57 protein-coding genes (2 of these 57 running past the window's edge) are annotated in these 56,823 nt (G+C 73.0%); 46 read left to right on the top strand and 11 right to left on the bottom strand.

Going from position 1 to position 56,823, the window contains the following annotated elements; genetic code table 11:
- The 8 genes from FHS29_RS28230 to FHS29_RS28195 all read left to right on the top strand — a co-directional run.
- Window positions 1-191 carry the 3' end of a PTS sugar transporter subunit IIA gene (locus FHS29_RS28230; RefSeq protein ID WP_184695720.1) on the top strand. 265 nt of this gene lie to the left of the window's left edge, so the window shows 191 of its 456 coding nt (coding positions 266-456); its start codon lies off the left edge, out of view; it ends in the stop codon at window positions 189-191.
- A gap of 91 nt (window positions 192-282) precedes the next feature.
- Complete coding sequence (locus tag FHS29_RS28225) at window positions 283-849, top strand: prepilin peptidase (protein ID WP_184695718.1); 567 nt, start codon at window positions 283-285, stop codon at window positions 847-849.
- Between the two features lie 21 nt (window positions 850-870).
- Window positions 871-2,070 carry a chorismate synthase gene (gene aroC / locus FHS29_RS28220; protein WP_184695717.1) on the top strand — a complete coding sequence of 400 codons (1,200 nt, stop codon included), beginning with the start codon at window positions 871-873 and terminating at the stop codon, window positions 2,068-2,070.
- On the top strand, window positions 2,067-2,582 hold the full coding sequence (locus FHS29_RS28215; RefSeq protein WP_184695715.1) for a shikimate kinase: 516 nt from the start codon (window positions 2,067-2,069) through the stop codon (window positions 2,580-2,582). Before aroC ends, FHS29_RS28215 begins: the two co-directional genes overlap by 4 nt.
- Before the next feature lie 4 nt (window positions 2,583-2,586).
- Entirely contained in the window at window positions 2,587-3,855 is a 1,269-nt protein-coding gene (locus FHS29_RS28210; RefSeq protein WP_184695713.1) for a DNA glycosylase AlkZ-like family protein, read from the top strand.
- A gap of 19 nt (window positions 3,856-3,874) precedes the next feature.
- Entirely contained in the window at window positions 3,875-4,981 is a 1,107-nt protein-coding gene (gene aroB, locus FHS29_RS28205; RefSeq protein WP_184695711.1) for a 3-dehydroquinate synthase, read from the top strand.
- A complete protein-coding gene (gene aroQ, locus FHS29_RS28200) occupies window positions 4,978-5,406 on the top strand; it encodes a type II 3-dehydroquinate dehydratase (protein ID WP_184695709.1) in 429 nt (142 codons plus the stop codon). The genes aroB and aroQ overlap by 4 nt, the downstream gene beginning before the upstream one ends.
- 147 nt (window positions 5,407-5,553) lie before the next feature.
- On the top strand, window positions 5,554-7,044 hold the full coding sequence (locus FHS29_RS28195; protein ID WP_184696150.1) for a glycoside hydrolase family protein: 1,491 nt from the start codon (window positions 5,554-5,556) through the stop codon (window positions 7,042-7,044).
- Window positions 7,045-7,071: 27 nt separating this feature from the next.
- On the opposite strand, the gene FHS29_RS28190 is transcribed toward FHS29_RS28195, so the two are convergent.
- Window positions 7,072-7,485 carry a B-4DMT family transporter gene (locus FHS29_RS28190; RefSeq protein WP_184695707.1) on the bottom strand — a complete coding sequence of 138 codons (414 nt, stop codon included), beginning with the start codon at window positions 7,483-7,485 and terminating at the stop codon, window positions 7,072-7,074.
- Between the two features lie 160 nt (window positions 7,486-7,645).
- Between FHS29_RS28190 and FHS29_RS28185 the strand changes: the two genes are divergently transcribed.
- Genes FHS29_RS28185 through nusB form a run of 3 tightly spaced genes read left to right on the top strand, consistent with a single transcriptional unit; the run spans window position 7,646 to window position 9,768 of the window.
- A complete protein-coding gene (locus FHS29_RS28185; protein WP_184695705.1) occupies window positions 7,646-8,731 on the top strand; it encodes a M24 family metallopeptidase in 1,086 nt (361 codons plus the stop codon).
- Between the two features lie 52 nt (window positions 8,732-8,783).
- Window positions 8,784-9,347, top strand: a complete 564-nt coding sequence (gene efp, locus FHS29_RS28180; protein WP_184695703.1) for an elongation factor P — start codon at window positions 8,784-8,786, stop codon at window positions 9,345-9,347.
- A 1-nt stretch (window position 9,348) separates the two neighbouring features.
- Window positions 9,349-9,768 (top strand): transcription antitermination factor NusB, encoded by a 420-nt coding sequence (gene nusB, locus FHS29_RS28175; RefSeq protein WP_184695701.1) that lies wholly within the window; start codon window positions 9,349-9,351, stop codon window positions 9,766-9,768.
- Window positions 9,769-9,882: 114 nt separating this feature from the next.
- Here the strand turns inward: nusB and bldD are convergent, their stop codons facing one another.
- Complete coding sequence (gene bldD, locus FHS29_RS28170; protein ID WP_015103676.1) at window positions 9,883-10,371, bottom strand: transcriptional regulator BldD; 489 nt, start codon at window positions 10,369-10,371, stop codon at window positions 9,883-9,885.
- A gap of 258 nt (window positions 10,372-10,629) precedes the next feature.
- Between bldD and pyrR the strand changes: the two genes are divergently transcribed.
- The 14 genes from pyrR to ggt all read left to right on the top strand — a co-directional run bounded on the left by pyrR (window position 10,630) and on the right by ggt (window position 27,863).
- On the top strand, window positions 10,630-11,202 hold the full coding sequence (pyrR, locus tag FHS29_RS28165; RefSeq protein ID WP_184695699.1) for a bifunctional pyr operon transcriptional regulator/uracil phosphoribosyltransferase PyrR: 573 nt from the start codon (window positions 10,630-10,632) through the stop codon (window positions 11,200-11,202).
- Window positions 11,199-12,158, top strand: a complete 960-nt coding sequence (locus tag FHS29_RS28160) for an aspartate carbamoyltransferase catalytic subunit (RefSeq protein ID WP_184695696.1) — start codon at window positions 11,199-11,201, stop codon at window positions 12,156-12,158. The genes pyrR and FHS29_RS28160 overlap by 4 nt, the downstream gene beginning before the upstream one ends.
- Window positions 12,155-13,444, top strand: coding sequence for a dihydroorotase (locus FHS29_RS28155; RefSeq protein ID WP_184695694.1), 1,290 nt, complete (start codon window positions 12,155-12,157; stop codon window positions 13,442-13,444). Before FHS29_RS28160 ends, FHS29_RS28155 begins: the two co-directional genes overlap by 4 nt.
- Window positions 13,441-13,926, top strand: a complete 486-nt coding sequence (locus FHS29_RS28150; RefSeq protein WP_184695692.1) for a PH-like domain-containing protein — start codon at window positions 13,441-13,443, stop codon at window positions 13,924-13,926. The genes FHS29_RS28155 and FHS29_RS28150 overlap by 4 nt, the downstream gene beginning before the upstream one ends.
- Window positions 13,923-15,062, top strand: a complete 1,140-nt coding sequence (gene carA, locus FHS29_RS28145; protein WP_184695690.1) for a glutamine-hydrolyzing carbamoyl-phosphate synthase small subunit — start codon at window positions 13,923-13,925, stop codon at window positions 15,060-15,062. The genes FHS29_RS28150 and carA overlap by 4 nt, the downstream gene beginning before the upstream one ends.
- A 2-nt stretch (window positions 15,063-15,064) precedes the next feature.
- Window positions 15,065-18,406 (top strand): carbamoyl-phosphate synthase large subunit, encoded by a 3,342-nt coding sequence (carB, locus tag FHS29_RS28140; RefSeq protein WP_184695688.1) that lies wholly within the window; start codon window positions 15,065-15,067, stop codon window positions 18,404-18,406.
- Window positions 18,403-19,221: an orotidine-5'-phosphate decarboxylase gene (pyrF, locus tag FHS29_RS28135; protein ID WP_184695686.1), complete on the top strand. Its 819-nt coding sequence runs from the start codon at window positions 18,403-18,405 to the stop codon at window positions 19,219-19,221. The genes carB and pyrF overlap by 4 nt, the downstream gene beginning before the upstream one ends.
- A gap of 303 nt (window positions 19,222-19,524) precedes the next feature.
- On the top strand, window positions 19,525-19,842 hold the full coding sequence (gene mihF, locus FHS29_RS28130; protein ID WP_033427832.1) for an integration host factor, actinobacterial type: 318 nt from the start codon (window positions 19,525-19,527) through the stop codon (window positions 19,840-19,842).
- Window positions 19,839-20,441, top strand: coding sequence for a guanylate kinase (gene gmk, locus FHS29_RS28125; RefSeq protein WP_184695684.1), 603 nt, complete (start codon window positions 19,839-19,841; stop codon window positions 20,439-20,441). The genes mihF and gmk overlap by 4 nt, the downstream gene beginning before the upstream one ends.
- 64 nt (window positions 20,442-20,505) lie before the next feature.
- A complete protein-coding gene (gene rpoZ / locus FHS29_RS28120; protein ID WP_053721631.1) occupies window positions 20,506-20,784 on the top strand; it encodes a DNA-directed RNA polymerase subunit omega in 279 nt (92 codons plus the stop codon).
- On the top strand, window positions 20,781-22,019 hold the full coding sequence (coaBC, locus tag FHS29_RS28115) for a bifunctional phosphopantothenoylcysteine decarboxylase/phosphopantothenate--cysteine ligase CoaBC (RefSeq protein WP_184695681.1): 1,239 nt from the start codon (window positions 20,781-20,783) through the stop codon (window positions 22,017-22,019). Before rpoZ ends, coaBC begins: the two co-directional genes overlap by 4 nt.
- 66 nt (window positions 22,020-22,085) lie before the next feature.
- A complete protein-coding gene (metK, locus tag FHS29_RS28110) occupies window positions 22,086-23,288 on the top strand; it encodes a methionine adenosyltransferase (RefSeq protein WP_184695679.1) in 1,203 nt (400 codons plus the stop codon).
- A 284-nt stretch (window positions 23,289-23,572) separates the two neighbouring features.
- Window positions 23,573-25,564 (top strand): primosomal protein N', encoded by a 1,992-nt coding sequence (locus tag FHS29_RS28105; RefSeq protein ID WP_184695677.1) that lies wholly within the window; start codon window positions 23,573-23,575, stop codon window positions 25,562-25,564.
- A 520-nt stretch (window positions 25,565-26,084) separates the two neighbouring features.
- A complete protein-coding gene (gene ggt, locus FHS29_RS28100) occupies window positions 26,085-27,863 on the top strand; it encodes a gamma-glutamyltransferase (RefSeq protein WP_184695675.1) in 1,779 nt (592 codons plus the stop codon).
- 204 nt (window positions 27,864-28,067) lie between these two features.
- Here the strand turns inward: ggt and FHS29_RS28095 are convergent, their stop codons facing one another.
- Together FHS29_RS28095 and FHS29_RS28090 are read right to left on the bottom strand one after the other, a co-directional pair.
- Complete coding sequence (locus tag FHS29_RS28095; RefSeq protein WP_184695673.1) at window positions 28,068-29,255, bottom strand: hypothetical protein; 1,188 nt, start codon at window positions 29,253-29,255, stop codon at window positions 28,068-28,070.
- Window positions 29,252-29,836 carry an RNA polymerase sigma factor gene (locus FHS29_RS28090; protein WP_184695671.1) on the bottom strand — a complete coding sequence of 195 codons (585 nt, stop codon included), beginning with the start codon at window positions 29,834-29,836 and terminating at the stop codon, window positions 29,252-29,254. The genes FHS29_RS28095 and FHS29_RS28090 overlap by 4 nt, the downstream gene beginning before the upstream one ends.
- 140 nt (window positions 29,837-29,976) lie before the next feature.
- Between FHS29_RS28090 and FHS29_RS37830 the strand changes: the two genes are divergently transcribed.
- From FHS29_RS37830 to FHS29_RS28065, 6 genes are all read left to right on the top strand, one after another.
- Window positions 29,977-30,111, top strand: a complete 135-nt coding sequence (locus tag FHS29_RS37830; RefSeq protein WP_281391745.1) for a hypothetical protein — start codon at window positions 29,977-29,979, stop codon at window positions 30,109-30,111.
- A gap of 247 nt (window positions 30,112-30,358) precedes the next feature.
- Window positions 30,359-30,904 (top strand): peptide deformylase, encoded by a 546-nt coding sequence (def, locus tag FHS29_RS28085; RefSeq protein ID WP_184695669.1) that lies wholly within the window; start codon window positions 30,359-30,361, stop codon window positions 30,902-30,904.
- 2 nt (window positions 30,905-30,906) lie between these two features.
- The gene (fmt, locus tag FHS29_RS28080; protein WP_184695667.1) at window positions 30,907-31,836 is read left to right on the top strand and encodes a methionyl-tRNA formyltransferase; all 930 of its coding nucleotides are present in this window, start codon (window positions 30,907-30,909) and stop codon (window positions 31,834-31,836) included.
- Window positions 31,833-33,260 (top strand): RsmB/NOP family class I SAM-dependent RNA methyltransferase, encoded by a 1,428-nt coding sequence (locus tag FHS29_RS28075; RefSeq protein WP_184695665.1) that lies wholly within the window; start codon window positions 31,833-31,835, stop codon window positions 33,258-33,260. The genes fmt and FHS29_RS28075 overlap by 4 nt, the downstream gene beginning before the upstream one ends.
- Window positions 33,261-33,358: 98 nt before the next feature.
- Window positions 33,359-33,877 carry a flavoprotein gene (locus FHS29_RS28070; protein ID WP_184695663.1) on the top strand — a complete coding sequence of 173 codons (519 nt, stop codon included), beginning with the start codon at window positions 33,359-33,361 and terminating at the stop codon, window positions 33,875-33,877.
- Between the two features lie 36 nt (window positions 33,878-33,913).
- Window positions 33,914-36,457: a helix-turn-helix transcriptional regulator gene (locus tag FHS29_RS28065; RefSeq protein WP_184695660.1), complete on the top strand. Its 2,544-nt coding sequence runs from the start codon at window positions 33,914-33,916 to the stop codon at window positions 36,455-36,457.
- A 103-nt stretch (window positions 36,458-36,560) separates the two neighbouring features.
- Here FHS29_RS28065 and FHS29_RS28060 read toward each other — a convergent pair whose 3' ends face one another.
- A complete protein-coding gene (locus FHS29_RS28060; protein WP_184695658.1) occupies window positions 36,561-37,202 on the bottom strand; it encodes an SDR family NAD(P)-dependent oxidoreductase in 642 nt (213 codons plus the stop codon).
- Window positions 37,203-37,400: 198 nt separating this feature from the next.
- Between FHS29_RS28060 and rpe the strand changes: the two genes are divergently transcribed.
- The 6 genes from rpe to FHS29_RS28030 all read left to right on the top strand — a co-directional run bounded on the left by rpe (window position 37,401) and on the right by FHS29_RS28030 (window position 42,038).
- The gene (gene rpe / locus FHS29_RS28055) at window positions 37,401-38,060 is read left to right on the top strand and encodes a ribulose-phosphate 3-epimerase (protein WP_184696148.1); all 660 of its coding nucleotides are present in this window, start codon (window positions 37,401-37,403) and stop codon (window positions 38,058-38,060) included.
- Between the two features lie 194 nt (window positions 38,061-38,254).
- Window positions 38,255-39,226: a bifunctional diaminohydroxyphosphoribosylaminopyrimidine deaminase/5-amino-6-(5-phosphoribosylamino)uracil reductase RibD gene (gene ribD, locus FHS29_RS28050; protein ID WP_184696146.1), complete on the top strand. Its 972-nt coding sequence runs from the start codon at window positions 38,255-38,257 to the stop codon at window positions 39,224-39,226.
- 10 nt (window positions 39,227-39,236) lie between these two features.
- Window positions 39,237-39,857 (top strand): riboflavin synthase, encoded by a 621-nt coding sequence (locus FHS29_RS28045; RefSeq protein WP_184695656.1) that lies wholly within the window; start codon window positions 39,237-39,239, stop codon window positions 39,855-39,857.
- Window positions 39,854-41,128 (top strand): bifunctional 3,4-dihydroxy-2-butanone-4-phosphate synthase/GTP cyclohydrolase II, encoded by a 1,275-nt coding sequence (locus FHS29_RS28040; protein WP_184695654.1) that lies wholly within the window; start codon window positions 39,854-39,856, stop codon window positions 41,126-41,128. The genes FHS29_RS28045 and FHS29_RS28040 overlap by 4 nt, the downstream gene beginning before the upstream one ends.
- Window positions 41,125-41,604 (top strand): 6,7-dimethyl-8-ribityllumazine synthase, encoded by a 480-nt coding sequence (ribH, locus tag FHS29_RS28035; RefSeq protein WP_184695651.1) that lies wholly within the window; start codon window positions 41,125-41,127, stop codon window positions 41,602-41,604. Before FHS29_RS28040 ends, ribH begins: the two co-directional genes overlap by 4 nt.
- A 5-nt stretch (window positions 41,605-41,609) precedes the next feature.
- Window positions 41,610-42,038, top strand: coding sequence for a PH domain-containing protein (locus FHS29_RS28030; RefSeq protein ID WP_184695649.1), 429 nt, complete (start codon window positions 41,610-41,612; stop codon window positions 42,036-42,038).
- Window positions 42,039-42,114: 76 nt separating this feature from the next.
- Here FHS29_RS28030 and FHS29_RS28025 read toward each other — a convergent pair whose 3' ends face one another.
- Both FHS29_RS28025 and FHS29_RS28020 read right to left on the bottom strand, forming a co-directional pair.
- Entirely contained in the window at window positions 42,115-43,233 is a 1,119-nt protein-coding gene (locus tag FHS29_RS28025) for a serine hydrolase domain-containing protein (protein ID WP_184695648.1), read from the bottom strand.
- Between the two features lie 277 nt (window positions 43,234-43,510).
- On the bottom strand, window positions 43,511-44,014 hold the full coding sequence (locus FHS29_RS28020) for a DinB family protein (protein WP_184695646.1): 504 nt from the start codon (window positions 44,012-44,014) through the stop codon (window positions 43,511-43,513).
- Between the two features lie 538 nt (window positions 44,015-44,552).
- On the opposite strand from FHS29_RS28020, the gene FHS29_RS28015 reads away from it, so the two are divergent.
- Complete coding sequence (locus FHS29_RS28015) at window positions 44,553-45,887, top strand: M28 family peptidase (RefSeq protein WP_184695645.1); 1,335 nt, start codon at window positions 44,553-44,555, stop codon at window positions 45,885-45,887.
- Here the strand turns inward: FHS29_RS28015 and FHS29_RS28010 are convergent.
- From FHS29_RS28010 to FHS29_RS28000, 3 genes are all read right to left on the bottom strand, one after another.
- Window positions 45,844-46,830: a helix-turn-helix transcriptional regulator gene (locus tag FHS29_RS28010; protein WP_184695643.1), complete on the bottom strand. Its 987-nt coding sequence runs from the start codon at window positions 46,828-46,830 to the stop codon at window positions 45,844-45,846. The two genes, FHS29_RS28015 and FHS29_RS28010, sit on opposite strands and share 44 nt — an antisense overlap.
- 256 nt (window positions 46,831-47,086) lie before the next feature.
- On the bottom strand, window positions 47,087-47,572 hold the full coding sequence (locus FHS29_RS28005) for a hypothetical protein (RefSeq protein ID WP_184695641.1): 486 nt from the start codon (window positions 47,570-47,572) through the stop codon (window positions 47,087-47,089).
- Window positions 47,572-49,071, bottom strand: a complete 1,500-nt coding sequence (locus tag FHS29_RS28000) for a helix-turn-helix domain-containing protein (RefSeq protein ID WP_312865135.1) — start codon at window positions 49,069-49,071, stop codon at window positions 47,572-47,574. The genes FHS29_RS28005 and FHS29_RS28000 overlap by 1 nt, the downstream gene beginning before the upstream one ends.
- A gap of 334 nt (window positions 49,072-49,405) precedes the next feature.
- Between FHS29_RS28000 and FHS29_RS27995 the strand changes: the two genes are divergently transcribed.
- The 8 genes from FHS29_RS27995 to FHS29_RS27960 all read left to right on the top strand — a co-directional run bounded on the left by FHS29_RS27995 (window position 49,406) and on the right by FHS29_RS27960 (window position 56,767).
- On the top strand, window positions 49,406-49,897 hold the full coding sequence (locus FHS29_RS27995) for a hypothetical protein (protein WP_184695637.1): 492 nt from the start codon (window positions 49,406-49,408) through the stop codon (window positions 49,895-49,897).
- A 13-nt stretch (window positions 49,898-49,910) separates the two neighbouring features.
- Window positions 49,911-50,303: a Rieske (2Fe-2S) protein gene (locus FHS29_RS27990; RefSeq protein WP_184695635.1), complete on the top strand. Its 393-nt coding sequence runs from the start codon at window positions 49,911-49,913 to the stop codon at window positions 50,301-50,303.
- A 118-nt stretch (window positions 50,304-50,421) separates the two neighbouring features.
- A complete protein-coding gene (locus tag FHS29_RS27985) occupies window positions 50,422-50,901 on the top strand; it encodes a Rieske (2Fe-2S) protein (protein WP_246440925.1) in 480 nt (159 codons plus the stop codon).
- Window positions 50,902-51,140: 239 nt separating this feature from the next.
- Window positions 51,141-53,111, top strand: coding sequence for an excinuclease ABC subunit UvrC (gene uvrC, locus FHS29_RS27980; protein ID WP_184695633.1), 1,971 nt, complete (start codon window positions 51,141-51,143; stop codon window positions 53,109-53,111).
- A 26-nt stretch (window positions 53,112-53,137) separates the two neighbouring features.
- Window positions 53,138-53,995 carry an RNase adapter RapZ gene (gene rapZ / locus FHS29_RS27975; protein WP_376774481.1) on the top strand — a complete coding sequence of 286 codons (858 nt, stop codon included), beginning with the start codon at window positions 53,138-53,140 and terminating at the stop codon, window positions 53,993-53,995.
- On the top strand, window positions 53,992-55,053 hold the full coding sequence (locus tag FHS29_RS27970; RefSeq protein ID WP_184695629.1) for a gluconeogenesis factor YvcK family protein: 1,062 nt from the start codon (window positions 53,992-53,994) through the stop codon (window positions 55,051-55,053). The genes rapZ and FHS29_RS27970 overlap by 4 nt, the downstream gene beginning before the upstream one ends.
- Window positions 55,044-56,030, top strand: coding sequence for a DNA-binding protein WhiA (whiA, locus tag FHS29_RS27965; RefSeq protein ID WP_184695627.1), 987 nt, complete (start codon window positions 55,044-55,046; stop codon window positions 56,028-56,030). The genes FHS29_RS27970 and whiA overlap by 10 nt, the downstream gene beginning before the upstream one ends.
- An 86-nt stretch (window positions 56,031-56,116) precedes the next feature.
- Entirely contained in the window at window positions 56,117-56,767 is a 651-nt protein-coding gene (locus tag FHS29_RS27960; protein WP_184695625.1) for a response regulator transcription factor, read from the top strand.
- Here FHS29_RS27960 and FHS29_RS27955 read toward each other — a convergent pair.
- Window positions 56,743-56,823: the 3' portion of a peptidase inhibitor family I36 protein gene (locus FHS29_RS27955; RefSeq protein ID WP_184695623.1), read on the bottom strand. The gene runs 273 nt beyond the window's last position; only the last 81 of its 354 coding nucleotides appear in the window; its start codon lies off the right edge, out of view — the gene reads right to left on this strand; it ends in the stop codon at window positions 56,743-56,745. The genes FHS29_RS27960 and FHS29_RS27955 overlap by 25 nt on opposite strands.

Genomic DNA, 56,823 nt, shown 5'->3' with positions numbered 1-56,823 from the left:
ACGTGGTCAAGGGCGAGGCGGTCCGGGCCGGCCAGCCGGTGGTGACCTGGGATCCGGCCGAGATCGAGGCCGCCGGGTTCGCCCCGGTCTGCCCGGTCATCGCGCTGGACGCGAGTGCCGACGCCCTGCTCGACCAGGCCGCTCCCGGTCCCGTCGCGGCTGGTGAGGCCCTGTTCTCCTGGCAGCGCTGACAGGTCGCTCGGCAGGGCGGTTGCGACCGGATGGACCATTCGGTCGTGACCGTCCTTGTGCTCCGGAAGGCCCATCGGCCACGGTGGGTCCATGGTCATCCCGCTGTCCGGCCTCGGAGCCGGAATCCTCGGTGCAAGGCTGCTGCGCGTCCTCCCGCGCGGCGTGGACGTCCGATGGGTGTGGTGCGCCGTTCCGACGGCCGCGCTGTGGTCGGCGAGCGCCGCGGCGAGCCCTCCGCGCTGGCTGCCGGTGTCGCTGGCTTTGGCTTGGCTGGGCGTAATGCTCGCCACTACGGACTTCCGATGCAGACGGCTGCCGGACGCCCTGACGCTGCCCGCGTACCCGCTGCTGGGGGTGCTGCTGTGGTCGGCCGGGGCGGACCTGGGGCGGGCAGTGGTCGGATGTCTGGGCCTCTTCGCGTTACACCTGGTCGTGCACCTGGTGGCGCCTTCGGCGTTGGGCGGGGGAGACGTCAAGCTCTCCGGGGCCCTGGGCGCGGTCCTCGGGTCGGTGTCGTGGCTCGCGCTGCCGGTGGGCGCGGCGCTGGCGAGCGCGATCACGCTGGTCGTCGCGGTGTGGCGGCCGTCCGGCGGAGTGCCGCACGGTCCCGGCCTGGCGGGTGCGACCTGGCTGACGTCGATGTGGGGCCCGTGGTAACGCTGTGGAAGGATTCGGCGCGTGCTGCGCTGGATCACCGCTGGGGAGTCCCACGGACCGGCCCTGGTAGCCGTGCTGGAAGGCATGGTCGCCGGGGTGGAGGTCACCACTGCCGACCTGACCGTCCAATTGGAACGCCGACGGCTCGGGTTCGGGCGTAGCCCCCGCATGGGGTTCGAGGCCGACGAGGTGGAGATCCTCGGCGGGGTGCGCCACGGGCTCACCCAGGGCGGCCCGATCGCCGTGCGGATCGGCAACACCGAGTGGCCCAAGTGGGAGAAGGTGATGTCCGCCGATCCCGTCGACCCGTCCGAGCTCAAGCCCACCGGTCGCAACGAGGCGCTGACCAGGCCCCGGCCCGGCCACGCCGACCTGCCCGGCATGCAGAAGTTCGGGTTCGACGAGGCGCGGCCGGTGCTGGAGCGGGCCAGCGCGCGGGAGACCGCCGCCCGCACCGCGCTCGGCACGGTGGCCAGGCAGTTCCTCAAGCAGGTGTTCGACGTCGACGTGGTCAGCCACGTGGTGTCCATCGGCCGGGCGAAGACGCCCGCCGACGCGGCGGTGCCCGGTCCGGGCGACCTCGCGGCGGTGGACGCCAGCCCGGTGCGGGCGTTCGACCCGCGCGGCACCGAGGCGATGGTGGCCGAGGTGGAGGCGGTGAAGGAAGCCGGCGACACGGTCGGTGGTGTGATCGAGGTCATCGTCTACGGCCTGCCGCCCGGCATCGGCTCGCACGTGCACTGGGACCGGCGGCTGGACGCGCGGCTCGCGGGTGCGCTGATGGGCGTGCAGGCGATGAAGGGCGTGGAGGTCGGCGACGGCTTCACCACCGCCGAGCGGTGGGGCAGCGAGGCGCACGACGAGATCGACCGGGGACCGGGGCCGAAGGGCGTGACGCGGCGCTCCAACCGGGCCGGCGGGCTGGAGGGCGGCATCACCAACGGCGAGCCGCTGCGGGTCCGGGTCGCGATGAAGCCGATCTCGACCGTCCCGCGTGCACTGTCCACGGTGGACGTGCGGACCGGCGAGCCGGCCGTGGCGATCCACCAGCGGTCGGACGTGTGCGCGGTGCCGCGTGCCGGTGTGGTGCTGGAGTCCGTGGTGGCCCTGGTGCTCGCGGAGACGGCGCTGGAGAAGTTCGGCGGCGACTCGATCACCGAGACCCGGCGCAACGTCGCGTCCTACCTGGAGGCGCTGGAAGCCCGCTGGGAGGGGCTGTGAGCCCGGAGTTCGTCGTCCTCGGCCCGCCCGGCGCGGGGAAGACGACGGTGGGCCGGCTCCTGGCCGCGCGGCTGGGGGTGTCCTTCCGGGACACCGACGAGGACGTCGTGGCCACGGCGGGCAAGCCCATCTCGGACATCTTCACCACCGACGGCGAGCAGGCGTTCCGGGCGCTGGAGGAGGACGCGGTCGCCAAGGGCCTCGCCGAGCACGACGGCGTGCTGGCGCTCGGCGGCGGCGCGGTGCTGTCCGCGGTGACGCGGGAACGGCTGGCCGGGCACACCGTGGTGTTCCTCAACGTCGGCACGGCCGAGGGCGTGCGGCGGACCGGCCTGTCCACCGCACGGCCGCTGCTGGCCGGGGTGAACCCGCGCTCCACGTTCAAGGCCCTGCTCGACGCCCGGTTGCCGCTGTACCGGGAGGTGGCGACCATCGAGGTGGTCACCGACGACCTGGAGCCGGAGCAGGTGGTCGCCGCCGTGCTCGCCCAGTGGGACAAGACGTCCGGGTGATCCGGTGGACCTGACCGCCGCCGACGTCCTCGCGCACCGCGCCGCGGTGCAGGGCCTGCACGACGGCGACTTGGGCGTGCTCGCGCTCGGCGTGGTGGACAGCCCGCCCAAGACCGGCGCGGCAGCCATCGCCGTGCGCGACCACCGGCACTTCGCGCCGCGAACCCGGACGCCGGGAAGCCAGGGGCCGCAGACCCAGACCCCGCAAACCCGAACGCCGCCGACCCGGACGCCGCAATCCGCGGCACCACAGACCCGTGTGTCGGAAGCCACGGTGCCGCTCGTCCGCGTGCTGAGCCTGCGCGGCGCGCCCCACCTGCACCGCCCGGACGACCTGCCGCGACTGCGCCGGCAACTGCGTCCCCGCACGGCGAAGCAGCTGGCGGCGTGGTGCGGGGCGTTCCCGTCGCCCGAACTCGACCACGTCGACCTGGTCGTGGACCTCCTGCACCGCGAGTTCCCCGGCGAGACGGCGACCAAGGGTGAGCTGTCCGGCGCGATCAGCCCCCACCTGCCCGACGTGGTCACCCCGTACTGCCCCGGCTGCGAGACCGACCACGTGATCGAGGGCCTGTTCCGCCTGTGCACGCTCCTGGCCGGCCTCGAACTGGAGCCCCTGGGCGCGAAGCTGGTCTTCCGGCGCCCCACAGCAGCCCCGCCCGCAGCAACCCTGTCCGGGACAGGCCAGCCCGGAGCAGGTCAGCCCGGAGCAGGTCAGCCCGGAGCAGGTCAGCCCGGAGCAGGCCAGCCCGGAGCAGGCCAGCCCGCAGACCCCGACCAGTACCCGGACCCGGACCCGGACGAGCCCACGCTGCTGCGCGACTACGCCCGCTACGTCGGTCCGTTCGCCAAGGCGGACGCGGAGAAGTGGCTCGGCGCGGGTCCGCCGGAGGTCTGGCCGGACCTCCGGCCGGTGACGGTAGAAGGTCGGAAACTCCTGGCGCACGAGGACGTACGCGACGCGCCCGAGCCGCCTCCCGGCCTGCTGCTGTTCCCGCGCGACCCGTACCTGCTCGGCCCGCGGTGGCTGGTGGCGGAGCCCGAAGTGGCGAAGCGGGTGTGGCGGCCGGTGGGCAGTCCGGGTGCGCTGGTGGTGCACGGGCGGGTCGCGGGAGCGTGGCGGTACACCTTCAGCGGGCGCACGGTCACCTTCCACGTCGAAGGCTGGCCGAAGATCAAGGGCTCCGCCCGCAAGGCCCTGGTGCACCAGGCCGACGTCCTGGCCGGGGTGTGGGGCGCGAACGCGTTGGAAGCGACCGTGGTCGAATGGTGACCGACGAAGGAGAGTGGTGATGGGCGAGCCGGTGCGGATCCGCGTGGCCGCGGAACGACCGTACGACGTGGTGGTGGGCCGCGGCCTGCTGGGCGACCTGGTGGAGGCCCTGCGGGACACCGCCAAGGCGGCGATCGTCCACACGCCCACGCTGGCCGAGACCGCCGAGGCCGTCCGCGACGAGTTGGCGGCGGCCGGTGTCGACGCGCACCGGGTGGAGATCCCCGACGCCGAGGACGGCAAGGACCTGCGGGTCGCCGGGTACTGCTGGAACGTGTTCGGCCAGATCGGGCTCGGCCGACGGGACGCCGTGGTGGGCCTGGGCGGGGGAGCGGTGACGGACCTGGCCGGGTTCGTCGCGTCCACCTGGATGCGCGGCGTGAAGCTGGTGCAGGTGCCGACCACGCTGCTCGGCATGGTGGACGCCGCGATCGGCGGCAAGACCGGCATCAACACCGACGCGGGCAAGAACCTGGTCGGCACGTTCTACGAGCCGCACGCCGTGCTGGTCGACCTGGCCACCCTGGAAACCCTGCCGCGCAACGAGCTGGTCGCGGGCATGGCGGAGGTCGTGAAGGGCGGCTTCATCGCCGACCCGGTCATCCTCGACCTCATCGAGGCGGACCCGGAGAAGGCCCTGGACCCGACCGGCGACGTGCTCGGGGAGCTGGTCCGGCGCAAGATCCAGGTCAAGGCGGACGTGGTGTCCACCGACCTGCGCGAGTCCGACCTGCGCGAGATCCTCAACTACGGGCACACCCTGGCCCACGCCATCGAGCGCCGCGAGCGCTACCGCTGGCGGCACGGCGCGGCGGTCAGCGTCGGCCTGGTGTTCGCCGCCGAGCTGGCCCGGCTGGCGGGCCGGCTGGACGACGCCACCGCCGACCGCCACCGCAGCGTGCTCACCTCGCTCGGCCTGCCCACCCAGTACGACCCGGAGGCGCTGCCGCAGCTGCTCGAAGGCATGAAGTCGGACAAGAAGAACCGCTCCGGCGTGCTGCGCTTCGTGGTGCTCGACGGCCTGGCCAGGCCCGGACGCCTGGAGGGCCCGGACCCGGCGCTGATCGTCGCCGCGTACTCGGCGGTGGCCGCCGAACCGAAGTCCGGCGGGAGCGTGCTGCTGTGAAGGTGCTCGTGCTGAACGGCCCCAACCTCGGCCGGCTGGGCACCCGCGAGCCGGACGTCTACGGCCGCACCACGTACGCCGACCTGGTGTCCCTCTGCGAGGAGACCGGCCGCGAGCTGGGCGTGGAGGTGGAGGTCCGGCAGACCGACTTCGAGGGCGAGATGCTCGGCTGGCTGCACCGGGCGGCCGACGACGGGACCGCCGTCGTGCTCAACGCGGGCGCGTGGACGCACTACTCGATCGCCGTGCGCGACGCGTGCTCCCAGCTCACCGCCCCGCTGGTGGAGGTGCACATCTCGAACGTGCACAAGCGCGAGGACTTCCGCCACCACAGCCACCTCTCGGCCGTGGCGGACGGCGTGATCGTCGGCCTGGGCGTCCAGGGCTACCCCCTGGCCATCCGGTGGCTCGCCGAGAAGGCCTGACGCGGCCGGCCGCGGCCCCGGCGCGCTGCACGCGTCGAGCTCGCCCGTTCGCGAATCACCCGTCCGAGTGAGTCGATCTCTACACTGAACGGAACCTGGGCGTGGCTCGTACCCCCGGTGTCGACCGTTCGTTCGGAAGTGGAGACCATGGCCGGCCCGACGAGGCTTCTCGGAGCCCTCCTCGCCTTCGCCGCCGTGACGGCGTGCGCGCCCAGCATCGCCGAACCGGTGCCCGCGCCCGCCCCGACCACGACCACGAGCACCGCGAAGACCACCAGGAAGCCGCCGCCCGCCCCGCCCATCACGGCCGACCGTGGCCGGCAGAGCCCCGGCGTCGTCGCGGCCGGCGCGGAGGCCCCGTACAACTACGGCCCGGCCGTGGTGTCCGAAGGCGGTCGCATCCGGATGTGGTGGTGCAGCCAGCTCCGCCACGCCGACCCGCCCGGCGACGACCTGCTCTACGCGGAGAGCACCGGCCCCCACGGCCCGTTCACCGCCCCGGACGGCAGCCCCGGCCAACCGGTCCTGTCCGGCAGCGGCACGGGTTTCGACGGCAAGCACGTCTGCGACCCGTCGGTGCTCAAGGTCGGCGGCACGTACTACCTGTACTACACCGGCGCCGCGGGCGAGCACGCCCACGGCAACGCCATCGGCGTGGCCACCAGCCCGGACGGCGTCGACTGGACCCGTGACGCGGGCGGCCGGCCGATCGTCAGCCCGTCCTACGACACCACCCGCGAGAACACCTACGGCGCGGGCCAGCCGTCCGTGCTGTTCGTCGACGGCTGGTTCTACCTGCTCTTCACCGACACCACGGGCCGGGCCGCCGGCTGGAACGGCGCGGGCCAGTTCGTCCTGCGCGCCCGGAACCCGACCTTCCTCAACCACGTGGAGGCCCTGGGCGAACGCGGCTTCGAACCGGTCGCCGACACCCGGAAACCGCGCACCCGCTCGGTGGTCGACGCGTTCAGCGCCGACTGGATGTACGTGGACGCGCTGAAGGCCTTCGCCATCGCCCACGAGACCGAGCACGGCACCACGATCACCTTCTGGAACCACGACTTCACCGGCAACCCCGTCCCCGCGGTCACCATCCCCGGCCGGTGGCGGGAAGGACCGGGGCTCATCAGGACCCCGGACGGCCACGCCCCGGTCTCCCCGGAGGACCCCTGCGGGCGCATCCCGCTCGACGTGGTGCGGGCGACCGTCGACGGAGCCGCCGCCGCCCCCACCGACCTGGGGCACTTCGGCCTGGACCTGACCAACGTCCCCGGCTGCAAGACCGCGGACGCGGCCCGCGTGCTCAACGGCTTCGCGGTGCCGTCACCGGAGCACACCGTCGACCTGGTCGTCGGCGGCAAGGTGGTCCGGGTGGAACGCCGCTCGGTGACCGCCCGCCTGGCCACCCGCATCCTGGACCGGCGACCGGCCGTCGTGGACGAGTTGCCCCTGGCCGCCCGCGTCCCGGCCGGCGCCAAGGCGGTCCGCGCGCCCAACGGGCAGTTGGGGCTGCTCCTGGACGGCAAGCTGTGGCTGGTGGGGGCGGAGGACGTGGCGACCCTCAACTCGTCGCCGATCACGGCCGTCACGCAGAAGACCTGGGACGCCTACGAACAAGCCGGCGACCTCCGCCGCTGACCGATCGGAGGGATTCCGGTGACGGCCCTAGTGCGACCCGTCGGGCTGCTCCGGCTGCGGCAGCGCGTTGCCCAGAGCCATGCCCATCCCGGCGGTCACCATCACCAGCAGCGCCGTGAACGCCGCACCACCCGTCAACGCCGCCCCGAGCGCCTCGACCCCGGTCTGGTCGACCAGCAACGACTTCCCCAGCACCCCGACCACCCCGGCCACCGGTCCGGCCACCAACGCGGCGAAGAACCACACCATCCCGCGCCCGTTCAACTGCCGCCACGTGTCGAGCGCACCCCACATCACGCCGGCCACCGCGACCAGCCCCAACGCGATGTAGCGCAACGCCGACGAGGCCCCGGGGCTGTGCACGCCCACCGCCTCGGTGCCGACCTGCACCCCGCCGTGCAGCAGTCCCATCCACAGCCCTCGCGGCAGCCACCTGCGCATCGCCCCACCCTAAGCCCCGCGCCCGGATCGACCCCGCACCCGGACCGACCCTGCACCCGGACATCCCGCACCCGGACCCACCTCGCGCCCCGCACCAGCGCCCCGCACCAGCCCGCGCCGGCCCGCTGTGCGGCGACTCGCGAGCCTCTAGTCTGCGGGTATGCCGCATGCACCTCGTCGCGCCGCACTGCGTGCCACGCTCCGGGACCGGGAGCTGGACGCGCTGCTGGTGACCAACCTGCTGAACATCCGCTACCTCACCGGGTTCACCGGGTCGAACGCCGCGCTGCTGGTGTCCGCCGACTCCGACGACGCCACGGTCTTCTGCACCGACGGCCGCTACCTGACCCAGGCCGAGCAGCAGGTGCCGGACCTGGAACGGGTCGTCGACCGGCCGTGCGACGTGGCGTTGGCCGGGCGGGCGGCGAAAGCGGGCCTGCGGCGCACCGGCTACGAGAGCCACCACGTGACCGTGGACGGGCTGGACACCCTCGCCGACGCCGCCGACCAGGTCGAGCTGGTCCGCACCCCCGGTCTGGTCGAGGAGTTGCGGCTGGTCAAGGACGACGCGGAGATCGAGGCGCTGCGCATGGCGTGCGCGGCGGCCGACCGGGCGCTGGCCGACCTGGTCGAGCACGGCGGCCTGTGTCCCGGCCGGACCGAACGCGAGATCGCCCGCGAGCTGGAGGGCCGGATGCTCGACCACGGGGCGGCCGGTCCGAGCTTCGAGAGCATCGTGGCGACCGGTGCCAACTCGGCCGTGCCGCACCACCGGCCCACCGACGCGGCCGTCCACGCCGGCGACTTCGTGAAGCTCGACTTCGGCGCCCTGGTCGACGGCTACCACTCGGACATGACGCGGACCCTGGTGGTCGGCAAGGCGGCCGACTGGCAGCGCGAGCTGTACGACCTGGTGGCGGCCGCGCAGGCGGCCGGGCGGCAGGCCCTGGCGCCGGGCACCGCGCTCAGCGCGGTGGACGCGGCGGCCCGCGGCGTGATCGAGGCGGCGGGCTACGGCGAGCAGTTCCTGCACGGCCTGGGACACGGCGTCGGCTTGCAGATCCACGAGGCTCCGGCGCTGTCCAAGGCGGGTGACGGTACACTTCTGCCCGGTATGGCGGTCACTGTCGAGCCCGGTGTGTACCTGGCCGGGAAGGGCGGTGTCCGCATCGAGGACACGCTCGTGGTGCGCCAAGGCGCCCCGGAGCTCCTCACCCTGACCACGAAAGAGCTAGTGGTCGTCTGACGCCCGAACACCCGGCGGACGCCCGCACACACTTAACAGGAGAGCCCACCCCGTGGCCACCACCAACGACCTGAAGAACGGCCTGGTGCTGAACCTCGACGGCCAGCTGTGGACCGTCACCGCGTTCCAGCACGTCAAGCCGGGCAAGGGTGGCGCCTTCGTGCGCACGACGTTGAAGCACGTCCTGTCCGGCAAGGTCGTGGACAAGACCTTCAACGCCGGCACCAAGGTCGACACGGCCACCGTGGACAAGCGGGGCATGACCTACCTGTACAAGGACGGCGCCGACTTCGTCTTCATGGACGGCGACACCTACGACCAGATCAGCGTCCCGGCGGAGACCGTCGGCGACGCGGCGAACTACATGCTGGAGAACCAGGAGGCGGTCGTCGCGCTGCACGAGGGCGTCGCGCTCTACGTGGAGCTGCCGACCAGCGTCGAACTGCTCATCCAGCACACCGACCCGGGCCTCCAGGGCGACCGCAGCACCGGCGGCACCAAGCCCGCCACGCTGGAGACCGGCGCCGAGATCCAGGTCCCGCTGTTCGTGACGACCGGCGAGAAGATCAAGGTCGACACCCGCGACGGCCGCTACCTCGGCCGCGTGAACGGCTGAGATGGGTGCCCGCAGCAAGGCCCGCAAACGCGCGGTGGACGTCCTCTACGAGGCAGACCTGCGAGGCGTCGACGCGGTGACCCTCCTCGCCGAGCGGGTGGGTTCCCCCGACGTCCCGCCCATCAACGACTACACGATCAGCCTCGTGGAGGGCGTCACCACCCACCGCGCCCGCATCGACGACCTGATCTCGGAGCACGCCGAGGGCTGGACCCTCCAGCGGATGCCGGGCGTGGACCGGGCCGTGCTGCGGACCGGCCTCTACGAGCTGCTGTGGGCCACCGACGTGCCGGACGCGGTGGCCATCGACGAGGCGGTGGAACTGGCCAAGCAGCTCTCCACCGACGACTCGCCGCGGTTCGTCAACGGGGTGCTGGGCCGCATCGCGGTCATCGCCGACCAGTTGCGCGCCGTTCTCTGACGGCGTCGCCCGGAAGACGGCGTCCTGCCCTGACCGCGGGTCATCCCCGGGTGATGCGCGCACCGACCGGACAAGGCCGCTTCCTCCACGTGGAAGCGGCCTTCTCCGCGTGCTTCAGTCCTCCTTGGCCGGTCGGGCCTCGGGGGGAAGCACACCCCAGTCGATGAGCTGTTCGGTCAGCTCGCCCGGCGTCATGTCGTAGATGATCGCCAGCGAGCGCAGGTCCTCGGTACGGATGGAGAGGACCTTGCCGTTGTAGTCGCCGCGCTGGCTCTGGATGGTGGCCGCGTACCGCGCGAGCGGTCCGACCTTCTCCGCGGGCAGCTGCTGCAACCTCTCCAGGTTGATCACGATCTTCGTCGCGGGTTCGGCACCCGAGGGCACCCGGCCCTCGGGCAGCAGCTCCGCGACCGGCACCCCGTAGAAGTCGGCCAGTTCGGCCAGCTTCTGCACGGTCACCGCCCGGTCGCCGCGCTCGTACGAGCCGACGACCACGGCCTTCCAGCGTCCGCCGGACTTCTGCTCGACGCCGTGCAAAGACAAGCCCTGCTGCTGCCTGATCGCGCGGAGCTTTGCCCCCAGCGCCTTGGCGTAGTCGCCCATGTGGCGGTTCTCCGTTCATTCGCCCCGTCAGCCGGTAGGGGACTGCCGCGGGGAGGCTTAGATCAATACGCAGAGTAATGATTGCTCTCCGTGGTCACCAGGTCAAGCTGATCTCGCCGGCCCAGGTGGGCGAGACCACGCGGACCACCCGGAAGATTGACCCGGAAAGCCTGATACGGTGCTGGTCAGCCCGGTCGCAGCCGGGTGTCCGACGTCCTTTAAGGACCCGTCCAGCGAGGCGGGGAAGGAGGTCCAACCGTGGCGCCACGTCAACGTGGCGCGACGGACCCGGCCGGGGAGCGCGAGCTCCTGTCGGCCGGCGACGTCGCGCGCACCGTCGCCCGAATGGCCCATCAGATCATCGAGAAGACCGCTCTCGATGCACCGAGCGCACCCGAAGTAGTCCTGATGGGGATTCCAAGCCGGGGTGCGCCGCTCGCGCGGAGGCTGGCCGTCAAGATCAGGGAATTCAGCGGTGTGGCGGTACCCACCGGCACCCTGGACGTGACGCTCTACCGGGACGACCTGCGGCGGGGCCCGACTCGGCCACTCGAGACCACCGAGCTCCCGGATGGCGGTGTCGACGACCGGCTGGTCGTGCTGGTGGACGACGTGCTGTTCTCCGGCCGCACGATCCGCGCCGCCCTGGACGCCCTGCGCGACCACGGCCGCCCGCGCGCCGTGCAGCTCGCGGTGCTGGTCGACCGGGGTCACCGCGAACTGCCGATCCGCGCCGACTACGTGGGCAAGAACGTCCCCACCGCCCGGTCCGAGGAGGTCCACGTGCTGCTGGACGAGTTCGACCAGCGGGACGGGGTGGTGCTGCGGTGAAGCACCTGCTGTCCACCGAGGGCATCGACCCCGCCGCGGCCACCGCGATCCTGGACACGGCGGCGGGCCTCAAGCAGTCCCTGGAGGGCCGCGAGGTCCGCAAGCTGCCGACCCTGCGGGGCCGGACCGTCATCACGATGTTCTACGAGAACTCCACCCGCACCCGGGTCAGCTTCGAGATCGCCGGCAAGTGGATGAGCGCGGACGTGGTGAACGTCTCCTCGTCCGGCTCCAGCGTCGGCAAGGGCGAGTCCCTCCGGGACACCGCGCTGACCCTCGCCGCGGCCGGCGCGGACTGCGTCATCGTCCGCCACCCGGCCTCCGGCGCGGCGCACCGCCTCGCGACCTGGCTCAAGCACACCGGCACCTCGGTGGTCAACGCCGGCGACGGCATGCACGAGCACCCCACCCAGGCCCTCCTGGACGCCGCCACCCTGCGGGAACGCCTCGGCGGACTCGACGGCCGCCGCGTCGCCATCGTCGGCGACGTCCTGCACAGCCGGGTGGCCCGCTCGAACGTCCACCTGCTGACCGCGCTCGGCGCGGAGGTCACCCTGGTGGCCCCGCCGACCCTGCTCCCCACCGGGGTGGAGAACTGGCCGGTCACCGTCTCGCACGAACTGGACGCCGAGCTGCCGTCCCAGGACGCCGTCATGCTCCTGCGCGTCCAGGCCGAGCGCATGTACGGCGGGCCCGCCGGCGCGGGAGGCAACGGACACTTCTTCCCGTCCGCCCGCGAGTACTCCATCGCCTACGGGCTGAACGAGAACCGCCTGAACCTGCTGCCCGGCCACGCCGTGGTGCTGCACCCCGGCCCGATGCTGCGCGGCATGGAGATCGCGAGCACGGTCGCCGACTCGCCGCGCGCCGCGATCACCGACCAGGTGCGCAACGGCGTCCACGTGCGCATGGCCGTCCTCTACCACCTGCTTGCCCACGAGGAGGAAACCGCGTGAACCCCTTGATCCTCAGGGGAGTACGGCCGTACGGCGAGGGTGACCCGACCGACGTGCTGATCCGCGACGGCGTGATCGCCGGGATCGGCTCGATCGAGGACACCGGCGCCGACACCGACACCGTGGACGGCCGCGGCGCGATCCTGCTGCCCGGCTTCGTGGACCTGCACACCCACCTGCGCGAACCCGGCCGCGAGGACACCGAGACCATCGCCTCCGGCTCCGCCGCCGCCGCCCTGGGCGGCTACACCGCCGTCTTCGCCATGGCCAACACCGACCCGGTCGCGGACAACGCGGTGATCGTGGAGCACGTGGCCCGCCGGGGCCGGGAGGTCGGCCTGGTGGACGTCCACCCGGTGGGCGCGGTCACCGTGGGCCTCAAGGGCGAGAAGCTCGCCGAACTGGGCACCATGGCCAAGGCCGGCGTGCGGGTGTTCTCCGACGACGGCCACTGCGTGCACGACCCGCTGATCATGCGACGCGCCCTGGAGTACTCCAAGGCCCTGGACGTGGTCGTCGCCCAGCACGCCGAGGAGCCCCGCCTCACCACCGGCGCCCAGGCCCACGAGGGCGAACGAGCCGCCCGCCTGGGCCTGCAGGGCTGGCCCGCCGCCGCCGAGGAGGCCGTGGTCGCCCGCGACTGCCTGCTCGCCAAGCAGGTGAACGCGCGGCTGCACGTCTGCCACGTCTCCACCGCCGGCACCGCCGACGTCCTGGCCTGGGCCAAGGCGCGGGGCACCGACGTGTCCGCCGAGGTCACCCCGCACCACCTGCTGCTGACCGACGACCGGCTGGAGACCTACGACCCGGTCAACAAGGTCAACCCGCCGCTGCGCACCGCGCGGGACGTCGAGGAGCTCCGCCGAGCCCTCGCGGACGGCGTGATCGACTGCGTGGCCACCGACCACGCCCCGCACGCCGTCCAGGACAAGGACTGCGAGTGGTCCGCCGCCCGTCCCGGCATGCTGGGCCTGCAGACCGCCCTGTCGATCGTCATCCGCACCATGGTCGAACCGGGCCTGCTGACCTGGCGGGGCGTGGCGAGGGTGATGAGCGAACGGCCCGCTGAGATCGCCGGCCTGCCCGACCACGGCCGTCCCGTCGCGGTGGGCGAGCCCGCCAACCTGACCCTGGTCGACCCGGACAGCCGCTGGACCGTCCGGGGCGCCGACTTCGCCAGCATCGCCGCCAACACCCCGTTCGAGGGCATGGAGCTCCCGGGCCGGGTGGTGGCCACGCTGCTGCGCGGGCGCGTGACCGCCACCAGCGGAAGGATCCCCGCATGACCCGCGTGCTGCTGTCCCTGGCGATCCTGGCCGTGTTCGCCCTGTGCCTCTACGGCATGTGGCACGGCTGGCGCGCCCGGGCCCGACGCCAGGCCGAAACCCTGCCGGCCTTCCCGCGGCCCCCCGCCGAACCGGGCACGGCGAAGCTGGAGACGACGGGTGTCTACGTGGGCACCACGATCGGCGACGACTGGCAGGACCGGGTCGCCGTCGGCGACATCGGCCACCGGGCCGACGCCACGCTGAAACTGACCGACAACGGGGTCCTGGTGGAACGCACCGGGGCCACCGCCATGTGGATCCCCCTGGAGGACGTCGAGGGCGCCCGCACCGCCCGCGGCCTGGCGGGCAAGGTGATGACCGCCGACGGCCTGCTGGTGGTGCGCTGGCAACTCGACGGGCAGACCTTCGACACCGGGTTCCGCGGCGACGACAAGGACGTGTACGAGCAGTGGGTGCAAGCGCTGGGAGGCAAGGAATGACGAACGCGGCACTGGTCCTCGAAGACGGCCGGGTCTTCCGCGGCGAGGCCTACGGTGCGGTCGGCGAGAGCCTCGGCGAGGTCGTGTTCTCCACCGGCATGACCGGCTACCAGGAGACCCTCACCGATCCCTCCTACCACCGCCAGATCGTGGTGCAGACCGCACCGCAGATCGGCAACACCGGCTGGAACGACGAGGACGACGAGTCCGGCCGCATCTGGGTGGCCGGCTACGTGGTCCGCGACCCCGCCCGGGTTCCGTCCAACTGGCGCTCGACCCGCAGCCTGGACGACGAGCTCGCGCGCCAGGGCATCGTCGGCATCGCCGGCATCGACACCCGGATGCTCACCCGCCACCTGCGCGAACAGGGCGCCATGCGGGCCGGGGTGTTCTCCGGTGACGCGCTCGACTCCCCGGAGGCGATGGTCGAGCGGGTCCGCACCGCGCCCGGCATGAAGGGCGCCGACCTGGCGGGCGACGTGACCACCGCGAGCCCCTACGTGGTCGACGCCATCGGCGAGCGCAGGTTCCGGGTGGCCGCCCTCGACCTGGGCATCAAGACCAACACCCCGCGCATGATGGCCGCGCGCGGCATCGAGGTGCACGTCCTGCCGCTGACCTCCACCTACCGGGACATCGCCGCGATCGAACCCGACGGCGTGTTCCTCTCCAACGGCCCCGGCGACCCGGCGACCCAGGCGCACGCCGTCGACCTGACCCGCGAGGTCCTCCAGCACCGGACCCCGCTGTTCGGGATCTGCTTCGGCAACCAGATCCTGGGCCGGGCGCTGGGCCGCGAGACCTACAAGATGCGCTACGGCCACCGCGGCCTCAACATCCCGGTCATCGACGTGGCGACCGGCAAGGTGGCGATCACCGCGCAGAACCACGGCTTCGCGCTGGAGGGCGAACCGGGCCAGGAGTTCGGCTCCGACTTCGGCCGCGTCCAGCTCAGCCACTACTGCCCGAACGACGGCACCGTGGAGGGCGTGCGCGCCCTGGAGGTGCCCGCGTTCAGCGTGCAGTACCACCCCGAGGCGGCGGCCGGTCCGCACGACGCCGCCCCGCTGTTCGACGAGTTCTGCAAGCTGATGTCCGACTCCACCGGCGGACAGACGACGAGCGAGGGCCGCTGACCATGCCGAAGAGGACCGATCTCAACCACGTGCTGGTCATCGGCTCCGGCCCGATCGTCATCGGGCAGGCCTGCGAGTTCGACTACTCGGGCACCCAGGCGTGCCGCGTGCTGCGCGACGAGGGCCTGCGGGTCAGCCTGGTCAACTCCAACCCGGCCACCATCATGACCGACCCGGAGTTCGCCGACGCCACCTACGTCGAGCCGATCACGCCGGAGTTCGTGGAGAAGGTGATCGCCGCCGAACGCCCGGACGCGATCCTGGCCACCCTGGGCGGCCAGACCGCGCTGAACACCGCCATCGCGCTGCACGAGCGCGGCGTGCTGGAGAAGTACGACGTCGAGCTGATCGGCGCGGACATCGACGCCATCCAGCGCGGCGAGGACCGGCAGATCTTCAAGGACCTCGTCCGCAAGCTCGGCGCCGAGGTACCGCGCAGCGCGGTGTGCCGGACCATGGACGAGGTCCGCGCGACCGTCGCCGACCTGGGCCTGCCGGTGGTGATCCGGCCGTCGTTCACCATGGGCGGCCTGGGCTCGGGCATGGCGCACACCCCCGAGGAGCTGGAGCGGCTGGCCGCCACCGGGCTCGCGGAGTCCCCGGTCACCGAGGTGCTGATCGAGGAGAGCGTGCTCGGCTGGAAGGAGTACGAGCTGGAGCTCATGCGCGACCGCAACGACAACGTCGTGGTCGTGTGCTCCATCGAGAACATCGACCCGATGGGCGTGCACACCGGCGACTCGGTGACCGTCGCGCCCGCGATGACGCTGACCGACCGCGAGTTCCAGCACATGCGCGACGTCGGCATCGCGGTCATCCGCGAGGTCGGCGTGGACACCGGCGGCTGCAACATCCAGTTCGCGATCCACCCGGGGACCGGGCGCATGGTCGTGATCGAGATGAACCCGCGCGTTTCCCGTTCCTCCGCGCTCGCGTCGAAAGCGACCGGCTTCCCGATCGCCAAGATCGCCGCGAAGCTCGCCATCGGTTACACGCTGGACGAAATCCGCAACGACATCACGGGCGAGACGCCGGCGAGTTTCGAGCCGACGCTGGACTACGTCGTGGTGAAGGTGCCGCGCTTCGCGTTCGAGAAGTTCCCCGGCGCGGACCGCACGCTCACCACGACCATGAAGTCGGTCGGCGAGGCCATGTCCATCGGCCGCAGCTTCGTCGAGGCGCTGGGCAAGGCGTTGCGGTCCATGGAGACCAAGGCCGCGGGCTTCTGGACCACGCCCGACCCCGACGTGACGCTGGAGTCCACTCTGGACGAGCTGCGCACGGGCCACGACGGTCGGCTGTACACGGTGGACCGCGCGCTGCGCCTGGGCGCGACCGTCGAGCAGGTGCACGAGGCGTCCCGCATCGACCCGTGGTTCATCGAGCAGATGGCCTGGCTGGTCGACCTCCGCAAGGAGATCGAGGACGCCCCGGTGCTGGACGAACGCCTGCTGCGCAAGGCGAAGCGGGCCGGCCTGTCCGACCGCCAGGTCGCCGCGCTGCGCAGCGAACTGGCCGGCGAGGACGGCGTGCGGACGCTGCGGCACCGCCTGGGCGTGCGCCCGGTCTACAAGACCGTCGACACCTGCGCCGCCGAGTTCGCCGCCAAGACCCCGTACCACTACTCGGCCTACGAGCTGGACCCGGAGGCCGAGTCCGAGGTCGCCGAGCAGCGCGCGAAGCCGAAGGTGCTGATCCTGGGCTCCGGTCCGAACCGGATCGGCCAGGGCATCGAGTTCGACTACTCGTGCGTGCACGCGGCGATGGCGCTGCGGGCCGCCGGGTACGAGACGGTGATGGTCAACTGCAACCCGGAGACGGTGTCCACCGACTACGACACCTCCGACCGCCTGTACTTCGAGCCGCTGACGTTCGAGGACGTGCTGGAGGTGTTCCACTCCGAGCAGCGCTCCGGCACGGTCGCGGGCGTGGTCGTGCAGCTGGGCGGCCAGACCCCGCTGGGCCTGGCGCAGCGGCTGGCGGACGCGGGCGTGCCGGTCGTGGGCACCCCGCCGCACGCCATCCACCTCGCCGAGGACCGGGGCGCGTTCGGCCAGGTGCTCACCGACGCCGGCCTGCCCGCGCCGAAGTACGGCACCGCCACGTCGTTCCCGCAGGCCAAGAAGATCGCCGACGAGATCGGCTACCCGGTGCTGGTGCGGCCCTCGTACGTGCTCGGCGGGCGCGGCATGGAGATCGTCTACGACGAGGAGTCGCTCAAGAGCTACATCGCCCGCGCCACCGAGGTCAGCCCGGAGCACCCGGTGCTGGTCGACCGGTTCCTCGACGACGCCATCGAGATCGACGTGGACGCGCTGTTCGACGGCGAGGAGGTGTTCATCGGCGGTGTGATGGAACACATCGAGGAGGCCGGCGTGCACTCCGGCGACTCGGCGTGCACGCTGCCCCCGATCACGCTGGGCGAGACCGACATCGACAACGTGCGCCGGTCAACGCGGGCCATCGCCGAGGGCATCGGCGTGCGCGGCCTGCTCAACGTCCAGTACGCGCTCAAGGACGACGTGCTGTACGTGCTGGAGGCCAACCCGCGCGCGTCGCGCACCGTGCCGTTCGTGTCCAAGGCGACGGCCGTGCCGCTGGCCAAGGCCGCCGCCCGGATCATGCTCGGGGCGACCGTGGCGCAGCTGCGCACCGAGGGGCTGCTGCCCGCGACCGGTGACGGCGCGAAGCTGCCCCCGCACGCCCCGGTCGCGGTGAAGGAGGCCGTGCTGCCGTTCCACCGGTTCCGCACGCCGGAGGGCAAGGGCGTGGACTCGCTGCTCGGGCCGGAGATGAAGTCCACCGGCGAGGTGATGGGCATCGACGTGTCGTTCGGCACCGCGTTCGCCAAGTCCCAGACCGCCTCCTACGGCTCGCTGCCCACCTCGGGCCGGGTGTTCGTGTCGGTGGCCAACCGGGACAAGCGGGCCATGATCTTCCCCGTCAAGCGGCTCGCCGACCTGGGCTTCGAGGTGCTGGCCACGACCGGCACGGCCGAGGTGCTGCGCCGCAACGGCATCCCGTGCACGGTGGTCCGCAAGCACTTCGAGGGCGAGAAGAACATCGTGGACGCCATCCTGGCCGGCGACGTCGACATGATCATCAACACCCCGTACGGCAACAACGGCCCGCGGGTCGACGGCTACGAGATCCGCACCGCGGCGGTGGCCAAGGACATCCCGTGCGTGACCACCATCCAGGGTGCCGCGGCGGCCGTGCACGGCATCGAGGCCGTCATCCGGGGCGACATCGGCGTACGGCCGCTCCAGGCCCTCCAGGCGGCTCTGCGCGCCGAGGAAGCCCCGGGTCGGCCCGAGGAGCGCGCGGAACGGAGCGGCGGATGAGGTTCGGGGAGCGCCTGGCCCGGGCCACCGCCGCGCACGGCCCGCTGTGCGTCGGCATCGACCCCCACCCCGGCCTGCTGGACGCGTGGGGCCTCCCGCAGGACGCCCGCGGCCTCGAACGCTTCGCGCTGACCTGCGTGGAGGCGTTCGGGGGCCACGTGGCCCTGGTGAAGCCCCAGGCGGCCTTCTTCGAGGTGCACGGGTCCAGGGGCGTGGCCGTGCTCGAACGGGTCGTGGCGGACCTCAGGGACAGCGGCACGCTGGTCCTGGTGGACGCCAAGCGCGGTGACATCGGGTCCACCATGGCCGCCTACGCGGCGGCGTACCTCACCGACGGCTCGCCGTTGGCCGGTGACGCCGTGACGCTGTCGCCTTACCTCGGTTTCGGATCGCTCGACCCGGCGCTCGAAGCCGCACGGGCGAGTGGGCGGGGCGTATTCGTACTCGCGTTGACTTCTAATCCCGAGGGTTCCTCGGTGCAGCGGGCGGTCGGCGCGGACGGCCGTTCGGTGGCGCAGTCGGTGATCGACGCGGCGGCCCGCCGAAACGCCGGCGCGGACCCCCTCGGGGACGTCGGCCTGGTGGTCGGCGCGACCGTCGGCGAACTCGGTGTCGACCTGTCCGACCTGCACGGACCCGTCCTGGCGCCGGGCTTCGGGGCGCAGGGCGCGACGGTCGCAGACCTGCGCGCGGTGTTCGGCCACGACCTGCCCGGAGTGCTCCCGGCGAGCTCCCGGGACGTGCTCCGGCACGGCCCGGACTCCGCAAGTTTGCGGTCCGCCGCGGTCGCCGTGCGGCACCTGCTGGAGATGTGATCACGATCAAATCGCGACACGCTTTGCGTGGTCCGCTCACCTGCGTAAACGCCGCCTGGTACGGTCCTGCCACCGACGGGATCATCCCCCATCGAGCGCATACCACACAGGTCGTGCGCAACGCGTTACCGGTGGCGGTGATGGGCCTGTCGGGGGGTGTTGGTACTACTACCACCCGCCGCAACGTCCGGGCGCTGAAAGATTCACCTGACTGGGACTGACCCACGTTGTACCCAGGCAATTGCGCTCGGTACGGTCGCGGCACCGATCCAGAATTGAAATTCCCACACCACGGAGGAAATCGTGGCCCTTCCCCAGCTTACCGAGGAGCAGCGGGCCGCAGCGCTGGAGAAGGCTGCTGCCGCTCGTCGCGCTCGGGCTGAGCTCAAGGAGCGCCTCAAGCGTGGCGGCACGACCCTGACGGACGTGCTGAAGGCCGCCGAGAGCGACGAGGTCCTTGGCAAGATGAAGGTGTCCGCGCTGCTCGAGGCGCTTCCGGGCGTCGGCAAGGTTCGTGCGCAGCAGATCATGGAGCGGCTTGAGATCGCTCCGAGTCGGCGGCTGCGCGGCCTGGGTGAGCGGCAGCGCAAGGCGCTGCTCACCGAGTTCAGCGGCGAGTGAGTGATGGCACCGGGGCGGGATCGGGCGCACGCGCCCGGTCCCGCCTCACCGTCCTGTCCGGGCCCTCGGGGGTGGGCAAGTCCAGCGTGCTGGCCGAGCTCCGCCGGATGGGGCCCGACCTGCACTTCAGCGTCTCGGTGACCACCCGGAAGCCGAGGCCGGGCGAGGTCGACGGCGTCCACTACCACTTCGTGGACGTGTCCGAGTTCCGCAAGATGGTCGCCAACGGCGAGCTGCTGGAGCACGCCGAGTTCGCGGGCAACTGCTACGGCACCCCCCGCGAGCCGGTGGAACGGGCGCTCGCGTCCGGCCGGCCGGCGCTGCTGGAGATCGAACTGCAAGGCGCGCGCCAGGTCCGGGCCGCCATGCCCGAGGCCCAGCTGGTGATGCTCGCGCCGCCCTCCTGGGAGGACCTGGTGCGCCGGCTGACCGGCCGCGGCACCGAGGACCCCGCCGTGGTGGCCCGCCGGCTGGAGATCGCCCGCGAGGAACTCGCGGCCGAACCCGAGTTCGACCAGGTCGTGGTGAACGCCGACGTGCGGTCCGCCGCGACCCGCTTGCTAGACTTGGTGGTCGGCCCGGCGCCCGACGCGCGGTAGCGCGCGTTCGCAGGCGAGGGACGGCCCCGGATTTTCGAACACCAACCGCCAGGAGCGTTGACGAGTGACCACGCACACCGAGCTGGGCCCGCTGTCGGGCACTCCGGAGGGCATCACCAACCCGCCGATCGACGACCTGCTGGAGCAGGTCAGCTCCAAGTACGCGCTGGTGATCTACGCCGCCAAGCGCGCCCGCCAGATCAACGACTACTACGCCCAGCTGGGCGAGGGCCTGCTGGAGTACGTCGGCCCGCTGGTCGAGCCGGGCCCGCGCGAGAAGCCGCTGTCGATCGCGCTCCGCGAGATCCACGCGGGCCTGCTCGAGCACACCGAAGGCGAGTGACCGACTCCGCCGAGGCCTCCTCCCGTCCCCGGGTCGTGCTGGGGGTGGGCGGGGGCATCGCCGCCTACAAGGCGTGCGAGGTGCTGCGCCGGCTCACCGAGTCCGGTCACTCGGTGCGGGTCGTCCCCACCGACGGCGCGCTGAAGTTCGTCGGCGCCGCCACCTTCGAGGCGCTGTCCGGGCAGCCGGTGCACACCGGTGTGTTCTCGGACGTGCCGTCCGTGCCGCACGTGAAGCTGGGCCAGGACGCCGACCTCGTCGTCGTCGCGCCCACCACGGCGAACCTGCTGGCCAAGGCCGCCCACGGGCTGGCCGACGACCTGCTCACCAACACCCTGCTGACCGCGCGCTGCCCGGTCCTGCTCGTCCCGGCGATGCACACCGAGATGTGGGAGCACCCGGCGACGCGGGCCAACGTGGCGCTGCTGCGCTCGCGCGGCGTGGTGGTGGCCGAGCCCGCCAGCGGCCGGCTGACCGGCAAGGACACCGGCAAGGGTCGGCTGCCCGAGCCCGCCGAGATCGCGGAGCTGGCCCGCCTGCTGCTGGAACGCCCGGACGCGCTGCCCCGCGACATGGAGGGCCTGCACGTCGCCGTCTCCGCCGGCGGCACCCGCGAGCCGCTCGACCCCGTCCGCTTCCTGGGCAACCGCTCGTCCGGCCGGCAGGGCTTCGCGCTGGCCCGGGTCGCCGCGCAGCGCGGCGCGCGGGTCACGCTGGTCGCCGCGCACACCGCCGACCTGGTCCCGCCCGCCGGCGTGGAGGTGCAGCGGGTGGGCACCGCCGCCGAGCTGCGGGAGGCGATGCACCGGGTCGCCCAGGACGCGCGGGTCGTGGTGATGGCCGCCGCGGTGGCCGACTTCCGGCCCGCCGCGCTCGCCGAGCACAAGATCAAGAAGACCGACCGCGACCCGGACCCCGTCCGGCTGACCCGCAACGCCGACATCCTGGCCGAGCTGGTCGAGGCCCGGCGCGCCGGGCAGGTGGTCGTCGGCTTCGCGGCCGAGACCGGCGACGGCGAGACCGACGTGCTGGACTACGGTCGCGCGAAGCTCGAGCGCAAGGGCTGCGACTGGCTCGTGGTCAACGCCGTGGGCGACGGCAAGGCCTTCGAGGTCGAGGACAACGCCGGGTGGCTGCTGTCCTCCGCCGGCGCCGAAACGCCCCTGCCGCACGGCTCCAAGGCGCGCCTGGCGTCCGCAGTGTGGGACGCCGTAGTCCCCGCTTGCGGAGTTTGAGACTCCGGGGCCGACCCGTCAGTAAGCTTGACCCAATCGCAGATGGAAACCAGATAGAGGAGTGCCGTGAGCCAGCACAGCAGCAGGCTGTTCACCAGTGAGTCGGTGACCGAGGGGCACCCGGACAAGATCTGCGACGCGATCAGCGACTCGATCCTCGACGCGTTGCTGGCCAAGGACCCCCGCTCCCGGGTCGCGGTGGAGACGCTGATCACGACCGGCCAGGTGCACGTGGCGGGCGAGGTCACCACGGAGACCTACGCGGACATCCCCTCGATCGTCCGGGAGAAGATCCTGGAGATCGGCTACGACTCGTCGGCCAAGGGCTTCGACGGCCGTTCGTGCGGCGTGAACGTGGCCATCGGCTCGCAGTCCCCGGACATCGCGCAGGGCGTGGACACCGCCTACGAGCAGCGGGTCGGCGGTGCGGACGACGAGATCGACAAGCAGGGCGCGGGCGACCAGGGCCTGATGTTCGGCTACGCGTGCACCGACACGCCGGAGCTGATGCCGCTGCCGATCGCGCTGGCGCACCGGCTGTCCCGCCGGCTGACCGCGGTGCGCAAGGACGGCACCGTGCCCTACCTGCGCCCGGACGGCAAGACGCAGGTCACCATCGAGTACGCGGGCGACCAGCCGGTGCGGCTGGACACGGTGGTGGTGTCCACGCAGCACGCGGACGGCATCGACCTGGAGAAGCTGCTCGGCGTGGACGTCCGTGAGCACGTGGTGCTGCCGGAGATCGCCGCACTGGGGCTGGACACCGCGGACGTGCGGCTGCTGGTCAACCCGACCGGCCGGTTCGTCATCGGCGGTCCGATGGGCGACGCGGGCCTGACCGGTCGCAAGATCATCGTGGACACCTACGGCGGCATGGCGCGGCACGGCGGTGGCGCGTTCTCCGGCAAGGACCCGTCGAAGGTGGACCGGTCCGCGGCGTACGCGATGCGCTGGGTGGCCAAGAACGCGGTGGCGGCGGGCCTGGCGACGCGCATCGAGGTGCAGGTCGCGTACGCGATCGGCAAGGCCGCCCCGGTGGGCCTGTTCGTGGAGACCTTCGGCACCGAGACGGTGGACCCGAGCAAGATCCAGCAGGCCATCACCGAGGTCTTCGACCTGCGGCCCGCCGCGATCATCCGGGACCTGGACCTGCTGCGCCCGATCTACGCGCCGACCGCCGCGTACGGCCACTTCGGCCGCACCGACGTCGAACTGCCCTGGGAGGGCACCGACCGCGCGGACGCCCTCCGCACGGCCGCTGGTGCGTGACGGCTTGGCCGACCGGCCGATCCGCGGCCAGGCCGTGAACCAGCCGGAGTAGTCGATACCTGCGTCGCCGATCCGGGACCTGTTGACCGACGAACTCGATCAACACGGGCTCCGGATCGGCGGCGTGCGCATTTCCGGGTCGTCGGACTGGGCGGGCTGATCGACTTCACCCGATGGTGATCTTGCACATCTCGAACACAGGTTCGAAGATAAACCCGTGAAAACACACGCCCGGGCCCACCACTCCGACGACCCACGGGAGGCTCTCTGGTAGACCTCAGCGCATGACAGGCAAGGCGACCACCAGACGCGGGGAACGCGTACCCGCGCCTGCGCTGTCCGTCGCCCGGATCTGCGTCGACGTGCCGTTGGCCCACCTGGACCGGTCCTTCGACTACCTGGTCTCCACCGAACAGGACGCGGACGCGGTACCCGGCTGCCGGGTCCGGGTGCGGTTCGCGGGCCAGTTGGTCGACGGCTACCTGCTGGCACGGGTGGAGGAGTCCGACTACGGCCGCAAGCTCAGCTTCCTGGACCGGGTGATCTCGCCGGAGCCCGTGCTGTCGCCGGAGGTGGCGGAGCTGGCGCGGGCGGTGGCGGACCGGTACGCGGGCTCGCTCACCGACGTCCTGCGGATGGCGATCCCGCCTCGGCACGCCCGCACCGAGGCCAAGCCGTCCCCGGAGCCCGCACCGCTCCCGGCCGCGCCCTCGGCCGAGGGCTGGTCGCGGTACCCGTTCGGGTCCAACCTGCTGGACGCCCTGCGGGCCGGCCGGTCGGCCCGCGCGGTGTGGCAGGCGCTGCCGGCGGAGGACTGGCCCGCGCGGCTCGCCGAGGCGGCCACGTCGGTGGTGAGCACCGGCAAGGGCGCCCTGGTGGTCGTGCCGGACCACCGCGACCTGGCGCGGCTGCACGCGGCGTGCGCGGCCCTGGCGGGCCCGGACGCGGTGGTGACGCTGTCGTCCGACCTGGGGCCGTCCGAGCGGTACAAGCGGTGGCTGGCGGTGCGCAGGGGAGCGGTGCGGCTGGTGCTGGGCACGCGCGGGGCGGCGCTCGCGCCCGTGCACGACCTGGGCCTGGTGGTGGTGTGGGACGACGGCGACGACCTGCACGCCGAACCGCGGATGCCGTACCCGAACGTCCGGGACGTGCTGGTGCAGCGTTCGCACCTCACCGGGGCGTCGCTGCTGATCGGCGGTTTCGCGCGGACCGCCGAGGCGCAGCTGCTGGTGGACAGCGGTTGGGCGCACGAGGTGGTGGCGGCCCGGGAGACGCTGCGCGCGGTTGCCCCGCGGGTGGCGGCGGTCGGCGACAACGCCTGGCAGGACGTCAAGGACCCGGCGGCGAGGTCGGCCCGACTGCCGTCCATCGCCTTCGAGGCGGCCAGGGCGGCGTTCGCGGAGGACGCCCCGGTGCTGATCCAGGTGCCGAGGCGGGGCTACGTGCCGTCCCTGGCGTGCGGCACCTGCCGGGCGCCGGCCCGCTGCCGCCGCTGCGCCGGTCCGCTGGCGTTGCCCGGCGGCACCGACGACGGCGTGCCCAAGCCCGCGTACTGCCGTTGGTGCGGGGCGACCGAGGCGGCGTTCCGCTGCCCGGCCTGCGGCTCGCGCCGGCTGCGCGGGCAGGTCATCGGCGCCCGCCGGACCGCCGAGGAACTGGGCCGGGCGTTCAGCAACATCCCGGTGCGTACGTCGGGCGCGGACGAAGTCCTGTCCTCCGTCCCGGCACGCCCCTCGCTGGTGGTGGCGACCCCCGGCGCGGAACCCACCGCCGAGGGCGGCTACGGCGCGGTGCTGCTGCTGGACGGCTGGGCCCTGCTCGGCCGCGCCGACCTGCGGGCCACCGAGGAGACCCTCCGCCGCTGGATGACCGCCGCCGCGCTGGCCCGCCCGGCGGGCAAGGTGGTGGTGATCGCCGACTCCAGCCTGGCCCCGGTGCAGGCCCTGGTCCGCTGGGATCCGGTGTGGCACGCGAGGCAGGAACTGGCGGCCAGGACGGAACTCGGCTTCCCGCCGGCCGTGCGCATGGCCACCGTGGACGGCACCCCGGACGCCATCGCCACCGCCCTGGAAGACCTCGCCCTGCCCTCGACCGGCGAAGTCCTCGGCCCGGTGCCGCTGTCCGACGACGGCCAGAAGGAACGCGCCCTCATCCGCGTGCCCAGGACGGAGGGCAAATCCCTCTCCGAGGCCCTGTCCACCCTGCTGGCCACCCGCAGCGCCCGCAAGGACCCGGAACCGATCCGCGTGAAACTCGACCCGCTGGAAGTCCTCTAGCCTCCGATTTCGGCCCCACCTCGTCGGTCCGCCCGCCGCGCCCACCGCCGCGCCCACCGCCGAAACCGCCACCGCGCCCGCCCGGCCGCCGCCGATCCACTTCGACCCAGCCAGCGCCTGCCACCGCCAAGCCCTGCTACCGCCAAGCCAGGCCAGGCCCGCCAAGCCCCGGCCACCGCCAGGCCCGCCAAGCGTGGCTGGCGCCAAGCCTGGCCGCCGCCAACCTGCTTTGCCCCGGCCGGCGCCTGTCACCACCGCCAGGCCCTGCTACCGCCAGGCCCGGCCACCGCCAAGCCCTGCTACCGCCAAGCCCCGTCGGCGCTCACCACCGCGCAAGGTCAGCCCGCGCTTACCCCGCCGACGCTTACTACCGAGCCGCCCCGGCTGCGGGGATTCGGCCGCGATCGACCGCACGCGGCAGGATCGGTGAGGCTTGATGGGATCGGCAGGATCGGTGGAATCGGTGGGATTCAACCTGGCGGGGGTTCACCGGTTCCCCTGCCCGGAGTACAAGGGAATGATGCTCCGGTCGACGGTCGCCAGCGCCCTCGCATCCCTCCTCCTCGTCGTCCCACTCGCCCCCGCCCAAGCCCAAGTCCAGGCACCGGCCGCCCCGCCGCGCGTACCCGAAGCGGTCGGCTCCGGCGGTGTGGTGTCCAGCATCGATCCCGACGCGTCCCAGATCGGGGTGGACGTCCTGCGCAAGGGCGGCAACGCGGTGGACGCGGCGGTCGCCGTCGCGGCGGCGCTCGGTGTCACGGACCCGTTCTCCGCGGGCATCGGCGGCGGCGGGTTCTTCGTGCACTACGACGCCCGCACCCGCCAGGTGTCCACTTTAGACGGTCGGGAGACCGCGCCGGCCAGTGCCGGTGAGGACCTGTTCGTCGAGAACGGCAAGGTGGTCCCGTTCGCCGAGGCGGTGACCAGCGGTCTGTCGGTGGGCGTCCCGGGGACGCCGCGCACCTGGCAGCGGGCGCTTCAGCGGTGGGGGACGTTGTCGCTGGACCGGGCGCTCAAGCCCGCCGAGGACCTGGCCCGGCGCGGGTTCGTGGTCGACGCGACGTTCCACCGGCAGGTCACCGGGAACGCCGAGCGGTTCGCGGACATCACCTCCACCAAGGCCCTCTACCTCCCGGTCCCGCCGGTCGGCAGCACGTTCCGCAACCCCGACCTCGCCGACACCTACCGCGAGCTGCGCGAGGACGGCGTGTCCGCGTTCTACCGGGGCGGCGTCGGCCGTGACGTGGTCGAGACCGTCAACGAGCCGCCGGTCGACCCGGCCGCCACGCGCAACGTCCGCCCCGGCGGGATGACCATGTCCGACCTGGGCGACTACAACGCCCCGCGACGCGAGCCGAGCCGTACCCGCTACCGCGGCCTCGACGTGTTCGGCATGGCCCCGCCCGCCTCGGGCGGCACCACGATCGGCGAGGCGCTCAACATCCTGGAGTCCGCCGAACCGGCGCACCAGACCCAGGCCCAGTACCTGCACCACTACCTGGAAGCCGGCAAGCTGGCGTACGCCGACCGCAACCGCTGGGTCGGCGACCCGAGCTTCGTCGACGTGCCGACCAGGGAACTGCTGTCCCAGAGGTTCGCCGACAGCCGCGCCTGCCTGATCTCCCCGACGTCGGTTCTCGCCGCCCCGGTGGCCCCCGGCGACCCGCGCGACCCGAAACCGTGCGCCACCACCGGCGAAGACGCCGCCACCCCCTACGAGGGCACCGACACCACGCACCTCACCGTCGCCGACAAGTGGGGCAACGTGGTCGCCTACACCCTCACCCTCGAACAGGAGGGCGGCAGTGGCATCGTCGTGCCCGGCCGCGGGTTCCTGCTCAACAACGAGCTGACCGACTTCTCGTTCACCCCGGTCACCCCGGGCGTCCCCGACCCGAACCTGCCTGGTCCCGACAAGCGCCCGCGCTCCTCCATGTCACCGACGATCGTGCTGCACCACGGCAAGCCCGTGCTGGCGCTGGGCTCGCCCGGCGGCGCGAGCATCATCACCAGCGTCCTCCAGGTGCTCACCCAGCGCCTGGACCGCAAGCTCCACTTGGTCGACGCGATCGCCGCACCCCGTGCGTCCCAACGCAACGCCGCCACCACCCAGGCGGAGACCGCGTTCCTGGCCACCGGAGAAGCCGAGACGCTGCGCGCCCTGGGCCACCAGTTCACGTCCACCGCCGAGATCGGCGCGGTGACCGCGGTCGAACGGCTTCCCGACGGCCGCTGGCGGGCCGCCGCCGAGACCACCCGGCGCGGAGGAGGCGCGGCACGCGTGGTCTGGCCACGTTAGGAGGACGCCGGGTCCGAACGTCCCCGGGGGAGGAGACGTTCGGACCCGGACCAGGTGGAGCCCGGATGTCCCGACCCCTCAACGGGGCATCCGGGCTGGATCGAGGGTCGGGCTGGATCGAGGGTCGGGCTGGACCGCAGGTCGGGCTGGATGGGCGGCTTGGCTGGTTCGCGGTGGAGCCGGCAGGCCGGCGGGCCTGCCGGGTCAGACCACCGGCGCCTCGTAGAGCAGCGCGCCCTTCTTGTCGAAGGCGCGCAGCCGCACGCCGGCCAGTGACGCCGCCTCCAGTGACGCCAGGTTCGTCACCCTGGTGGCGAACGTGTTGCGCTGCACCTCCACCGGCCGGACGTGGCCGCCCGGGTCGACGAGGTCCATCCGCACCACGTCCTCCCGCACGACACCGGCCAACCGGGTGACGATGCCGCGGACGCTGTCGGTCTTGGTCACCGCCCGGGCGGACAGCGTGAACGCGTTGTCGTCGTTCCCCACCGGCATCGGCGGGTTGACCTCGGTCGGCTTGAAGACGCTGATCACGCAGTACGCGGTGTGGCCCGCCGGCCCCCGCAGCACCGCGATGCCGGTCTCGGTGTCGGTGCCGACGGACGCTCCGAGCTGCCACTGGGCGGTGTCCCGGACGTGCGGCACCGAGTCGCGCAGCGCCCGGTCCAGGCAGCGCGCCAGCACGATCTCGGGTCCGCTCGCGTCGGCTTCGTCACCCGTGAACCGGTCCTCGGTGTGCGCCCCCACCGGCATGGACCGCAGGTCCACCGGGTCGGACCAGGTCGGCGAGCCGTCCGAGAACGACAGCTCCACGGTGACCGAGTCGGCGGCGGTGAGCATCACGAAGTACCCGTTGCCGACGAGCGTCGCCGGCTGCGGCCGTCCCGAGTCGTTGTCCTTCGCCCGGAACAGCGCGGTGCCGGGCGGCACCCTCCCCGCGACCACCCCGGTCGGTGAGCGCCACGCCGCGTACCGGGCGTCCATGAACGTCACCCCGGTCACCCCGGTGGAGGTGGACGTCGTGGTGTAGGTCAGCTCGCAGAACCGTTCGGCGGGCGCGACCAGCAGCCGCCTGCCGGGCATCCGCACGGTGAACAGCGCCTGGTCGAAGCCGCAGGTCGCGGTGTCCTCCCGGGTGGTCTCGACCTCGCGCACCTCGTCCGGCGCGGCGAACGGGCGGGAGGTGGGGATCGCGGTGGGCGGGTCGACGGCGTCCACGTGGTCCGAACCGGTCAGCGGGACGAGGAAACCACCCGCGACCAGCAGTGCCGCGCCCGCGGCGGCGGCCAGTGGGGCGCGCACCGCCGGACGCCGGTTGAAGATCTTGCGGCGCATCCGTTCCCGCACGTCCGGGGGCAGGGTGCGGCGCGGGGGCAGTTCCGGGAAGCTCACTGGACCTCCTCCACTCGGACGGCGCGCAGTCGGGCGCGGGCACGGGAGATGCGCGAGCGCACGGTGACCTCGGCCACGCCCAGCACTTCGGCGGCCGCGGCCGTGGGCACCTCGCCGAGCAGGCACAACTCCACCGCTTCGCGCTCGGCCGTGGGCATCCCGCGCACCACTTCCAACACCCGGCGCAGCTCCCGGTCGTCGTCGACCGCCGCGACGACGCTCTCCGCGTGGTCGGGCACCACCTCCGGGTCGGACACCCGTTTCAGCGCCCGGCGGAACCGGCCGAGCCGGCGGAACTCGGTGCGCGCCAGGTTGCCCGCCACGGTGTACAGCCAGGGCAGCGCGGAGTCGCGGACCAGGGTGATCTCGGACCGCCGGCGCCAGGCCGCGAGGAACGTCGCGGAGGTCAGGTCCTCGGCCATCGACCACGAGGCGGTGAGCCGGTAGCCGTGGTTCCACACGGCTTCGGCGTGCCGGTCGAACAGCGTGGCGAACGCGGCCTGGTCACCGCGTCGCCACAGCTCAGCGTCGGTCTCGGCCAACGGTGCCGCCCCCTGCCGCCTCGTTGTCGCAGCGATCATGCCGGTAAGTAGCCGCAGCCACCCCCGGCGTTGCACCCCATCTCATCCCGGGGGCGTATCGGTGCTCGATACCCCGAGCGGACGCGCGCGTACGGCTCCGGGGGAGATCGTGGTGCTACCGACGCGAGAGGGAGGGTGACATGGCCGCCATCACGATGACCAGCACGAAGACCCCGGCGATCGTCACGGGCGTGGCGACGGCCACCAGGTTCGTCGGCCACTTCCTGGCCGCGCTGGTCGGCGTGGCCCTCCTCGGCCGCGACCTCGACCACTGAGCCCGACCGCCCCGACCTCCGGCCCTGATTTCCGACCCCTGATCTCCGACACCGCACCCGACCGCGACACCGCTACCCCGGCCGCCGCGCTCGACCGCGACACCACTACCCCGGCCGCCGCACTCGACCGGCGTCCGGCCCGGATCCACCGTCCCGGTCGCCCGCCGAGCCCCGTTCCCGCACAGCGCCCGTCCACGTTTTGGCCGCTCTCCTAGACTGGCTGTCTGCCCCCGTTCGAGGAGAGTGCGTGACCGTCCAACCCATCCGGCTGTTCGGCGACCCGGTGCTGCGGACCCCCGCCGTCGAGGTCGCCGACTTCGACGCGGAACTGCGCAAGCTGGTCAAGGACCTGTGGGACACCATGAGCGACGCCGGCGGCGCGGGGCTGGCCGCCCCGCAGCTCGGGGTGGGCCTGCGGGTGTTCACCTATCACTGCGACGGCTTCGCGGGCCACCTGGTGAACCCGACGTTCGAGGTCGTCGGCGACGAGTTCCAGGAAGGCCCCGAGGGCTGCCTGTCCATCCCCGGCATGTCGTGGGACTGCCGGCGGCACCGCAACGTCGTCGCGCGCGGCTGGAACATGCACGGCGAGCCCGTCGAGGTGGAGGGCACCGACCTGCTGGCCCGGTGCATCCAGCACGAGACCGACCACCTGGACGGCGTGCTGTTCCTGGACCGGCTGGACGACCAGACCCGCAAGGAGGCGATGCGGGCGATCCGGCAGCAGTCCTGGTTCGACGGCGGGATGCCGACGCTCAAGCAGTCGCCGCACCCGCTGTTCGGGGGGGCGTGACCATGCGCCTGGTCTTCGCGGGCACGCCGGGAGTGGCGTTGCCCTCACTGCGGGCTCTGCTGGACTCGCCCCGGCACGAGGTGGCGGCCGTGGTCACCCGCCCGGACGCCCCGGCGGGCCGCGGCCGCAAGGTCGAGCGGTCCCCGGTCGCGGCGCTGGCCGACGAGCTCGGCATCGAGGTGCTGACCCCGGCCAAGGCGGGCGACCCCGACTTCCAGGCCCGGCTGCGGCAGATCAGGCCCGACCTGTGCCCGGTGGTCGCCTACGGCGCGCTGCTGCCCGAGTCGGCGCTGTCCATCCCCCGGCACGGCTGGGTGAACCTGCACTTCTCGGTGCTGCCCGCGTGGCGCGGCGCGGCTCCGGTGCAGGCGGCCGTGCGGCACGGCGACGACATCACCGGGGCGACCACCTTCCGGATCGTGAAGGCGTTGGACGCCGGCCCGGTGTTCGGCGTGATCACCGAACGGGTGCGCGAGCGGGACACCTCCGGCGAGCTGCTCGACCGGCTCGCGGAGTCCGGCGCCAAGCTGCTGCTGTCCACCGTGGACGGCATCGAGGACGGGACGTTGCGCCCGGTGGAGCAATCGGAGGAGAACGTCAGCTACGCGCCCAAGGTGACCGTGGAAGACGCCCGACTGGACTTCGCCGGCATGCCGGCGGCGGCGCTGGACCGCGTCTCGCGGGCCGTGACGCCGGATCCGGGCGCGTGGGCGGAGTTCCGCGGCGAACGCCTCAAGCTGGGTCCGGTCGCACCGGTGGACGAGGAGGGCCTGGCGCCCGGCGAGGTGCGGGTGGAGCGCAAGCGCGTGCTGGTCGGCACCGCCACCACGCCCGTGGCGCTCAGCGACGTGCAGGCGCAGGGCAAGAAGCGGATGGCAGCCACCGACTGGGCGCGCGGCGTCCGGATCGGGGCGGGGGAGCGCATCTCATGACCGAGCGTTCCTCGCGTCCGTCCCGTCCCCGCCGGCCGCACCCGCCGCGTCGGCGCACCGGCCCGGCCCGGCCCCCGGTGGAGGACCCGGCCCGGCTCGCCGCGCTGGACACGCTGCGCGCGGTCCGGCAGCGGGACGCCTACGCCAACCTGGTGCTGCCCGGTCTGCTGCGGGACCGCCGGATCACCGGCCGGGACGCCGCACTGGCCACCGAACTCGCCTACGGCACGTCGCGGGCGCAGGGCCTGCTCGACGCGATCCTGACCGCGTGCTCCGACCGGCCGCTGTCCGAAGTGGACGGCTCGGTGCTGGACGCGTTGCGGATGGGCGCGTACCAGCTGCTGCGCACGCGCATCCCGCCGCACGCGGCGGTCGCGTCCACGGTGGACCTGGTGCGCGCGGAGCTGGGCTCCGGCGCGGCCGGGTTCGCCAACGCGGTGCTGCGCCGGGTGACCGCGCAGGACGAGGCCGGCTGGATCGACGAGGTCGCGCCGGACGAGGAGACCGACCCGATCGGCTACCTGGCGATGTCCAACGCGCACCCGAGGTGGATCGCGCAAGCGTTCGCGGAGGCGCTGGGCAGCCGCGGCGAGCCGCTGCGGGACGCGCTGGTGGCCGACGACTCCCGGCCCGCCGTGCACCTGGCGGCCCGGCCGGGGGAGTGCAGCGCCGACGAGCTGGCCGCGATGACCGGCGGCGACGCCGCGCCGTACTCGCCGTACGGGGTGCACCTGGAGCCCGGCGCGGGCGATCCGGGCGACCTGGACCCGGTGCGGGAGAAGCTGGCGACGGTGCAGGACGAGGGCAGCCAGCTGTGCGCGCTGGCGCTGACCCGCGCGCCGCTGGAGGGCCCCGACGAGCGTTGGCTGGACCTGTGCGCGGGCCCGGGGGGCAAGGCCGTGATGCTGGGCGCGCTGGCGTCGTTGTCCGGCGCGACCCTGGACGCGGTGGAGAAGGCCCCGCACCGCGCGGAGCTGATCCGCAAGGCGCTGGGCGACCTCCCGGTGACCCTGCACGTGGCCGACGGGCGTGACTCGGGTCTGCCGGCGGGCGGTTTCGACCGCGTGCTCGTGGACGCCCCGTGCACCGGTCTGGGCGCGCTGCGGCGTCGTCCCGAGGCGCGGTGGCGGCGGCAGCCGTCGGACGTGGCCCCGCTGGCGCGGTTGCAGCGCGAGCTGCTGACCGCCGCGCTGGAACTGGTCCGCCCCGGCGGGGTGGTGGCGTACGTGGTGTGCTCGCCGCACCTGTCGGAATCGGTCGGCGTGGTCGCGGACGTGGCGCGGCGGACCGGCGCGGAACGCCTGGACACCCGCGAGTCCTTCCCCGGCGTGCCGGATCTCGGCGACGGGCCGCAGGTCCAGCTGTGGCCCCACCTGCACGGCACGGACGCGATGTTCTGCGCCCTGCTGCGCCGGCCGGACTGAGCGGTGCGCACCCTGCCGGATCGTTCGACGATCTCCCGCGGCACGGGGGTTGTCGGCTTGGTGAGCGGTTCGGCAGGTGGCGGCGCGGACGGTCCGCGGTGACCCGGCCGGTGCTCGGTCTGGTGGCCTCGGCCGGCGGCGGCGTGGAGCGGTGGTTGCGGACCGGCCTGGCCGAGCCGCTGGCCCGGCAGGGCTGGCGGCTCGCCGTCACGCTCACCCCGACCGCCGCCCGCTGGCTGGAACCCGAGGTCGCGCGGCTGGAGGCGCTGACCGACCTGCCGGTCCGGTGGACCTCGCGGCTGCCGTCCGAGCCCAAACCGCACCCGGTGCCGGACGCGTTCGTGTTCGCGCCCGCGACGCTGAACTCCATCGCGAAACTCGCCCTCGGCATCGGCGACAACCAGGCGCTGACCGTGTTGTCCGAAGCGCTGGGTCGGCGCGCGCCGATGGTGGTGCTCGCCCAGGTGGGCGCGGAACAATCCCGTCATCCCGCCTATGACGGCCATCTGGCGGTGCTGCGCGCCGCCGGGGTGAAGGTGGTCGGCGGAGGGCCTGAAGAAGTGCTGGGAGAACTCGCCGGTGTTGCGCCGTTCGCCGCATTCGACAAAAGGCCGTGAATTGACAGCCGGACGAGACGCGTAGCAGTCTTGAATGTGTCGAAATTGTACGGCCGGGATCGTGAATGGGCTTCGGTTCTCCGCTTCCTGTCCGCGCCCGGTGGCCTGCTGGCCATCGACGGCCCGCCGTGCTCCGGCAAGACCCTCCTGCTGCACGAGGCGGTCGGCGCCGCCCGTGACCGCGGCTACGCCGTCGTGCTGGTCGACGGTGAGCAGGTGGCAGGCTCCGCCGACCTCGCCCGAGCCGTGGACGACGCCGAACACGACCCGGCCGCCCGACCGCTGGTCGCGGTGGACCACGCGCACAAGGACCCGTCCGCCGTCCTCGCCCTGCTGCCGCGACTGCGCGAACACCGCGTCACCGCCCTCTTCGCCCTGACCGGCGCGCACGCGGGCGTCGAGATCCGCCGCGCCCTGCCCGTCCACGGCGACGTGCTCGACCTCGGGCCGGTGGGCGGTGACGTGGTCGACCGGATGTTGGCCGACATGCTCGGCGCGTCACCCGGTGCGGGCCTCGGCGCGCTGGTCGCGTCCGCCGGCGGCAATCCCCGGCTGATCACCGAGCTGATCACCGGTCTGCGCGAGGAGGACCGGCTCGACGTGCGGGACGGCACGGCTCGGCTGCGCGGCGACCGGCTGCCGCACCGGGTGCGCGGCCTGGTCGCCGGCCAGGTGGACCTGCTGTCGGCGAAGGCCACCCAGCTGCTGCGCGTCGCGGCGGTCATCGGCAGGTCGTTCCTGCTCAACGACGTCGCCGCGATGATGGGCGAGACCACGGCCGCACTGCTGCTGGCGGTGGACGAGGTGCTCGCGTCCGGCCTGGTGGTGGGCATCGACGAACGCCTGGAGTTCGGCTCCGCGCTGGGCTGGCGGGCCGTCGTCGAGTCGATCCCGGAGTCCGTGCTGCACGCGCTGCGGCACGACGCGGCGGTGCTCCGCACGTCGAGCCGCGACCTCTCCCGACCCGCCGCCGACGACCGACCCGAGGACCTGGGAACCACCGCCGTGCACAGCGTGCGGACCCTGGCCGCGAGCGGCAGGCTCGGCGCCGCCATCGCGACGGCCCGCGACAGCCTCGCCCGCCACCCGCCCGCCGGTCCCGCCGCCGAGCTGCACACCGCGCTGGCCGGCATCCTGCTCGCCGACGGCCGCCCCGCCGACGCGGTGGCCGAGACGGAGCACGCCCTCGCCATCCCCGCCGTGGCCGAACCGCTGCGCCGACTCGCCGCCGCCGGACGCCTGGTGGCCCTCTACTTCGCCATCGGCCGGCGCGCCGGGGCACACGCCTTGTCCGTGCTCACCGCCCGCGACCGCGCGCCCAGCGACGCCGACGTGGTGATGGCCGCGTCCGTGCACTCGTGCCTGGAGTGGACCGCCGGCAACCTCGCCGAGGCCATGTACTGGGGCCGCGAGTCGACCCGCTGGGAACTGGACCCGCCGACCGCGTGGTGGCAGGCGCACACCACCGTCTCACACGCCCTGCGGCTGTCCGCCGTGGGCGAGTTCGACCGCGCGGAACAGCTCGTCCGCGACGACGGCCCGGACACCGACGAGGCCGTGACGGCCGGCGCACCCACCGCCAGGACGATCGTCCGCGCCCGCGTGCTGACCCAGGCGGGCAAGCTCGCGCAGGCGCAGGTCGCCGCCCACGCCGGCATGTCCACCGCCCGCGACCGGGGCCTGCGCCTGCTCGTGCCGCTCGCGTCGACCGTGCTGGCGACCCTGGCCCTGCACCGGGGCGACGTCCCGGCGGCGGCCGAGCACGTGCGTCGGTACCGGGGGGACTTGGCGGGCGGCGAGGCCGTGCTGCACTCCGGGCAGTACGACTGGGTGGAGCTGCTGCTGGCCGACGCGCAGGGCGGTCCGGACCGGGCGTCGGAACTGGCCCGCGCACGCATGGCCGACCTGGACGGCGCCCGCCGGATGCTGATCGAGGAGCCCGGCGCCGCCCCGTGGTTGGTGCGACGCGCGCTGACCGCCGGGGACCGCCGGCTGGCGGGTGTCGTGGTCGGTGCGGTGGAGGAGTTGGCGGCGGACAACCCCGGTTTCGCGGCCGTGTCGGTGGGTGCCGCCCATGCCCGTGCGCTGGTGGAGCGGGACGAGGAGGCGTTGCTGACCGTCGTCGGGCGGTACCGCCATCCGTGGGCCAAGGCGAACGCGAACGAGGACCTGGCGCTGCTGCTGGCCGAGGACGGGCAGGCGGAACGGGCCGAGGCGCACGCCATGCTCGCGGTGCGGATCTTCGAGCGGATGGGCGCGGACGGCGAGGCGTCCCGACTGCGTCGCCGGATCGGCGTTCCGGCCGGGGCAGCCTCGGGTGGGGCAGCTCCGGGTGGGGCGCCTTCCTGCGTGGCGGTTCCCGGCGGTGCGGGGGAGGAGTGGCGGCGGCTGTCCGAGCCGGAACGCGACATCGCCCGGCTGGTGGGCGCGGGGCTGACCAACCGGCAGGTCGCCAAGCAGCTGTTCCTGTCCCCGCACACGGTGAACTACCACCTGCGGGGGATCTTCAAGAAGCTCGGGATCAGTTCGAGGGTGGAGCTGGCGCGACTGGTCCACGGGCAGGAGCACGCCGAGGTCTGAGGTCCGGACGAGCCGGCCCGTGGCCGCGCCGCAGTCGACTGCCGACTGGCAGCTCGCGGCTGGTCGGGCCGACTGCCGGCTGGTCGGGCTGATTGCGGGCTGGTCAGGCCGACCGGGGGTGGGAGACGGTGTCGGCGAGCAGGAAGCGCACCTCGTCCACCACCCGGCACGCGTCGTCCGGCGCGATCACCGCGCAGTGCACGCCCCGCGTCGCGACCTCCACGGCCAGGCACTCCGTGTAGACCACCGCAGCAGCTCGTGAAGCCGCGTAAGCCGCGTAGGCCGCCACGTTCGACCGCGGCACGGCGGCGGTGTGCGCGGCGACCATCACGATCGTCCCGTGCTCGCGCCCGACCATCCGGGTCGCCACCGCGCGGGAGACGTGGAACACGCCGTCGGCGTTCACCGCGAAGCTGTGCGACCAGTCCTCGTCGGTGATCGACAGCGCGGGGCCGGGCCGCAGCGCGCCCGCCGTGGCGACCAGGGCGTCGATCGGCCCGAACTCCCGCTCCACCTGGTCCACCAGCGCGTCCACGGCGGCGCTGGAGGTCACGTCGATCTGCCTGCCCGCGATCCGCAGTCCCTCGGCCTGCCACCGCTCGACGAGGTCCGCGAGCCGGGCGCCGTCGCTGTCCACGGCCGCGACCAGTGCGCCCTGCCGGGCGAGCCACTCCACCACCTCGACCCCGAGCGGTGTGCACGCGCCGGTCACGAGTGCGATCCGGTGGCTCAATTCGGCCTTCATCCCCAGCACTCCCCAGTTCTGCCCCGCGACGAAGGTAATGCCGCCCGGCCGGTGGGGGAACTACCCGCGTGAGTAGTCGGAAAAAGGCCGGTGGAACCGGGAAAACCGCGTGATCGGGTAGCCGGGGTGAAATATGACTCCCCGGCAGGTCCGGACGATCGCGGAACCCTAGACTGACTGCCCGTGGTCCACCAGCCGATGATCGCCCCGAGCATCCTGTCCGCCGACTTCGCCCGCCTCGCCGAAGAGGCCGCTGCCGTGTCCGGCGCGGACTGGCTGCACGTGGACGTCATGGACGCGCACTTCGTGCCCAACCTCACCATCGGCCTGCCGGTGGTGAAGTCGCTGCTCCGCGCCACCGACATCCCGCTGGACTGCCACCTGATGATCGAGGACCCGGACCGCTGGGCCATCGGCTACGCGGAGGCCGGGGCGTACAACGTGACGGTGCACGCGGAAGCCGCCGCGGACCCGGTGCAGCTGGCCAAGAACCTGCGGGCGGCCGGGGCGAAGGCCGGGTTGTCGCTGAAGCCGGGCACCCCCATCGAGCCGTACGTGGACGTGCTCAAGCACTACGACACGCTGCTGGTGATGTCGGTCGAGCCCGGTTTCGGCGGTCAGAAGTTCATGGCGGACGTGCTGGACAAGGCCCGCACCGCCCGCCGCCTGGTCGACACCGGCCACCTGAGGCTGGTCGTGGAGATCGACGGCGGCATCAACGCGGACACCATCGAGCAGGCCGCCGAGGCCGGGGTGGACTGCTTCGTGGCCGGCTCCGCGGTCTACGACGCCACCGATCCGGGCCAGGCCGTCGCGCGCCTGCGCGCCCAGGCCGCCCAGGCGTCCCCCGCACGGTGATCCCGGACGACGCGCCCGCCGGAATCGACCCGCGAACCGGCGGCGACTCGCGGACCGGCGGCCACCCACAAACCGACAGCGAGTCGCGAACCGGCAGCGACCCACGAGGCGGAGCCGGCTCCCGGACGGCCGAAGGCGGTGGATCCCGAAGCGACGTGCCCACCGGCCGGGCGAAGCCGACCGCCGTCGAGGCGATGGCCCTGGCCGTCGAGGCGAGCGCGCGGGTCCACGGCACCACGAGCCCGAACCCACCGGTGGGCGCGGTCGTCCTGTCGGCGGACGGCGAGGTGGTCGGCACGGGCGCGACCCGGCCGCCCGGCCAGGCGCACGCCGAGGTCGTGGCGCTCGCCGAAGCCGGTGAACGGGCCCGTGGCGGCACCGCCGTGGTCACCCTCGAACCCTGCGCCCACCACGGCCGCACCCCGCCCTGCACCGAAGCCCTGCTCGCCGCGGGCGTGGCGAGGGTCGTCTACGCCCACGCCGACCCGAACCCGAAAGCCGCCGGGGGAGCCGCCGTGCTGCGCGCCGCCGGGGTCGCCACCGGGCACCTGCCCACCCCGGTCGAGCCGCTGCGGGCCTGGCTGCACTTCGCCCGCACCGGCCGCCCGCACGTGACCTGGAAGTACGCCGCCACCCTGGACGGCCGCACCGCAGCCCGGGACGGCACCAGCCGGTGGATCAGCTCCGCGGAGTCCCGCGCCGAGGTCCACCGGATGCGCACCACGATCGACGCGATCGTGGTCGGCACCGGCACGGTCCGCGCGGACGACCCGAGGTTGACCGCGCGGGGAACAGGCGTGACCCGGCAGCCGTTGCGGGTTGTCGTGGGCACCAGCGAGTTGCCGCCGGGAGCGCGCGTCCTGGACGACGAGGCCGAGACGCTGCACCTGCGCACGCACGACCCCGACGCGGTGCTGGCCGAACTCGCCCGGCGCGGTGTGGTGGACGTGCTGCTGGAGGGCGGGCCTACGCTGGCGGGTGCGTTCGCGCGGGCGGGCCGGATCGACCGGGTGCTCGCCTACATCGCGCCGAAGCTGCTGGGGGACGGACCGACCGCACTGCGGGGTGCCGGGGTGTCGACCATCACCGACGCTGTGGGTTTGGTCGTGGAGCAGGTCACTATGTGCGGACCGGACGTGCGGGTGTCCGCCGTGGCCGCACGCTAGAGGAGGAACGGTGTTCACCGGGATCGTCGAAGAGTTGGGCGAGGTCGTGGCGGTGGCCGACCTGCCGGACGCGGCACGCGTCACCATCGCGGGCCCGTTGGTGACCAGCGACGCCAAGCACGGCGATTCGATCGCGGTGAACGGCGTCTGCCTCACCGTGGTGGACGTCGTGGGCGGCACGTTCACCGCCGACGTCATGCGCGAGACGCTGGTGCGCAGCAGCCTGGCCAAGGTCGGCCGGGGCGACCGGGTCAACCTGGAGCGCGCCGCCGCCGTCGGGCAGCGGCTGGGCGGCCACATCGTGCAGGGCCACGTGGACGGCACCGGCACGGTGCTGGCCCGCGAGAAGGCCGCGCACTGGGAGGTCGTCCACATCGGACTGCCGCCGCGGCTCGCGCGGTACGTGGTGGAGAAGGGCTCCATCACCGTGGACGGCGTGTCGCTGACCGTCGTCTCGGTGACCGAGGACCGGTTCGACGTCAGCCTCATCCCGACCACGCTGGAGCTGACCACGCTCGGCCGGCGTACCCCGGGTGACCTGGTCAACCTGGAGGTGGACGTGTTGGCGAAGTACGTGGAACGGCTCGCGCTCCCCCATCTGCGCGACACTGGTGCGGAGGAGGCACGGTGACGAAGAGCTTCGCCGACATCGAGCGGGCGATCGCGGACGTCGCCGCCGGGCGGCCGGTGGTCGTGGTGGACGACGAGGACCGGGAGAACGAGGGCGACCTCATCTTCGCGGCCGAGAAGGCCACGCCCGAGCTGCTCGCGTTCATGGTGCGGTACACGTCCGGCTACGTGTGCGTGGCGCTGTCCGAGGCGGACTGCGCCCGGCTCGACCTGCCGCCGATGTACCACACGAACCAGGACCAGCGCGGAACCGCGTACACGGTGACCGTGGACGCCCGCGAAGGCGTGTCGACCGGCATCTCCGCCGCCGACCGCGCGCACACCATGCGGCTGCTGGCCGACCCCTCGTCCGAGGCCAAGGACTTCACCCGGCCGGGGCACGTGGTGCCGCTGCGCGCCCGGGACGGCGGGGTGCTGCGGCGGCCCGGGCACACCGAGGCTGCGGTCGACCTGTCCCGGCTGGCGGGGCTGAACCCGGTCGGCGTGCTGTGCGAGATCGTGTCGCAGAAGGACGAGGGCGACATGGCGCGGCGCGACGAGCTGGAGGTGTTCGCCGCCGACCACGACCTGGCGCTGATCACCATCGCCGACCTGATCGCCTACCGGCGGCGGGTGGAGACGCAGGTGGCGCGCGTCGCCGAGGCCCGCATCCCGACGGCGCACGGCACGTTCACCGCGGTCGGCTACGACTCGAAGCTGGACGGCATCGAGCACGTGGCCCTGGTGTACGGCGAGATCGGCGACGGCGAGGACGTGCTGGTCCGGGTGCACTCGGAGTGCCTGACCGGCGACGTGTTCGGCTCGCTGCGCTGCGACTGCGGACCGCAGCTGGACGCCGCGCTGGAGGCCGTCGCGGCGCAGGGCCGCGGCGTGGTGCTCTACATGCGCGGCCACGAGGGCCGCGGCATCGGCCTGATGCACAAGCTGCAGGCGTACCAGTTGCAGGACGGCGGCGCGGACACCGTGGACGCGAACCTGGCGCTGGGCGTGCCCGCCGACGCCCGCGACTACGGCACCGGCGCGCAGATCCTGGGCGAGCTGGGCATCAAGTCCATGCGGCTGCTCACCAACAACCCGGCCAAGCGGGTCGGCCTGGAGGGCTACGGCCTGACCGTGATCGACCGCGTGCCGCTGCCCATCTCGCCGAACCCGGAGAACCTGCGCTACCTGCGCACCAAGCGGGACCGGATGGGCCACGAGCTGCACCAGCTGGAACAGTACGAGGCGTTGAGCCAGGGTGGCGCGATCGTCAGCACGGAGGGCGTGGAATGAGCGGCGAGGGCCGGCCGGAGTCGGCGGTTCCGGACGCGGCGGGCGTGCGCCTGGCCGTGGTGGCGACCCGGTGGCACGAGGGGATCACCTCCCGGCTCGTGTCACGGGCGTTGGAGGCGGCGGCGCAGGCCGGTGTCGAGTCGCCGACCGTGGCACGGGTGGCCGGCGCGATCGAGCTGCCGGTGGTCGTGCAGGAGCTCGCCCGGACGCACGACGCGGTGGTGGCGCTCGGCGTGGTCATCCGGGGCGGGACGCCGCACTTCGAGTACGTGTGCGACTCGGTGACGGCGGGCCTGACCCGGATCGCGCTGGACACGTCGACGCCCGTGGGCAACGGGGTGCTGACGTGCGACACGGAGGAGCAGGCGCTGGCCCGCGCCGGGTTCGCGGACTCGGTGGAGGACAAGGGCTTCGAGGCGGTGGTGGCGGCGCTGGACACGGCTGTGGTGCTGCGGTCGCTGCGGGCGGCGACGTGATCGCGGTGGCCGTCGAGTTCCGTCCTCGCAGGATCCGCCGGGTGGCGGTGATCAGCGCGGTGTTCCTGGTCGCGGTGTTCAGCGTGGTCGGCTGGCTGCTGACCGACACGCCGACCGGCGTCATCTTCCGGACGTCCGACCAGGTGGCGATGGTGCTGCTGGGCGTGCTGCTGGCGGGCGGCGTGCTGCTGCTGGCCAGGCCCAGGGTGCGGGCCGACGAGTCCGGCGTGGAGATCCGCAACGTGGTCACCGTGCGCCGGTTCGAGTGGGACCAGGTGCTGCACGTGTCGTTCCCGGACGGCGCGTCGTGGGCGCGGCTGGAGCTGCCGGACGACGAGTACGTGTCGATCATGGCCGTGCAGGCGGTGGACCGCGAGCACGCCGTGTCGGCGGTCCGCGCCCTGCGCGAGCTCCACCGCAGCGCCACCGGCTGAACGGACCCGCCGGACGCCGCCCCGGCGTGGCCGCTGTCCGGGAAGACCGTGCCGCTGGAAAGGCCCTTACGTCGGGTCAGTCCAGCGCGTCGTAGACGGCACCGATGATCGGCTTCACCCGTTCGTCGATGCCCGGAGGCCCGGGGACCACCTGCGTGGTGGTGTACCCGAACGCCAGCCGACGGGCCGGGTCGGCGAACGCGGTGGTGCCGCCGACCCCCTCGTGGCCGAAGGTCGTCGCGTCGACGGTCGGGTCGTGGTGCGGGTGCACCACGAAGCCGCGCCCGAAACGCTGCTCCACCGGGAACGCGGGGGTGGACAGCACGCGGTCGGGCCCCTGCGTCTCGGGCCGCAGGATGTCGGCGATCGTCTCCGGCGTGAACTCGTCCAGCAGCCACGCGTACATCCGGGCCAGGCCGCGCGCGTCGGACACACCGCCCGAAGCGCCGATCCCGGCCGCCCGGTAGCGGCGGTCGGCGGCGGCCTTCACGGCGTCGTCGGGGATCGCCCCGTTCAACGTGAACGCCGTCATCAGGTACGGGCCGATGAACGCCGACATGTCCACGTCGCCCATGCCCTCCGGCACGTCCGGCGCCTCGGTGACCACCTCGGCCAGCCGGTGCTCCTCGGACTCGGGCAACCCGATCCAGAAGTCGGCGCGCGCGGGCGCGGCGATCTCCTCGGCGAAGAACCTCCCCAGCCCCCGGCCGTCCACCCGCCGCACCAGCTCGCCGACCAGCCAGCCGAACGACTGCGCGTGGTAGCCGTAGGCGGTACCCGGCTGCCACGCCGGCTCGGCGGCGGCCAGCGCCTCGGTCACGGTCGCCCAGTCGGTCACGTCGTCGAACGTCAACCCCGGCTCGGGGGCCAGCACGCCCGCCCGGTGCGTCAACACCCACCGGACGAGCGTCGACTCCTTGCCGCGCCGGCCGTACTCCGGCCAGTAGTCGGTGACCGGCGCGTCCAGGTCGAGTCGTCCGCGCTGCACCAGCAGGTTCGCGCACGCGGCGGTGGCACCCTTGGTCGCCGAGAACACCACCTGGATGGCGTCCTCGGGTTGACCGCGCCACAGGTCCACCACCGGCTTGCCGTCCAGGTAGGCGCAGCACTGCGCGGGCGCGTCGCCTCCCGCGCCGAACACTTCCGCCACCCGTTCGAAGCCGGGAGCGGTGGTTCCTTCGACGGTGAGCGGCATCAAGCGTCCCCGATTCGTCTTGTGCGATCACCGCGGATCCCGCTGACCGCCTGAGTCACGCGCAGTTCACTCCTACGAATACCACCTGCGAATACCACCTGTGGACTGATCACACGTACGACGTGATCGTGGGCGCGGCAATGTCGACCGGTGGCCGCGCAGACGGTGGCCTGCCCAGGTCCTCGCGCGCCACCACCCGGCCGCCGAACCGGCCCGGTGCCGGCTCCCCGGATCTTGCACAGGTTGCCACGACGTTCCGCGCGCTGCGGGGCCGCGACTACCGCCGCTGGGCGGATTGTTCGATCTGCTCGCGGAGGATGTCGCCGTGGCCGGCATGACGCGCGAAGTCCTCCATGATGAGCAGGTAGATGAACCTCAGGTTCACGTCGCCGAGGTCGGGGTGTGTCGTGGTGTGGTCGAGGTCGAACTCGGCGGCGATCACGCGCGAGCGCTCGCCGGCGCGCTCGAACTCGGCGATCACGTCGGCCACGGTCTCGTTGTCGCCGACGATGAAACTGGTGTCACCGGCCGTCGTGCCGCCATCGCACTCGCTCTTCGGGACGCCTCCCAGGACGTGCTGGAACCAGATCCGTTCGGCGACCGCGGCGTGCTTGAGCAATCCGATCGGGGTGGTCGGCGACGCGACGAGGCGGCGGCGGGCCTCTGCTTCGGACAGCCCGCGCACCGTGTTGATCAACTCGGCCCGGTTGCGGTCGAGCATGACCTCCAGCAAACGGCGTTCAGCGCCGGTGGTGGTCCGCGGTATCGACCAGGTCGTCATTGTCGGCTCCATTCTGTTCGTGGGGGATGGATCTGGCTGTGTACTCGTGGTTTCCGGTTCGTCGGCGCCCGTTCAACAGGGGCGGATGACCGCGTTGCGCCGCTGGGAGGCGCGTGGTCGACGTTCCGGCGTCCTCGTCAGCCGCCTGACGGAGGCGGGTGATCCGCTCACGCTGGGCGGCCAGGCGCGCGATGGCTCGTGCGCGGACGTCGGTGGGTTCGTCGATCGTGCCGGTGGCCTTCGGCGAGCCGCTCGCCGAGTGGGCGGCTGTCGGCCTTTGATTCGCAAGAACTGCGCGTCGCGAGGTCCGGGATGACGCCGGTCTGTCGCCTCGCGCGCAGGCGTTGATCGAATCCTATCCCAAGGCGGGCTCGTGGTCGAGCGCCGTGGAAGGCGGTGCGGTCGACACCAGGCCCGGAGCCGAACCGGCTGGTCGTCGTGGTGCCGTTGGTGGATCGCTGTCCCCCGACGGCACTCTTCCGGCAGCTCCCGGGCCTGCCTACGTTCTAGTGATCGACCTGAACCTTGGGGGCCTGGGATGCGTAGACGGTCTGTTCTGACAGGTGCGGTCGCGGCGGCGGGCGCGGTGGCGCTGGGGCTCAACCCGGTGGCGAACGCGCAGCGGCCCGGCGCATCCCAGGCACCAGAACTCCTGCTCGGCGACTTCCCGGTGGTGGGCCGGGTGCGGGCGCGGCGGGCGATGGAGCACCTGCGGGTGCTCAGCGACCGGATCGGCCAGCGGATCGGCGGCACCGAGTCGGAGCACCGGGCGCGCGACTACCTCGCGGGCGTGCTGCGGGACCTGCGCTACCGGGTGGAGCTCCAGCCGTTCACCGTGCCGGACAAGTACCTCTCGACGCTGGTGCTGCCGGACAAGTCGACGTGGCACGCGGGCGCGTCCCGGTTCGGCGCGCTCGGCGCCACGGCCTCCGGGCCCGTGGTGGACCTGGACAACGGCGCGTCGCTGCCCGCCGACCTGACCGGGAAGATCGCGCTGCTGGTGAACGTGCCCAGCGGCTCGACCGCGGTGTACGACGCGGCGGCCCGCGGCGCGGCGGCGATCCTGATCGGCCGCGTCCCGGTCCCGCCGGCGGGCAAGACCGGCGCGTTCTCGCCCACGCTGACCGCCGGCCTCACCATCCCGGTGCTGGGGATCGCGCAGGTGCACGTCGAACGCCTGCGCGCCGCCCCGCCTGCCTCGCTGACCGTGTCCACCACCCACCACGCGTCGCTGACCTCGTACAACGTGATCGCCGAACGCCCCGCGACGTTCGGCGGCCAGGGCGTGGTCATGGTGACCGCGCACTACGACAGCGTGCCCGGCTCGCCGGGCGCGAACGACGACGGCAGCGGCACGGCGCTGGTCCTGGAACTCGCCCGCGTCCTGCGCTACCTGCCCACCCACAAGGCGATCCGCTTCGCTCTGTGGGGTTCGGAGGAGCAGGGCCTGCTGGGCTCGCGCCACTACGTCGGTCAGCTCACCGACCCGGACGTGGCGCGCATCGCCGGGGTCTTCCAGAACGACATGGTCGCGACCAGCCACGGCCCGGCCACCGCGTACTGGCTGCTGTCCGTGGACGGCGGCGACAACAACACCACCCGCGAGGTCGCGGCCGCCGCCGAGCGGCTGGGCTACGACCCGCGCGTGCACGGCCCGGTGGCCCGGGGCAGCAGCGACCACGTGCCGTTCCACGACCGCAAGATCGCCGCCGCGAACTTCAGCTGGCGCGGCGAGGGCGGCCCGCACGAACTGGAACCGCTCTACCACACGCCGGAGGACACCATCGCGGCCAACGTCAGCGCCGAACGGCTCCGGGTGTCACTGGAACTCATCGGCGCGGCGGCGTACCGCCTGGCCTGTCGACGGAGCTAGCGGCGTCGAGGAACCGCTCGCCGAGCACCCGCAGGTGCTCGGCGAGTTCGGGCGGCTCCCGCACGTCGAAGTCGATGCCGATCAGCCCGATCCACAGCCCGAGCTCCTCCAGCGACGGCGACCCCACGGTGAGCAGCGTCCGTTCGTCGTCGAGGCGCTCCAGGTGCACGGAGGTCTTGGACGTGCGGATCTCGACCTCCTCCAGCGGCGCGTGCATGACGAGCTTCGCCTGATACGTGTACGGGGCCACGGACAGCTGCCGCGACACGTAAGAGGCCAGATCCTCGGCCGGAGGCTCACGGGGCGTGAAACGCGCGCCCAGCGTCGGCTCCTCGGGGATCCGGTCCAGCCGGAACGTCCGCCAGTCGGCCTTGTCCACGTCCCACGCCACCAGGTACCACCGCCGCCCGGTGTGGGCCAGCCCCAACGGCTCCACGTGCCGCTTGGTGTCCCCTTCCCGCCCCGCGTAGGCGAACCGCAGCCGCTGGTGGTCCCGGCACGCGCCGGCGATCGCGGTCAACGTCTGCGAGTCCACGGTCGCCACCGTCGGCGTGAGCGCGACGGTGTGCGCCTGGAGCGCGTTCACCCGCCGCCGGAGCCGGTGCGGCAGCACCTGCTCCAGCTTCGCCAACGCCCGGACCGACGTCTCCTCGATACCCGCCACGGTGCCGTTGGCGGCCGTCCGCAACCCGACCGCCACCGCCACCGCCTCGTCGTCGTCCAGCAGCAGCGGCGGCAGTTCGGCACCCGCCCCCAACCGGTACCCGCCGGCCACACCGGGCGCCGCGTTCACCGGGTAGCCCAGGGTGCGCAGCTTGTCGACGTCCCGCCGCACGGTCCGCACGTCGACGCGCAGCCGCGCGGCGAGGTCCGCCCCGGTCCAGTCGCGGCGGACCTGGAGCAGGGACAGCAGCTTCAGCAGACGTGCCGACGTTTCCAGCATGGCCGCGAGTCTGGCACCCATTGCGGACAGCTGCTGTCCCGGATTCGGCTCTCCGGTCACCGGACCGGGGAGGCCCGGCACGGCTCCCGAACCACCGGGAACGCGGCGCGGGGCGACCCCGGCCGCGTCGACCCGACCGCGTTCCGGGGTCGCCTCACCCGCATCCGGCCGGACCGCGCCCCGCGGGGGTCGTCGGTCCCGACCGCGACGGCCGGGCGGAGGTGCGGCTGCCGCGTCGCCTCCGCCCGGCCCCCTGTCACGACTTGCGCCTCGCCTCCTCCGGCCACACGACCACCACCGGCACGCCCGACGCGCGTGCCGTCTCGACGACGTCGGCGGTGCCGCCGCGCCCGTCCGGCGGGTTGCCGTCCCAGACCGCGATCAGCAGCTCCACCGACGCGAGCATCCGCTCGTTCGCCATCACGTACGCGGCCCGGCCCGACACCTCGTTCGGCAGCACGCTCACCACGTGGGCCTTCGACAGCAGCTCGTCGTACTCGGCCCGCCGCTCCGGCTTGAGCCGGTCCCGGTAGTCCATGGCGGGCAGCACCGCTTCGACCCGGCCGCCCAGGTCCAGCACCACCCGCGCGAACAGCTGGTCCGCGCCCGGCGCCAGGCAGGTCACCCCGACCAGGGATGACCCGCCCGCCGCCTCGGCCTCCAACGCCTCGCGGATCGCGACCCGCACGGCGTCGACGCAGTCGGGCACCAGATTGCTGTGCCCGGTGATCCCCACGCGCATCAGGCCGTCCGCACTCCGCGAATCGCCTCGCGGGTCTCGCGCACCACCGGGAGGTCGCGGTGGCGCTCGGCTTCCTTGGCGAAGTCCTGCAACTTGCGCACGACCCGTCCGGACGCCAGACCCGCCGCGGTGGGCAGCACGTCGTGGATCAGGCCGCAGGCCTCCTCCGGCTCGCCCGCGACCATCCGCGTGCGCGCCAGCCCGATCACGTCGAACGTCCGGTTGCGCACCCGGGACGGGTCGCGCAGGTCCAGCGCCCGCCGGATGTGCTGCTCGGCCTGCGGCGCCTGCCGCGGGTCGTGCCCGGCCAGGTCCCTCATCCGGGCCCCGATCACACCCTCCAGTTCGGCCTCGTCGAAGGTGTCCAGCCACCACGGCTCCGCGCCCTCCCGGCGCTGCGCGAAGCTGTCCTGCGCCCGTCCCACCGCGCGGTGGAACTCGCGCACCCGGCCCATCTGGGCGTACGCCCACGCCTCCCGGGTGCTCAACAGCGCCTCTAACGTGGGCGTCGCGTTGCGGCGCGTCCCGTACTGGCCCAACTGCACCAGTTCCAGGCCGTCCTCGGGGCGCCCGAGGTCGAACATCTGCCGTGCCATCGCCGCCAGGCACAACGCGGCGAACGGGTCGTTGCGGCCCGCCTTCGCCATGCGCACCCCGAGCACGTAGTACCGCTGCGCGGCGTCGTGCATGCCCGCGTCCCACGACATGCTCGCGGCGACCTTGGACAGCTCCGCGCCGATGAAGAAGGCCCGTTCCGTAGTGGGGCCTGCGGGCGCCCGTGACAACCGCTCGGCCAGTTCCTCCAACTGCCCGAGCACCGCCTTGCGCGCCAGCCCGTACCCGCCTCGTCCGCCCCACCCGCGCAACCCGTCGGCGACGTGCTGCAACGCCGCCAGTTCCTCCTCGCTGATCGCCGCGCTGGACGACCACTTGGACAGGGGTTGCAAGGGGTGGAGCCACCGCTGTAGCGGTTCGACCAGGGTGGGGCCCATAGCCACCGCGGCCGCTCCGGTGAGCGCCGCTCGTCTGCTGATCGCCAAGTCGCTCCTCGCCGTCTCCTCGACCGATCTTGCGATGCTCGACGCGTCCCACGCCGCGGCGAGCACATCGGGCGGGGCGCCGTGTTCCGGGCGGCCCACCTGGCTTGGGATTCCGACGCGGTCGAACCACAGCCGGTCACCGGGAACGCCGAGCGCCCGCGCGAAGTGGCGCAGGCGGTCGATCCGGTCGATCGGGTTCTCACCGGTCTCGTACCGCGACAGCTGCGCCTGGCTGATCCCCAGCCAGGACGCCATGCGGTCCTGGGTGACGCGGCTGACGTGCCGAGGGTGGTGGCGGTAAGCGGCGAGGACCGCTCCCATGTCGCGGTCGGCGAAAGCGGCGACCATCGCCTCGTGGTCCCAGAAGTCGGCCGGCACCTCGGGCGGGCCGTGGATGTCGGTCCGCGCGTTGCGCCGACACCGGTGGCAGAGCCGGTCCGTGTTGTCGGCGGCGATCACCGCTCCGCACAACGGGCAAGCGCGCCTGGTACTGGATGCCCTTCGAGCTTTCGGTTCCATCGGCTCGCTCCCGTCACTGAGCGTGCTCGACAGTCTATCGACATGTGATCGGGAGTCCATGCATTTCATGCATAAGAGGCGGTGGGGCGTCGTGTCGGGGTCCGGTGACGCCGTGTGGTGGATGGGCTTGATGCGTCCGGTGCATGGTTCCCACCCGCGGGCGGTGTGGTCTTCCGCCCCGGTTCCCCGCACCCTGCCGGATGTGCCCGAGCCGGGACGACCCCCGTGCCCGAGCACCCGCCCGCTCCACCCGACCGGGGAGGAACCTCCGCTGATGAGCATCACCGCCACGACCTCCGCAGACAGCAGCCCGCGTTCAGGGCCCCGCGATCGAGCGCACCAGCAGGCACTCGGTGAGGCCATCGCGGGTTACCGGCTCCTGGGCTGGAAGGTGTCCGTCACCGAGCAGGGCGTCTTCCTGCCGCTGGGACCCGCCACCACCGCGCTGGCCATGCCCGCGCGGATCGGCTCCCGCGTGCTGGCCGACCTCAAGGCCAGGATGCTGGCCGGACCCGTCACCGTCATACCCGGACCGCGCGAGCACTGGATCTTCCTCGCCGAACTGGTCGCCCTGCTGCCCACGCACCTCAAGGCGCCGCCGGAGGTCCAGTTCGTCCGCTCGCCGCAGCGGATCGCCCTGCCGCCCACCATGACCCGCTACGGCTCGCTGCGGTGGGCGAACCCGCCGTCGCACTCGCGGCACTGGTTCCCGCCGTTCACCGCCGTGCTGGCCCTGGCCCGGACGGCGACCGCGCAGGACCGTTAGTGAAGATGGGCGGGTGGAACGACGGACGCTGCTGCTGTGCGGCCTGCTCGCCCTGACCGGATGCGGCTCTCCCGCGGCCGCTCGACAGCCCGGCGTGGGTTCCGCCAGGACGGGGGACCGGGTCGCCGGGCTCGCCGATGTCCCGGAGGGCTCCGGGGCGCTGGTGCCGATGCCCGGCGACGGTCAGCTGCTGGTGGTGCGGTCGGCCGACGGGGTCCGGGTGTTCAACCCCGCCTGCCCGCACCAGGGCACGGTCGTCGACCCGCCCGCCGCCGGCGTGATCACGTGCCCGACGCACCGGAGCGCGTTCGACCCGACGTCCGGGGCGGTGCTGTCCGGTCCGTCGCCGAAAGGGCTGGCAGAGGTGCCCGTGCGGGTGTCCGGCGAGGACATCGTGCTGGCCTGAGGCACGCGGCTGTCGATGTCGACAGCTTCACATCCGTCGAAGTGTCGAACCCTCCTGCCCGTGTTCTCGTATTGCGTGTGTGACCGAACGACCACCCACCACACCGCGGAGGACCGGTTTGAGCACCACCGAGAACCCAGGACTGTCCCGTCGCTCGATGCTGTGCGGCGTGCTCGTGGCACTGGCCGTCCCCGGTGGGCCGGCGGCCTGCGGCACGGCCGCCACCCCTCCGGCCGCTCCCGGCACGACGGGCGGCGGATCCGCCCCGACCACGACGGGCGGCGGCCCGACCACCGGCACCCCGACCACGGGCGGCATCGTGTCGCTGGCGGAAGTGCCGGACGGCGGCGGCGTCGTCGTGGAGTCGGGCGGCAGGCAGCTGGTCGTCACCCGCAGCGGCGACACGGTGAAGGCCTTCGACGCCTCCTGCCCGCACGCGGGGACTCCCGTGGGCGCGCCCACCGGCGGCACGATCACCTGCCCGAACCACGGCAGCCAGTTCAGCGCGACGGACGGCTCGTTGAAGAAGGGCCCCGCCACCAAGGGCCTGACGGCGGTCCAGGTGAAGGTCCAGGGCGACCAGGTGGTGCCGGCCTGAGACGCGTCCGCCGAGCGGGGACCGGCGGTGCGTCCACCGCCGGTCCCGCACTATGGGGGAGTGGGCCGATCGCAGCCACGAGACCTGTCACCCAGGCGACCACCGGGCGTGACACTGTCACCGTCCCGGGTGGGTATCGACGTGCCGGTCGTCACTTGAGACGCGTCCGACCAGGCGTGGGGGCCGGGCGAGGGTCGGGCGGGCGATTGATTGTCGGTGGCCGCACGTAGTCTTGTCGGGTGGCCGACCCGTCGACCTATCGCCCTGCGACAGGCACCATCCCGGACGCCCCCGGCGTGTACAAGTTCCGCGACGCGGGTGGCCGCGTGGTCTACGTCGGGAAGGCCAAGAGCCTGCGGCAGCGGTTGAACTCGTACTTCGCCGACATCGCCGGCCTGCACCCGCGCACCCGCCAGATGGTGACCACGGCCGCCGGTGTCGAGTGGACGGTGGTGGGCACCGAGGTCGAGGCGCTCCAGCTGGAGTACAACTGGATCAAGGAGTTCGACCCCCGCTTCAACGTCCGCTACCGGGACGACAAGACCTACCCGGTGCTGGCCGTGACGCTGCACGAGGAGTTCCCCCGCCTGTACGTCTACCGCGGCCCCCGCCGGAAGGGCGTCCGGTACTTCGGCCCGTACGCCCACGCGTGGGCGATCCGCGAGACGCTCGACCTCCTCCTCCGGGTCTTCCCGGCCCGCACCTGCTCCGCCGGCGTGTTCAAGCGGCACAACCAGATCGGCCGGCCCTGCCTGCTCGGCTACATCGACAAGTGCTCCGCGCCGTGCGTGGGCCGGGTCACCGCCGACGAGCACCGGGACATCGTCGAGGACTTCTGCGACTTCCTCGCGGGCAAGACCGACGCGATGGTGCGCCGGCTGGAGAAGGAGATGACGGCCGCCGCCGAGGAGCTGGAGTTCGAGAAGGCGGCACGCCTGCGCGACGACCAGTCGGCCCTCAAGCGCGCCCTGGAGAAGCAGGCCGTGGTCCTCGGCGACGGCACGGACGCGGACGTCGTCGCGTTCGCCCAGGACGACCTGGAGGTGTCCGTCCAGGTCTTCCACGTGCGCGGCGGGCGGGTGCGCGGGCAGCGCGGCTGGGTCGTGGACAAGGTCGAGGAGACCGGCGTCCGGGAGCTGGTCGACCAGTTCGTCACCCAGTTCTACGGCGAGCAGGTGGACTCGGCGCGGGCCAGCGGGGTGGAGTCCGCGCCGGTGCCGCGCGAGGTGCTGGTGCCCGAGCTGCCCGAGGACGCCGCCGCCGTGGAGAAGTGGCTGAGCGACCTGCGGGGGGCGAAGGCCGTGCTGCGGGTGCCGCAGCGCGGTGACAAGCGGGCGCTGATGGAGACCGTCGAGCGCAACGCGAAGGAGGCGTTCCAACAGCACAAACTGCGCCGGGCGGGCGACCTGACCGCCAGGTCGGCGGCGTTGCAGGAGCTCCAGGACGCCCTGGGGCTGGACACCGCGCCGCTGCGCATCGAGTGCACCGACATCAGCCACGTCCAGGGCACGGACGTGGTGGCGTCGCTGGTCGTGTTCGAGGACGGGCTGGCGCGCAAGTCGGAGTACCGGCGCTTCGCCATCCGCGAGGGGGCGGAGCAGGGCGACGTGGGCTCGATCGCGGAGGTGGTGCGCCGGCGGTTCCAGGCGTACCTGCGGGAGAACGCGGACCAGCCCGACGGCGCGCTGCCGGGCATCGACCCGGAGACGGGCAAGCCGCGCCGGTTCGCGTACGCGCCGAACCTGCTGGTGGTCGACGGCGGCGCGGCGCAGGCCCAGGCGGCCTCGGACGTGCTGGCCGAGCTGGGCATCACGGACGTGGCCGTGGTCGGCCTGGCGAAGCGGCTGGAGGAGGTGTGGGTGCCCGGCGAACCGGACCCGGTGATCCTGCCCCGCACCAGCGAGGCCCTCTACCTGCTGCAACGGGTGCGCGACGAGGCGCACCGGTTCGCCATCGCCTACCACCGGCAGAAGCGGTCCAAGCGGATGACGACCTCGGCGCTGGACGACGTGCCGGGGCTGGGGCAGACCCGCAAAGCGGCGCTGCTCAGGCATTTCGGCTCGCTGAAGAGGTTGCGGGAAGCGAGTGTCGAGGAGATCAGCGGGGTGCCCGGCGTGGGCAGGCACACCGCGCAGGCCGTGCACGCGACGTTGAGCGCGGCCGGTACCGAAGGCGTCGGCCGGGCCGACAACCAGAGGGAGCACAAGTGAGCGCACAGGCCGGCGAGAAGTCCGGCATCGAGGTCGCGGTGGTGACGGGCCTGTCGGGAGCGGGCCGGAGCACCGCCGCGAAGTGCCTGGAAGACCTGGGCTGGTTCGTGGTGGACAACCTGCCGCCCGAGCTGATCGCGACGATGGTGGAGCTGGGCGCGCAGGCGCGGGGGGCCATCACCAGGGTCGCGGTCGTGATGGACGTGCGCAGCCGCGCGTTCACCGAGGACCTGGCGGCGGTGATCAAGGACCTGGACGCCCGCGGCTACAAGCCGAAGGTGCTGTTCCTGGAGGCCACCGACGACGTGCTGATCCGGCGGTTCGAGTCGGTCCGGCGCGGTCACCCGCTCCAGGCCGACGGGCGGCTGGCGGACGGCATCGAGGCCGAGCGGATCCTGCTCACGCCGCTGCGCGAGGAGGCGGACCTGGTGCTGGACACGTCCGCGCTGTCGGTGCACCAGCTGCGGGCCAAGATCGAGGACACGTTCGGCACCGAGTCGGCGACCCGGACCCGCGTCACGGTCCTGTCGTTCGGCTACAAGTACGGCCTGCCGATGGACTCCGACCTGGTGATGGACGTGCGGTTCCTGCCCAACCCGTTCTGGATCCCGGAGCTGCGCGAGCAGACCGGCCTGGACGGCGAGGTGCGGAACTACGTGCTGACCCAGGAGGGCGCGGACGAGTTCCTGGACCGCTACCACGAACTGCTGCGGCTGATCGGCGCGGGCTACCGGCGGGAGGGCAAGCGGTACCTGACGCTGGCCGTGGGCTGCACCGGCGGCAAGCACCGCAGCGTGGCCATCTCCGAGGAGCTGGCCTCGCGGCTGGCCGCCGAGGACGGCATGGCCGTGAAGGTCGTACACCGGGATCTGGGACGCGAGTGAGCTCGCCGGCAGTCGGCCCCAAGGCGGTGGCCCTGGGCGGTGGGCGCGGACTCCACGTCACGCTCACCGCGCTGCGGCGGGTGACCGAGGACGTGACCGCGGTGGTGACGGTGGCCGACGACGGCGGCTCGTCCGGCCGGCTGCGCCGCGAACTGGGCCTGTTGCCGCCCGGCGACCTGCGCAAGGCGATGGTCGCGCTGGCCGACCACGACGGCGCCGGGGCGCTGTGGGCGCGGCTGTTCCAGCACCGGTTCGGCGGCACCGGCGCGTTGGCCGGTCACGCGATCGGCAACCTCGTGCTGGCCGGGCTGCTGGAGCAGCTCGGCGACCCGGTGGCGGTGCTGGAGGAGGCCGGCCGGCTGCTCGGCGTGCACGGCCGGGTGCTGCCGATGTGCACCGAGCCGCTGGAGATCGAGGCGGACGTGACCGGGCTGGACGACGACGCCGACGTGGTGCGCCGGATCCGGGGCCAGGTCGCGATCGCCACCACGCCCGGCCGGGTGCAGCGGATCAGGCTGCACGGGCCGGGCGGCCCGGGGGAGCCGCCGCGGGGCTGCGCGCAGGCCGTGGAGGCGGTGCTGGGCGCGGACGTGGTGCTGCTCGGGCCCGGCTCGTGGTTCACCAGCGTGCTGCCGCACCTGCTGGTGCCGGAGCTGAACGAGGCGCTGACCCGGACCGCCGCGAAGAAGGTCGTGGTGCTCAACCTGGTCCCCCAACCGGGGGAAACCGCCGGCTTCTCACCGGAGCTGCACCTGGACGTGTTGTGCGAGCACGCGCCCACGTTGCGCGTGGACGCGGTCATCGCGGACGTCGACGCGGTGCCCGTCCCGGACCGGCTGCGGCGGGCCGCCGCAGCTCTCGGGGCTGCGGCGCACCTGTCGCCGATCGCGCTGGCCGGTTCACCGGACCGCCACGACCCGGTCGCCCTGGCGTCGGGCATCCGCCGGGCGTTGGACGGCCTGCCTGCGGCGGCCGCGGAGCCGTCGAGTACAACCCTGCTGGAACAACGGGAGCGGGGACAACGCGAGACCAGGGGAGGCGATGAGCCGTGGCGATGACGTCTGCGGTCAAGGACGAGCTGAGCAGGCTGGCCGTCTCCAAGACCTGTTGCCGCCGGGCGGAGGTCGCCTCGCTGCTGCGGTTCGCCGGCGGCCTGCACATCGTGGGCGGCAGGGTGGTGGTGGAGGCAGAGCTCGACCTGGGTTCCACCGCGCGCCGGCTGCGCCGCGAGATCCACGAGCTGTACGGGCACCAGTCCGACGTCTTCACCATCACCTCCAGCGGGTTGCGCAAGGGCACCCGGTTCGTGGTGCGGGTGGTCAAGGACGGCGAGGGCCTGGCCCGGCAGACCGGCCTGCTCGACCCGCGCGGTCGCCCGGTCCGGGGACTGCCCGCGCCTGTGGTGTCGGGTGGTGTCTGTGACGCCGAGGCGGCGTGGCGCGGCGCGTTCCTGGCCCACGGCTCGCTCACCGAGCCCGGCCGCTCGTCGTCCATGGAGGTCACCTGCCCCGGTCCCGAGGCGGCGCTGGCGCTGGTCGGTGCGGCCCGCCGGATGTTCATCGGTTCCAAGCAGCGCGAGGTCCGGGGTGCCGAGCGGGTGGTGATAAGGGACGGCGACGCCATCGGCGCGATGCTGACCCGCCTGGGCGCCCACGACAGCGTGCTGGCCTGGGAGGAGCGCCGGATGCGCCGCGAGGTCCGCGCGACCGCGAACCGCCTGGCCAACTTCGACGACGCGAACCTGCGCCGCTCCGCCCGCGCGGCGGTCGCGGCGGCGGCCCGGGTGCAGCGGGCGCTGGAGATCCTCGGACCGGAGGCCCCGGACCACCTGGCGGCGGCCGGCGCGCTCCGGCTGGCGCACCGGCAGGCGTCGCTGGAGGAGCTGGGGCAGCTGTCCGACCCCCAGATGACCAAGGACGCCGTGGCGGGCCGGATCCGGCGGCTGCTGGCCATGGCGGACAAGCGGGCCAAGGAGCTCGGCATGCCGGACACCGAGTCGGCCGTGACGGCGGACATGCTGGAGGCCGAGGTCTAACCCCGGTGACCCCGGACGGGTGACTCGGACCGAAGCCGGTCCGCCCGCGGCCGGCCCTGGCTACCCTCGTCGCCGGGGGGAAACCGATGATCAGCGTGCTTGTCGCGGCGCCGGACCAGGTCGTCCGGGCCGGGATCGCGGCCTTGCTCGGGGCGGCCGACGGCGTGGACGTGGTGGCCGAGGCGGGCAGTGCGACCGGGGCGGTGGCCGGCGTCGCCGCGCACCGGCCCGAGGTCGCGGTCGTGGACGGCGGGTTCGACCTGCGTGGCGTCAGCCGGGTGGCCGACGGTGCCACCAGGGTCATCGCCCTGGTGGACGACCGGTCGGACGAGGCCGTCTGCCGGGCGCTGCGGGCCGGTGCGTCCGGCGTGGTGGAGCGGGCCGCCTCGGCGGACGCGCTCGTGCACGCCGTCTGCACCGTCGCCACCGGTGGCCTGCTGCTCGGCGAGGACTTCGTGCGCCGGTTGGTGGAGGCCTACCGGCCCCGGGCACAGGACGTCCTCGCCGAGCGGCTGGCCAGGCTGACCGCCCGCGAGGCCGAGGTCCTCGGCATGGTCGGCTTCGGGCTGCGCAACGCCGAGATCGCCCGCCGCCTCGTGATCAGCGAGTCGACGGTCAAGACGCACCTCAACCGGGCGATGGCGAAGCTGGACGTCTCCAGCCGCGCCCAGGTGGTGGTGGTCGCCTACGAGTGCGGACTGGTGGTGCCCGGTCAGCACTTCCTCAACGAGCTGTAGGCGTTGGAGTTGAGCAGCTGGTCGCCCCGCGCGCCGGGCTGGAAGACACCGCCCTG

It is taken from the genome of Saccharothrix tamanrassetensis (assembly GCF_014203665.1).
Classification (GTDB): Bacteria; Actinomycetota; Actinomycetes; order Mycobacteriales; family Pseudonocardiaceae; genus Actinosynnema; species Actinosynnema tamanrassetense.
This window is presented reverse-complemented; position numbering and strand designations above follow the sequence as displayed.

Coding starts and splice junctions, on each gene's coding strand:
- FHS29_RS28015 (WP_184695645.1), top strand. CDS start 44,553: ATGCGTAGACGGTCTGTTCTGACAGGTGCGGTCGCGGCGGCGGGCGCG.
- rpe (WP_184696148.1), top strand. CDS start 37,401: ATGATCGCCCCGAGCATCCTGTCCGCCGACTTCGCCCGCCTCGCCGAA.
- FHS29_RS28105 (WP_184695677.1), top strand. CDS start 23,573: ATGACAGGCAAGGCGACCACCAGACGCGGGGAACGCGTACCCGCGCCT.
- FHS29_RS28185 (WP_184695705.1), top strand. CDS start 7,646: ATGCCGCATGCACCTCGTCGCGCCGCACTGCGTGCCACGCTCCGGGAC.
- FHS29_RS28150 (WP_184695692.1), top strand. CDS start 13,441: ATGACCCGCGTGCTGCTGTCCCTGGCGATCCTGGCCGTGTTCGCCCTG.
- carB (WP_184695688.1), top strand. CDS start 15,065: ATGCCGAAGAGGACCGATCTCAACCACGTGCTGGTCATCGGCTCCGGC.
- aroB (WP_184695711.1), top strand. CDS start 3,875: ATGGGCGAGCCGGTGCGGATCCGCGTGGCCGCGGAACGACCGTACGAC.
- fmt (WP_184695667.1), top strand. CDS start 30,907: ATGCGCCTGGTCTTCGCGGGCACGCCGGGAGTGGCGTTGCCCTCACTG.
- ggt (WP_184695675.1), top strand. CDS start 26,085: ATGCTCCGGTCGACGGTCGCCAGCGCCCTCGCATCCCTCCTCCTCGTC.
- carA (WP_184695690.1), top strand. CDS start 13,923: ATGACGAACGCGGCACTGGTCCTCGAAGACGGCCGGGTCTTCCGCGGC.
- pyrF (WP_184695686.1), top strand. CDS start 18,403: ATGAGGTTCGGGGAGCGCCTGGCCCGGGCCACCGCCGCGCACGGCCCG.
- FHS29_RS28010 (WP_184695643.1), bottom strand. CDS start 46,830: ATGCTGGAAACGTCGGCACGTCTGCTGAAGCTGCTGTCCCTGCTCCAG.
- FHS29_RS28005 (WP_184695641.1), bottom strand. CDS start 47,572: ATGCGCGTGGGGATCACCGGGCACAGCAATCTGGTGCCCGACTGCGTC.
- nusB (WP_184695701.1), top strand. CDS start 9,349: ATGGGTGCCCGCAGCAAGGCCCGCAAACGCGCGGTGGACGTCCTCTAC.
- FHS29_RS37830 (WP_281391745.1), top strand. CDS start 29,977: ATGGCCGCCATCACGATGACCAGCACGAAGACCCCGGCGATCGTCACG.
- FHS29_RS28025 (WP_184695648.1), bottom strand. CDS start 43,233: ATGCCGCTCACCGTCGAAGGAACCACCGCTCCCGGCTTCGAACGGGTG.
- FHS29_RS28190 (WP_184695707.1), bottom strand. CDS start 7,485: ATGCGCAGGTGGCTGCCGCGAGGGCTGTGGATGGGACTGCTGCACGGC.
- FHS29_RS28090 (WP_184695671.1), bottom strand. CDS start 29,836: ATGATCGCTGCGACAACGAGGCGGCAGGGGGCGGCACCGTTGGCCGAG.
- bldD (WP_015103676.1), bottom strand. CDS start 10,371: ATGGGCGACTACGCCAAGGCGCTGGGGGCAAAGCTCCGCGCGATCAGG.
- FHS29_RS28075 (WP_184695665.1), top strand. CDS start 31,833: ATGACCGAGCGTTCCTCGCGTCCGTCCCGTCCCCGCCGGCCGCACCCG.
- FHS29_RS28225 (WP_184695718.1), top strand. CDS start 283: ATGGTCATCCCGCTGTCCGGCCTCGGAGCCGGAATCCTCGGTGCAAGG.
- FHS29_RS27995 (WP_184695637.1), top strand. CDS start 49,406: ATGAGCATCACCGCCACGACCTCCGCAGACAGCAGCCCGCGTTCAGGG.
- FHS29_RS28020 (WP_184695646.1), bottom strand. CDS start 44,014: ATGACGACCTGGTCGATACCGCGGACCACCACCGGCGCTGAACGCCGT.
- ribH (WP_184695651.1), top strand. CDS start 41,125: ATGAGCGGCGAGGGCCGGCCGGAGTCGGCGGTTCCGGACGCGGCGGGC.
- FHS29_RS28060 (WP_184695658.1), bottom strand. CDS start 37,202: ATGAAGGCCGAATTGAGCCACCGGATCGCACTCGTGACCGGCGCGTGC.
- FHS29_RS27960 (WP_184695625.1), top strand. CDS start 56,117: ATGATCAGCGTGCTTGTCGCGGCGCCGGACCAGGTCGTCCGGGCCGGG.
- ribD (WP_184696146.1), top strand. CDS start 38,255: ATGGCCCTGGCCGTCGAGGCGAGCGCGCGGGTCCACGGCACCACGAGC.
- FHS29_RS28195 (WP_184696150.1), top strand. CDS start 5,554: ATGGCCGGCCCGACGAGGCTTCTCGGAGCCCTCCTCGCCTTCGCCGCC.